At 72.0% G+C, this 56877-nt stretch carries 53 protein-coding genes and 1 riboswitch (1 of these 54 running past the window's edge); of the genes, 24 read left to right on the top strand and 29 right to left on the bottom strand.

What is annotated here, in order from left to right; translation table 11 throughout:
* The 5 genes from CG719_RS19260 to CG719_RS19240 all read right to left on the bottom strand — a co-directional run.
* Positions 1–993, bottom strand: the 5' portion of a protein-coding gene (locus CG719_RS19260; RefSeq protein ID WP_100569887.1) for an amidohydrolase. Its footprint begins 246 nt before the window's first position; the window shows 993 of its 1239 coding nt (coding positions 1–993); the start codon lies at positions 991–993; the stop codon falls past the left edge of the window.
* 342 nt (positions 994–1335) lie between these two features.
* Entirely contained in the window at positions 1336–2436 is a 1101-nt protein-coding gene (locus CG719_RS19255) for a hypothetical protein (RefSeq protein WP_100569886.1), read from the bottom strand.
* Between the two features lie 34 nt (positions 2437–2470).
* Positions 2471–3409: an N-acetylneuraminate synthase family protein gene (locus CG719_RS19250; protein ID WP_100569885.1), complete on the bottom strand. Its 939-nt coding sequence runs from the start codon at positions 3407–3409 to the stop codon at positions 2471–2473.
* Positions 3410–3423: 14 nt separating this feature from the next.
* Entirely contained in the window at positions 3424–4710 is a 1287-nt protein-coding gene (locus CG719_RS19245; protein ID WP_100569884.1) for an acylneuraminate cytidylyltransferase, read from the bottom strand.
* A 32-nt stretch (positions 4711–4742) separates the two neighbouring features.
* Complete coding sequence (locus tag CG719_RS19240) at positions 4743–6086, bottom strand: DUF6716 putative glycosyltransferase (RefSeq protein ID WP_100569883.1); 1344 nt, start codon at positions 6084–6086, stop codon at positions 4743–4745.
* A 199-nt stretch (positions 6087–6285) separates the two neighbouring features.
* Between CG719_RS19240 and CG719_RS19235 the strand changes: the two genes are divergently transcribed.
* The 7 genes from CG719_RS19235 (at position 6286) to CG719_RS19205 (ending at position 16035) form a co-directional block, all read left to right on the top strand.
* Positions 6286–7263 (top strand): glycosyltransferase family 2 protein, encoded by a 978-nt coding sequence (locus CG719_RS19235; RefSeq protein WP_100569882.1) that lies wholly within the window; start codon positions 6286–6288, stop codon positions 7261–7263.
* Entirely contained in the window at positions 7263–8615 is a 1353-nt protein-coding gene (locus CG719_RS19230; protein ID WP_100569881.1) for a polysialyltransferase family glycosyltransferase, read from the top strand. The genes CG719_RS19235 and CG719_RS19230 overlap by 1 nt, the downstream gene beginning before the upstream one ends.
* Before the next feature lie 212 nt (positions 8616–8827).
* Complete coding sequence (locus CG719_RS19225) at positions 8828–10084, top strand: hypothetical protein (protein WP_100569880.1); 1257 nt, start codon at positions 8828–8830, stop codon at positions 10082–10084.
* Positions 10081–12297, top strand: coding sequence for a polysaccharide pyruvyl transferase family protein (locus CG719_RS19220; protein WP_100569879.1), 2217 nt, complete (start codon positions 10081–10083; stop codon positions 12295–12297). The genes CG719_RS19225 and CG719_RS19220 overlap by 4 nt, the downstream gene beginning before the upstream one ends.
* A 123-nt stretch (positions 12298–12420) precedes the next feature.
* Complete coding sequence (locus CG719_RS19215; RefSeq protein ID WP_100569878.1) at positions 12421–13386, top strand: glycosyltransferase family 2 protein; 966 nt, start codon at positions 12421–12423, stop codon at positions 13384–13386.
* A gap of 3 nt (positions 13387–13389) precedes the next feature.
* The gene (locus CG719_RS19210) at positions 13390–14742 is read left to right on the top strand and encodes a polysialyltransferase family glycosyltransferase (protein WP_100569877.1); all 1353 of its coding nucleotides are present in this window, start codon (positions 13390–13392) and stop codon (positions 14740–14742) included.
* 234 nt (positions 14743–14976) lie between these two features.
* A complete protein-coding gene (locus tag CG719_RS19205) occupies positions 14977–16035 on the top strand; it encodes an acyltransferase (protein ID WP_234375644.1) in 1059 nt (352 codons plus the stop codon).
* 119 nt (positions 16036–16154) lie between these two features.
* Here CG719_RS19205 and leuE read toward each other — a convergent pair whose 3' ends face one another.
* Together leuE and CG719_RS19195 are read right to left on the bottom strand one after the other, a co-directional pair.
* On the bottom strand, positions 16155–16805 hold the full coding sequence (leuE, locus tag CG719_RS19200; RefSeq protein WP_100570000.1) for a leucine efflux protein LeuE: 651 nt from the start codon (positions 16803–16805) through the stop codon (positions 16155–16157).
* Between the two features lie 99 nt (positions 16806–16904).
* Entirely contained in the window at positions 16905–18485 is a 1581-nt protein-coding gene (locus CG719_RS19195) for an acyl-CoA mutase large subunit family protein (RefSeq protein ID WP_100569875.1), read from the bottom strand.
* A 234-nt stretch (positions 18486–18719) separates the two neighbouring features.
* Between CG719_RS19195 and CG719_RS19190 the strand changes: the two genes are divergently transcribed.
* Positions 18720–19571: a L,D-transpeptidase family protein gene (locus tag CG719_RS19190; RefSeq protein WP_100569874.1), complete on the top strand. Its 852-nt coding sequence runs from the start codon at positions 18720–18722 to the stop codon at positions 19569–19571.
* Between the two features lie 219 nt (positions 19572–19790).
* Here the strand turns inward: CG719_RS19190 and CG719_RS19185 are convergent, their stop codons facing one another.
* The 6 genes from CG719_RS19185 to CG719_RS19160 form a co-directional block, all read right to left on the bottom strand.
* Positions 19791–21086, bottom strand: a complete 1296-nt coding sequence (locus tag CG719_RS19185) for an extensin (protein WP_100569873.1) — start codon at positions 21084–21086, stop codon at positions 19791–19793.
* Positions 21086–21748, bottom strand: a complete 663-nt coding sequence (locus CG719_RS19180) for an RNA polymerase sigma factor (RefSeq protein ID WP_100569872.1) — start codon at positions 21746–21748, stop codon at positions 21086–21088. The genes CG719_RS19185 and CG719_RS19180 overlap by 1 nt, the downstream gene beginning before the upstream one ends.
* A 331-nt stretch (positions 21749–22079) precedes the next feature.
* On the bottom strand, positions 22080–22676 hold the full coding sequence (locus CG719_RS19175; RefSeq protein ID WP_100569871.1) for an RNA polymerase sigma factor: 597 nt from the start codon (positions 22674–22676) through the stop codon (positions 22080–22082).
* 129 nt (positions 22677–22805) lie between these two features.
* Positions 22806–23201, bottom strand: coding sequence for a hypothetical protein (locus CG719_RS19170; RefSeq protein ID WP_100569870.1), 396 nt, complete (start codon positions 23199–23201; stop codon positions 22806–22808).
* A gap of 165 nt (positions 23202–23366) precedes the next feature.
* Entirely contained in the window at positions 23367–23969 is a 603-nt protein-coding gene (locus CG719_RS19165; RefSeq protein WP_100569869.1) for a hypothetical protein, read from the bottom strand.
* A gap of 210 nt (positions 23970–24179) precedes the next feature.
* A complete protein-coding gene (locus CG719_RS19160; protein ID WP_100569868.1) occupies positions 24180–25799 on the bottom strand; it encodes a beta-N-acetylhexosaminidase in 1620 nt (539 codons plus the stop codon).
* A gap of 96 nt (positions 25800–25895) precedes the next feature.
* On the opposite strand from CG719_RS19160, the gene CG719_RS19155 reads away from it, so the two are divergent.
* From CG719_RS19155 to CG719_RS19135, 5 genes are all read left to right on the top strand, one after another.
* Entirely contained in the window at positions 25896–26486 is a 591-nt protein-coding gene (locus tag CG719_RS19155; protein WP_100569867.1) for a 2-oxo-4-hydroxy-4-carboxy-5-ureidoimidazoline decarboxylase, read from the top strand.
* Positions 26487–26634: 148 nt separating this feature from the next.
* On the top strand, positions 26635–27015 hold the full coding sequence (gene sdhC / locus CG719_RS19150; RefSeq protein WP_100569866.1) for a succinate dehydrogenase, cytochrome b556 subunit: 381 nt from the start codon (positions 26635–26637) through the stop codon (positions 27013–27015).
* 5 nt (positions 27016–27020) lie between these two features.
* On the top strand, positions 27021–27500 hold the full coding sequence (locus tag CG719_RS19145) for a succinate dehydrogenase hydrophobic membrane anchor subunit (protein WP_100569865.1): 480 nt from the start codon (positions 27021–27023) through the stop codon (positions 27498–27500).
* 25 nt (positions 27501–27525) lie between these two features.
* Positions 27526–29280, top strand: a complete 1755-nt coding sequence (sdhA, locus tag CG719_RS19140) for a succinate dehydrogenase flavoprotein subunit (protein ID WP_100569864.1) — start codon at positions 27526–27528, stop codon at positions 29278–29280.
* Positions 29280–30041 carry a succinate dehydrogenase iron-sulfur subunit gene (locus CG719_RS19135; protein ID WP_100569863.1) on the top strand — a complete coding sequence of 254 codons (762 nt, stop codon included), beginning with the start codon at positions 29280–29282 and terminating at the stop codon, positions 30039–30041. Before sdhA ends, CG719_RS19135 begins: the two co-directional genes overlap by 1 nt.
* Positions 30042–30134: 93 nt before the next feature.
* Here the strand turns inward: CG719_RS19135 and CG719_RS19130 are convergent, their stop codons facing one another.
* The 3 genes from CG719_RS19130 to CG719_RS19120 form a co-directional block, all read right to left on the bottom strand.
* On the bottom strand, positions 30135–30398 hold the full coding sequence (locus CG719_RS19130) for a TM2 domain-containing protein (RefSeq protein WP_100569862.1): 264 nt from the start codon (positions 30396–30398) through the stop codon (positions 30135–30137).
* Positions 30399–30651: 253 nt separating this feature from the next.
* Positions 30652–31065 carry a DUF2752 domain-containing protein gene (locus CG719_RS19125; protein ID WP_234375643.1) on the bottom strand — a complete coding sequence of 138 codons (414 nt, stop codon included), beginning with the start codon at positions 31063–31065 and terminating at the stop codon, positions 30652–30654.
* The gene (locus tag CG719_RS19120; RefSeq protein WP_100569861.1) at positions 31058–31522 is read right to left on the bottom strand and encodes a TM2 domain-containing protein; all 465 of its coding nucleotides are present in this window, start codon (positions 31520–31522) and stop codon (positions 31058–31060) included. Before CG719_RS19120 ends, CG719_RS19125 begins: the two co-directional genes overlap by 8 nt.
* 231 nt (positions 31523–31753) lie before the next feature.
* On the opposite strand from CG719_RS19120, the gene CG719_RS19115 reads away from it, so the two are divergent.
* The 5 genes from CG719_RS19115 (at position 31754) to CG719_RS19095 (ending at position 34870) form a co-directional block, all read left to right on the top strand.
* The gene (locus tag CG719_RS19115; RefSeq protein WP_100569860.1) at positions 31754–32161 is read left to right on the top strand and encodes a VOC family protein; all 408 of its coding nucleotides are present in this window, start codon (positions 31754–31756) and stop codon (positions 32159–32161) included.
* A 101-nt stretch (positions 32162–32262) separates the two neighbouring features.
* On the top strand, positions 32263–32670 hold the full coding sequence (locus CG719_RS19110) for a hypothetical protein (protein ID WP_100569859.1): 408 nt from the start codon (positions 32263–32265) through the stop codon (positions 32668–32670).
* Positions 32671–32710: 40 nt separating this feature from the next.
* Positions 32711–33169 (top strand): thiol-disulfide oxidoreductase DCC family protein, encoded by a 459-nt coding sequence (locus CG719_RS19105; RefSeq protein ID WP_100569858.1) that lies wholly within the window; start codon positions 32711–32713, stop codon positions 33167–33169.
* A gap of 234 nt (positions 33170–33403) precedes the next feature.
* A complete protein-coding gene (locus tag CG719_RS19100) occupies positions 33404–34162 on the top strand; it encodes a TetR/AcrR family transcriptional regulator (RefSeq protein WP_234375642.1) in 759 nt (252 codons plus the stop codon).
* 90 nt (positions 34163–34252) lie between these two features.
* Positions 34253–34870: a Uma2 family endonuclease gene (locus CG719_RS19095; protein ID WP_100569857.1), complete on the top strand. Its 618-nt coding sequence runs from the start codon at positions 34253–34255 to the stop codon at positions 34868–34870.
* Here CG719_RS19095 and CG719_RS19090 read toward each other — a convergent pair.
* Positions 34863–37274, bottom strand: coding sequence for an MMPL family transporter (locus CG719_RS19090; protein ID WP_100569856.1), 2412 nt, complete (start codon positions 37272–37274; stop codon positions 34863–34865). The genes CG719_RS19095 and CG719_RS19090 overlap by 8 nt on opposite strands.
* 156 nt (positions 37275–37430) lie before the next feature.
* On the opposite strand from CG719_RS19090, the gene CG719_RS19085 reads away from it, so the two are divergent.
* Together CG719_RS19085 and CG719_RS19080 are read left to right on the top strand one after the other, a co-directional pair.
* On the top strand, positions 37431–38135 hold the full coding sequence (locus CG719_RS19085) for a response regulator transcription factor (protein WP_100569855.1): 705 nt from the start codon (positions 37431–37433) through the stop codon (positions 38133–38135).
* Entirely contained in the window at positions 38132–39586 is a 1455-nt protein-coding gene (locus tag CG719_RS19080) for a sensor histidine kinase (RefSeq protein ID WP_100569854.1), read from the top strand. Before CG719_RS19085 ends, CG719_RS19080 begins: the two co-directional genes overlap by 4 nt.
* A gap of 3 nt (positions 39587–39589) precedes the next feature.
* Here the strand turns inward: CG719_RS19080 and CG719_RS19075 are convergent, their stop codons facing one another.
* The 3 genes from CG719_RS19075 to CG719_RS36490 all read right to left on the bottom strand — a co-directional run bounded on the left by CG719_RS19075 (position 39590) and on the right by CG719_RS36490 (position 43046).
* On the bottom strand, positions 39590–41146 hold the full coding sequence (locus CG719_RS19075; RefSeq protein ID WP_100569853.1) for an ABC transporter substrate-binding protein: 1557 nt from the start codon (positions 41144–41146) through the stop codon (positions 39590–39592).
* 169 nt (positions 41147–41315) lie between these two features.
* Positions 41316–42728 carry a metallophosphoesterase gene (locus CG719_RS19070; RefSeq protein ID WP_100569852.1) on the bottom strand — a complete coding sequence of 471 codons (1413 nt, stop codon included), beginning with the start codon at positions 42726–42728 and terminating at the stop codon, positions 41316–41318.
* A gap of 78 nt (positions 42729–42806) precedes the next feature.
* Positions 42807–43046 carry an SCO4848 family membrane protein gene (locus CG719_RS36490; RefSeq protein ID WP_234375641.1) on the bottom strand — a complete coding sequence of 80 codons (240 nt, stop codon included), beginning with the start codon at positions 43044–43046 and terminating at the stop codon, positions 42807–42809.
* A 91-nt stretch (positions 43047–43137) separates the two neighbouring features.
* Between CG719_RS36490 and CG719_RS19065 the strand changes: the two genes are divergently transcribed.
* Positions 43138–44397, top strand: a complete 1260-nt coding sequence (locus tag CG719_RS19065) for a D-alanyl-D-alanine carboxypeptidase family protein (RefSeq protein WP_234375640.1) — start codon at positions 43138–43140, stop codon at positions 44395–44397.
* Here CG719_RS19065 and CG719_RS19060 read toward each other — a convergent pair.
* Complete coding sequence (locus CG719_RS19060) at positions 44345–45307, bottom strand: YihY/virulence factor BrkB family protein (protein WP_100569850.1); 963 nt, start codon at positions 45305–45307, stop codon at positions 44345–44347. The genes CG719_RS19065 and CG719_RS19060 overlap by 53 nt on opposite strands.
* A gap of 86 nt (positions 45308–45393) precedes the next feature.
* Between CG719_RS19060 and CG719_RS19055 the strand changes: the two genes are divergently transcribed.
* Positions 45394–46158, top strand: coding sequence for a decaprenylphospho-beta-D-erythro-pentofuranosid-2-ulose 2-reductase (locus CG719_RS19055; RefSeq protein ID WP_100569849.1), 765 nt, complete (start codon positions 45394–45396; stop codon positions 46156–46158).
* 51 nt (positions 46159–46209) lie between these two features.
* On the opposite strand, the gene CG719_RS19050 is transcribed toward CG719_RS19055, so the two are convergent.
* The 3 genes from CG719_RS19050 to CG719_RS19040 form a co-directional block, all read right to left on the bottom strand.
* A complete protein-coding gene (locus tag CG719_RS19050; RefSeq protein ID WP_100569848.1) occupies positions 46210–46791 on the bottom strand; it encodes a 2'-5' RNA ligase family protein in 582 nt (193 codons plus the stop codon).
* A 163-nt stretch (positions 46792–46954) separates the two neighbouring features.
* Positions 46955–47968 (bottom strand): tryptophan--tRNA ligase, encoded by a 1014-nt coding sequence (gene trpS, locus CG719_RS19045; RefSeq protein WP_100569997.1) that lies wholly within the window; start codon positions 47966–47968, stop codon positions 46955–46957.
* Positions 47969–48128: 160 nt separating this feature from the next.
* The gene (locus CG719_RS19040) at positions 48129–49583 is read right to left on the bottom strand and encodes a glycine hydroxymethyltransferase (protein WP_100569847.1); all 1455 of its coding nucleotides are present in this window, start codon (positions 49581–49583) and stop codon (positions 48129–48131) included.
* Positions 49584–49613: 30 nt separating this feature from the next.
* Positions 49614–49702: riboswitch (ZMP/ZTP riboswitch) on the bottom strand.
* A 136-nt stretch (positions 49703–49838) separates the two neighbouring features.
* On the opposite strand from CG719_RS19040, the gene CG719_RS19035 reads away from it, so the two are divergent.
* Positions 49839–50693 (top strand): hypothetical protein, encoded by an 855-nt coding sequence (locus CG719_RS19035; RefSeq protein ID WP_100569996.1) that lies wholly within the window; start codon positions 49839–49841, stop codon positions 50691–50693.
* Between the two features lie 30 nt (positions 50694–50723).
* Here CG719_RS19035 and pdxR read toward each other — a convergent pair whose 3' ends face one another.
* Positions 50724–52142 carry a MocR-like pyridoxine biosynthesis transcription factor PdxR gene (pdxR, locus tag CG719_RS19030; RefSeq protein ID WP_100569846.1) on the bottom strand — a complete coding sequence of 473 codons (1419 nt, stop codon included), beginning with the start codon at positions 52140–52142 and terminating at the stop codon, positions 50724–50726.
* 47 nt (positions 52143–52189) lie between these two features.
* Here pdxR and CG719_RS19025 point away from each other — a divergent pair, with 47 nt between their 5' ends.
* Entirely contained in the window at positions 52190–52720 is a 531-nt protein-coding gene (locus tag CG719_RS19025) for a carboxymuconolactone decarboxylase family protein (RefSeq protein WP_100569845.1), read from the top strand.
* 50 nt (positions 52721–52770) lie between these two features.
* Here the strand turns inward: CG719_RS19025 and CG719_RS19020 are convergent, their stop codons facing one another.
* The 4 genes from CG719_RS19020 to CG719_RS19005 all read right to left on the bottom strand — a co-directional run.
* Positions 52771–53682 (bottom strand): hypothetical protein, encoded by a 912-nt coding sequence (locus CG719_RS19020; protein ID WP_234375639.1) that lies wholly within the window; start codon positions 53680–53682, stop codon positions 52771–52773.
* A 7-nt stretch (positions 53683–53689) separates the two neighbouring features.
* Positions 53690–54043: a hypothetical protein gene (locus CG719_RS19015; RefSeq protein ID WP_100569844.1), complete on the bottom strand. Its 354-nt coding sequence runs from the start codon at positions 54041–54043 to the stop codon at positions 53690–53692.
* Entirely contained in the window at positions 54027–55748 is a 1722-nt protein-coding gene (locus tag CG719_RS19010; RefSeq protein ID WP_100569843.1) for a hypothetical protein, read from the bottom strand. Before CG719_RS19010 ends, CG719_RS19015 begins: the two co-directional genes overlap by 17 nt.
* A 210-nt stretch (positions 55749–55958) precedes the next feature.
* Positions 55959–56877 (bottom strand): malate dehydrogenase (locus tag CG719_RS19005; protein ID WP_100569842.1); only part of this gene is annotated, 919 nt, incomplete at its 5' end.

Here is a 56877-nt window from a genome sequence, read left to right as displayed (position 1 = left end):
CAGCAGTTCGGTCACCACCGGTTCGTTGACGACCGGCGGCACCCCGCGCACGTAGTTGATCTCGGACTTGGCCTTGTGCAGGTTGGCGACCTCGTCGATCGCGGCGACCACGATGTCGGGCGCCTGCCGCCAGGCGTGGATGTCCAGGCAGCGGACCGTCCCGGCGAGTTCGGCGTGCTGCGGGACCACGTTCGGGGCGTGCCCGGACTCGATTCGCCCCCAGGTCACGGCGAGCCCGGCGCGGGTGTCGACCCGCCGTCCGACGAGCGCGGGCACGTCGGTGACCACCCGGGCGGCGGCGGTGACGAGGTCCGTCGTCAGGTGCGGTCGCGCGGTGTGCCCGCCGGGGCCGTCCAGCATGACCTCCAGCCGGTCGCAGGCGGAGGTGATGGGTCCCTGGCGCAGTCCGATCCGGCCGGCGTCGACCCGGGGGTCGCAGTGCACGGCGACGATCCGGCTCACTCCGTCCAGCGCGCCGCTCTTGATGACCTCGGCGGCGCCGCCGGGCAGCACCTCCTCCGCGGGCTGGAAGATCAGCCGCACGGGCCGCGGCAGCAGCCCCCGCCGGTGCAGGTCCGCGAGGACCAGTCCTGCACCGAGGACGACGGAGGTGTGCACGTCGTGCCCGCAGGCGTGGGCGCGGTCGGGCACGGTGGAGCGGTACGGGATCTCGCTCTTGGTGTCGGGGATGGGCAGGGCGTCGATGTCGGCGCGCAGGGCGAGCACACCCGGCCCCCCGCCACCGGGATCGCCCCCGATGTCGCAGACGAGCCCGGTCCCGGCCGGCAGGACCCGCGGCGCGAGCCCGGCCTCCTCCAGCCGCTCCTTGATCGCGGCGGTGGTACGGAACTCCTGGTTGCCGAGCTCGGGGTGCATGTGCAGGTCGCGCCGGAACGCGACGAGCTCGGCGTACAGCGCCTCCGGCAGGGTGCCGGGAAGGGCGGCTTCCGCGGTGGCATCAGCGGGGAGATCGGCCTCGGACTCTGGGGACATCAGTTGCTTCACCCTCTGAAGGGTAGGACGCCGGGGTGGTCAACTGACCCTCGATCAACAAAAGTTCAACCCGTTAGGGGAAGGAAAGGTGACCGCCCGGCGCATACGTATCGACTGGGATGGGTAAACTCGCCCGCCTTCGCCGGCCGAGCGGATCACGGGGCCCCGGGGGGAGTGGCTCACGTCACGCCCCTGGCACCCCGCCCCATTTGTTCTTTTCTCCACGCATACCACGTCCCACGGGAACCACGCCCGCAATGTTCACCTGGCGGACGGCCGTCCGTGGGGCTCCCGTCCCCTCCGGGCCCCTCGGAGCCGCCCCGGAACGCCCCGGAGGGGCGTTCAGCCGGTCTGGGCCGTACGGGCGAGGCGATGCACGTCACGGGCGGTGCCGGTGACGCCGGAGAGGAAGCCCTGGGCCCGCGGGGAGGCGTGCGCCGTCAGCCAGCTCGGGTCGATGTCGCAGACCGTGACGCGCACCTCCGTGCCGGCCAGGGCGAGCGGCAGGGTGTGGACGACGGTGGAGGGGAAGCTGAGGATCGTACGGCCGATCGGGCCCCGGCGGGCGATCAGCTCCAGCGGGAGTTCGGGGCGGACGATCTGCAGGCCCGTCTCCACGGCCAGCCGGTGCAGCTTCTCGGTGCTCTCGCGCCGGTGGGCGAAGTAGCGGAGCGCCCCGTGCGCCTTGGCCAGTGCCCGTACGGCGTCCACGTAGCGGTCGGCGTCGACGACGCCCGTCTCCACCAGTGACGTGCCGACCAGGTCGGCGCCCGCGATGACGGTGGGCGGGCCGAAGCGGGCGCGGGTCCAGGCGAAGCGGTTCGCGGTGACGGTCACGCCCTGCGGGGTCTCGTCGATCGGCATGGACGAGAACACCTCCACCCGGCGGCGTTCCCCGCGAGGGGTGAGCCGGCGCCGGGCGACGGCCGACACCGGGCCGAGGACGAGGTCCCGCGGGCCGCGGCGGCCGCCCTTGCGGTGCCAGCGCACCAGCCGCTCGCCGCGGGCGAGCTGGCCGACGAACTCCATCGTCGCCGTGCCGTCGTCCACGACCACGAGCTCCCGCGCCCGGGTGATCGTCAGCAGCAGCTGCACATAGCGCGAGAACGGGTCCCCCATCACGACCCGCTCGGCCCGCCGGAGCGGCCCGGCCAGGCCGCCGATGGTCCGCAGCGGCGCCCCGGCCCCGCCCCGCGCCTCCTCCCAGCGCACCTCGTGCCCCTCGTCCCGGGCGAGCTGGGCCATCCGCCGCAGCTGGCCGCGGCTCATCGGATCGGTCGGCGACAGCACGACGAGGGTGAGCCCCGACTCCGGGCGGGCGCCGGAAGCGGTCCCGCCCGGACCGGGGGCGCGGTCGGCCGTATGACCGCGGGCGTGAGCCCACTCCAGCACGTTCAGCAGTTGTACCGGGCTCTCGACGAAGGCGAGGGTGCGGGGGCTCATCGGCGCGGGACCGTCCGTCTTAAGGGGCTGGGGCTCACACCGCGACCGGCTCGCCCGCGGCGGCGGCGATCTCCGCCTCGGCGACGACGCCGGTGACACGGCGCAGCTTCTTCATCGGGCCGCGCTCGGAGTCGTAGACCTTCTTGACGCCGTCGCCGAGGGAGGCCTCGATGGTGCGGATGTCGCGGACCAGGCGCTGCAGGCCCTGCGGCTCGACGGAGGCGGCCTGGTCGGAGCCCCACATGGCGCGGTCCAGGGTGATGTGGCGCTCGACGAAGACGGCGCCCAGGGCGACCGCGGCCAGCGTGGTCTGCAGGCCCGTCTCGTGGCCGGAGTAGCCGATCGGGACGTTCGGGTACTCCTTCTCCAGGGTGTTGATCACGCGCAGGTTCAGCTCCTCGGCCTTCGCCGGGTACGTCGACGTGGCGTGGCACAGCAGGATGTTGTCCGAGCCCAGCACCTCCACCGCGTGGCGTATCTGCTTGGGCGTGGACATGCCGGTGGAGAGGATGACCGTGCGGCCGGTCGCGCGCAGGGCGCGCAGCAGTTCGTCGTCCGTCAGGGACGCGGAGGCCACCTTGTGGGCGGGCACGTCGAACTTCTCCAGGAAGGCGACGGCCTCGGTGTCCCACGGGGAGGCGAACCAGGCGATGCCCTTCTCCCGGCAGTACTCGTCGATCTGGCGGTACTCGTCCTCACCGAACTCCACGCGGTGGCGGTAGTCGATGTAGGTCATCCGGCCCCAGGGGGTGTCGCGCTCGATGTCCCACTGGTCGCGCGGGGTGCAGATCTCGGGCGTGCGCTTCTGGAACTTGACGGCGTCGCAGCCGGCCTCGGCGGCGGCGTCGATCAGCTTGAAGGCGTTCTCGATGTCACCGTTGTGGTTGATGCCGATCTCACCGGTGACGTAGACCGGGCGGCCGGGGCCGGCCTCGCGCGAACCGAAGGTGCGGATGCGGGAGTTGGTGCTCATGGCAGGAGATGTCCTTACTTGGTGAGGGAATCGAGAGAGGGGCCGAGGATCCAGCTGGCGATCTCTCGGATCGCGCCGTCGCCACCGGGGACGGTGGTGACCGCGCGTGCGGCGCCGCGTACGACGTCGTGGGCGCTCGCGACCGCCACGGGCCAGCCCACGAGGGAGAAGCACGGGAGGTCGTTGACGTCGTTGCCGACGTAGAGCACGCGCTCGGGCGCGATGCCCTGCTCCTCGCACCACTGCTTCAGCGCGAGGTCCTTGCGGTCGATGCCGTGCAGCACCGGAAGCCTGAGCTTGCGGGCGCGGGCGGCGACGACCGGGTTCTGCTCCGTGGACAGGATCAGCATCCTCAGGCCGCTGTCGCGCAGCGCCGCGATGCCGAGGCCGTCCCCGCGGTGCACGGAGACGAACTCCCGTCCGTCGGAGTCGATCAGCACCCTGTCGTCGGTCTGGGTGCCGTCGAAGTCGAGTACGACCGCGTCCACGTCGGCGGCGGTCGGCAGCGCCCCCGGCCGGCCGGCGTCGAACAGCGGGGCCAGCGCCCGCGCCCGCGCCAGGTCGTGCGGGTCGTCGATCTCCAGCACCCGCGCCGGGTCGGTGCGGACCGGTTCGGTACGGCCGAAGAAGCGGTGCCGGTGCGTGCGGAACCCGGACGCCGCCATGGCGTAGGCGGCGCCGGTCTCCAGCAGGTCCTGGGGGCGGTCCTGGCGGCGCGGGCGGAAGGACTTGTCGTGGTTGACGCCGTAGCCGCCCTCGGTGGCCGGGGAACCGGCGGCGGCCTCGTCCGGCGGCGTGCCGTGGGTCGCCGGGTCGTCGGCGGCGTCCCGCCACACGAAGCCGTGGAAGGGCGCCACGGTCACCGCGGTGTCGGCGCCGTCCTCGACGACCGCGCCCGCGACCCCGTCGACGTCCTCGCTCGTCAGGAACGGGCTGGTGCACTGCACGAGCAGCACCACGTCCACCGGGGCGCCGTGCAGTGCCTCGTACGCGTCCATGGCGTGCAGCACCGCGGCCTCGGAGGTGGCGGTGTCACCGGCGATGGCGGCGGGCCGCAGCACCACCTCGGCGCCGGCCTGGCGGGCGGCGGCCGCGATGGCCTGGTCGTCGGTGGAGACCACCACGTCGGTCACCAGCCGGGCCGCCCGGCACTCGCGCACGGCACGGGCGACCAGCGGGGCACCGCCGACGGGGGCGAGGTTCTTCGCGGGTACGCCCTTGGAGCCGCCGCGCGCGGGTATCACCGCGAGCACGCGGCGCGCCGGGGCGCCGGGTCCCGCGTCCGGGTGGACGTCGGTCATGGGCTGCACTCCTTGGGGTGGGATGCGGTCGCTCACAGCTCCCCCATCCGCCGGATCACGGGCGCCACGCGCTGCACGCCGTGGCGGTAGGCGCCGCGGGCGGCATGGCGGAAGATCCGCCGCACCGGGCCGGGCGCCCGGTCGGCGGTGGGCGCGCCCGGCAACGGGCCGCCGTCGGGGGCGAGATGGTGGCGGGCGAGGATGCCGGGCAGATAGCCGGGGGCGGTGACGGGCGTGTAGTAGGGCTTCAGCGGCGGGAGCTCACCGGCGCCGAGCAGTTCGTCGACGCGGTGGCGGGCCCTGTCGAAGGCCGCCTCGTACGTGCCTCCGGTGGCGACGCCCTGGCGGTCCACCCACCGCGGGTCCGGTTCGGGCTCGTACCCGTCGTCGAGTTGGTCCCAGGAGGCCAGGCAGCCGGAGCCCACGAAGTGGTGGTTGCCGTACGCCTCCCGCACCCCGAGGTCGGTCAGGACGACGGTGGGGATGCGCCGGTGCAGGGACTCCAGGGCGGCCGTCGAACTCACCGTGACCAGCAGGTCGGTGCGGTCCAGGACCTCGCCCATGTTCCCGTACACCAGACGGAGGTTGGCGGGCAGGTCCTTGCGCTGGGCCAGCTTCTGGTAGGGCAGTTCCTCGATGTGCGTGGTGTGCTCGCCCGGCTTGGAGCGGAGCTTGAGCAGCACCTCGCGCCCGGGGTGCCGACGGGCGTGCCCGATCAGCCGGTCCAGCAGGTAGACGCGGTCCTGGCGGCTCTGCGGCACGGACGGCTGCGCGGCGAAGACGACCGTGTAGGAGTCGTCGTCCGCCTTCCGGTCCGCGGAGTGCGCGGCGCCGCCGAGGAACGGCAGCGCCACCTCGGTCACCGACGAGGCGTCGGCGCCCACGCCCTCGTACACGGCCCGGAAACGGTCCGCGTCCTGACGGGAGTTGGCCAGGACGAGGTCGGCGCCGTGGCGCAGCAGCAGACCGTCGGTGAGCTTCTCGTAGACGACGCCGACGTAGCCGGTGACGACCACGGGCCGCTCGGTGCGTCCCTGCCAGGCGTGGGCCAGTCCGTGCAGCATGGCCTGGACGCCGCCGCCGACGAGGGCGAGCACGAGGACGTCGTACGGCTCCCGCGCCATCTCGCGCAGGAACTCGGCGGCGGTGACCTCGCTCAGACGGTCCGCGCGGACGCCGACCTCCTCGAGCTGGCGGGCGGTGGGGGTGGCACGGCCCCGCAGCAGATAGCCGTCGAGGCGGATGTCCGGTTCACCCGAGTCGGGGGAAACACCGGCGGAAACCAAGCGGTTCGCCGTGAGCGCACCCCATTTCCACCGGGTGTCGGAATCCGCGAGAACGGCTACTCGCCGGGACTTCTTCGCACTGGCTGGCACGTCGAAGACCGTAGGAAGGCATTTCTAGGAATCGCCCAACCCGAGCGCAACAAACGGTTAACAGCACATCGCCGAATGGCGAACCGGGTCGCCGACGGCCCGGAACATCGGCTGGTTCACGGCGCCGCCACACGTCGTTCACCCAAGTTCAAGCCAAAGGCAAAGATGCGAGGAGGGGCCGCGCCCTAACGTCACCTGCGTGGTCAAGCTCTCCGTCATCGTGCCGTTCTACAACGTCCGGCAATACGCGTCCGACACCTTGAAGAGCCTGCGCGCGAACGCCCGCGAGGACTTCGAATTCATTCTCGTGGACGACTGCTCGCGCGACGGGACGCCGGACATACTCGCGCGCGCGGAGCGCGAGTTGCCGGGGGCGGTGTACGTCGGACACGAGAAGAACGGCGGGCTCGCGACCGCGCGCAACACCGGCATCGACCGGGCGCGCGGCGAGTACCTGACCTTCCTGGACGGCGACGACTGGCTGGCCCCCGGCCACTACCCGCGGCTGGTCGCCGCGATCGAGGACCTGGGCTGCGACTTCGTCCGCACCGACCATGTGCAGTGCACCGCACGGGCCCGCACGATCCAGCGTGTCCCGCACGGCCGGCGGGGCGAGGTGATGGACCCGCGGCGGGCGATCCTGCCCGCCGACCGCACCACCTCCGTCGACTATCCCTACGCCTGGGCGGGCGTCTACCACCGCCGGCTGGTCGACCGGGGGCTGCTGCACTTCACCGACGGTCTGCGCACCGCCGAGGACCGGCCGTGGATCTGGCGGCTGCACCGGGAGGCGGAGTCGTTCGCCGTGGTGGGCCTGCTGGGCGTCTTCTACCGGCGCGGGGTGGCCGGTTCCCTCACGCAGATCGGCGATGTGCGCCGGCTCGACTTCATCCGCGCCTTCGACCAGGTGATCGAGGAGACCGCGGCCGACCCCGAGGCCGACCTGCTGCTGCCCAAGGCGGTGCGCACCTACTGCGCGATCATCGCCCACCACCTGTCGGAGATCGACAAGTTCGAGCCGCCGGTGGCCAGGCAGTTGCGGACCATGAGCGCCGCGGCGATCAAGCGGCTGCCGCAGGAGCTGCTCACCGACGTCCTCGACACCATGGACCTGAACCGTTCGTCCAGGCTGCGCCGACTGCGCCGCCGGGTCTCCGCAGCGAAGGCGGCCTCCTGATGCCCCGCACCACGCAGATCTTCTGCGCCTCGACGCTGTACGGCGCCGCCACCCTGGCCGCCGCGATCGAGTCCGACTGCTTCCCCGAGGCGGACCGCCGCCTGCTGCTGGTGTGCAACAACGCCGCGACGCCGGAGACCACCCCGGCCGTCGACGAGATGCCGGGCTTCGCACCGCTGCGGGAGCACTTCGACGGCGTGCTGTCCTGGAACGAGGCCATCAGCCCCTTCCATCCGGGGGCCTGGTCGCCGCGCCCCGACGACTCCCCGCTGTTCGAGCGCCATCTGCGGCTGCTGTGGGACCTGGGCGACGACCACGTGGCCCTGGTGATGGAGTCCCTCCAGGTCAACCCGGCGCTGGCCATCGCCCAGTCGTTCGCCGAGGCGCCCATCGACGTCTACGCCGACGGGCTGATGAGCTACGGCCCCACGCGCAACAAGATCGACCCGCTGGTCGGCATGCGCGTACGGCGGCTGCTCCACCTGGACCTGGTCCCCGGTCTGACCCCGCTGCTGCTGACCGAGTTCGACGTGCCCGCGCAGGCCGTGGCGACCGACGCGTTCATGAAGGTGCTGAGCCGGATCGGCGACGCCGTGCCGCGGCTTCCGCCGCTGCCCGAGCACGCCGCCGTCCTGCTCGGCCAGTACCTGTCCGCGCTGGACATCCTCTCCGCCGAGCAGGAGGAGGACCTGCACGTGCGGATGCTGCGGGGCGCGGTGGCCCGCGGGCACCGCTCGGTCGTCTTCAAGCCGCACCCGACCGCTCCGGCCCGCTGCAGCCGGGCGCTGGAGACCGAGGCCGAACGGCTCGGCGTGGACCTCACCGTCCTGGACCTGCCCGTCCTCGCCGAGGTGCTGTTCGAGAAGGCCCGGCCCGCGCTGGTCGTCGGATGCTTCTCGACCGCCCTGTTCACCGCCTCCGCGTTCCACGGCCTGCCGGTCGCCCGGGTGGGGACGGGTCTCGTCCTGGATCGCCTGACGCCGTACCAGAACAGCAACCGCGTCCCCGTCGTCCTTGCCGACGCGCTGCTGCCGGAGCTGCCGGAGCCGGGGGACGGGAAGGAGGACGGGCAGGGGGAGGCCGCTCTCGCCGGCGACCTGCTGACCGGGCTGGTCACCACCGTCGGCTTCGTCATGCAGCCGCAGATCCACCCGGGTCTGCGCCCGGCAGCCGAGCGCTTCCTCTCCCAGCACTTCGGACCCCGCACCCAGCGCTACTTCAAGCGCCGCAGGCTCACCTCGCTGGGCCTGCCGGGCGGCATCCCGGAGCGGCTGGCGTTCCTCCCCCGCAGCGCCACGGCGCGCCGGATGGTGCGGCGGGCGCGGGCGCTGAAGAACGCCGTACGGCGCTGAGGACGGACGCGCCGCCCGCACCGGGCGGCGCGTCCGGGTCATGGCCCTGCCGCGGGTACGGCGGCATGCCGGCGGGCACCCCGGTCCTCGCCGGGCGACGTCATCCGGCCGGCCGCCCAACCGGGACTGTTTACCCGCCGTCCACTGCGAAGACACTCGGCACCCCTCGCACTGGGGCACGATGCGTCCTCCGATCGGAGGACGGTGAACGCATGACGAACCCCCTGGCGGGATTGTTCAAGGCACGGCAGAAGGAGGCCGCCAGGCTGGAACTGTTCGCCCGGAGCATGCGTCTGTGCGGTGAGTACCTCGCGGCGCAGAGTGAGAAGCCCTCTCCCCGGCACGCCCGTCTCACCCGGGCGATCGGTGTCTTCGCCGCCTCCCTCGACACGCCGGCGGCCGATCCCTTCGACTCCCTGCTCAAGGTCGGCGAGCGCGCCCTCGACGCCGGCGGGGACAGGGGGCTGGCCCTCGCCCTGGGCGTGGCCGAGACCTCGACCCGGATCCGGCAGCGGTCCAGGGGAGCCTGGCGGCTGCACGGCCTGGCCCTCGACGGGCTCGGCCGCGAGGCAGAGGCCCTGGAGTGCTACGAGCGCCACCTCACGCTGGTGCGGGACAACGGCGCGGCGGAGGAGATCGTCCGCCGGATCGACACCCTGCGGCGCCGGCGGGCGTGCCTGGAGGAGGCCGACGCGCTCTTCCCCCGGGCGGGCTCCCCGCCGCACGACCTGCTCGGGCAGCCCACCGCGGTCGCGGCCCCCGAGTTCGCCGCCTTCGTACAGGCGCGGGTGGCCGAGCACGGCGCCGGGGACCCCGCCGTGCGGCACCTGCTGAAGCTGTACGGGACGTACCGGCGGCTGGTCGAGCGGCCCGCGCTGTCCGACCCGCTGCTCGGCGGGAGCACCCCGATCGGCGTCGGCGGGCTGCGCGGACTCGTCGAGGGGCGGACGGTGTGCCTGGTCTCGGACGCCGACGGCACAGCCGGGAGCGCGCCGGGCGCCGGGGCCGACGGCTACGACCTGGTGGTGCGCTGCGACTCCTTCGGGGTCCGCGCGGAGGGCACCGGCGGGCGCACCGATCTGCACGCCGTCTCGTTGCGGGGCGAGACCCCGTGGGACGGGCCCGCCTGGACGAGGCCGGCCGGCATCCGGCTGGTGTTCGGCTCCCCGGCCGGACCCTGGCGCCGCGCCACGCGGCAGCGGCTCGTGCCCGGAGCGCAGGAGCACATCGGTGACGCGTCCCTGCGCGCGCCCCTGACCGACCCGGCGCTGATCGGCGAGGACGACTGGGAACCGGCGACCACCACCGCCTTCACCGTCCTGCGGCTCCTGGACTTCCTGGATGTCAGCCCTCGCCTGGACCTCGTCGGCTTCGGCCTGCCCGGCCGGCTGCGGCCGAGGGAGGCCGAGTGGGTCATGGACCGCGCGACACACGTCGACCACAGCAAGATGAGGATCGCCCTGCGATGACCCACTCCTTGGCGGACGACCGGAGCACCGTCACCGGCAGACGCCGGATCGCCTTCGCCGTCCACGCCGACAGCGACCGCCTGCCCGCCCTGGCCACGCTGCTGCGCAGCCTGGTACTGACCAATCCCGGCGTGTGCGAGGACTTCGTGGTCCTGCACCCGGGGCCGGCCGACTCCTCGTTCGACGCCCTGCGCCGTCTGCACCCGCGTGTCGTCACCCGCCGGGCGGAGGGCCGCGCCGACCTCTTCCGGCTGGAGGGCTATGACACGGTCATCGCCCTCAGCCCGGACATGGTCGTGCTGCGGGACCTCGGTGAGCTGCTGCGGATGCGCCGTGGGGTGGGCGCCGTCCCGCAGACGCTGTACGACGGGGAGGGCGGGGAGCGGCGAGCCGTCCTGCCCGGCGGCCTCCTGGTGATCCAGCGCGCCGACGTGGACGACGCCCTGGCGGCCCGGCTCACCGGCGACGGCGGTCCCGACCTCACGCCGGCGGACGTCCTGGTCCCGGTGGAGGCGCGGTACGACTTCCTCACCCACCGGCTCCCCGGCGGCTCCCCGGTGCCCGCGAACATCGCGGTCCTCCACTTCACGGGCCCCTCCGGCGCGCCCGTCCACGGTCCGGCCGCCGAGGCGCGGCGCCGCTTCGAGATGAGCGACGAGGAGTTCCGGGCGGCCTACTGCGCCCTGCCCGGCGACAAGCACCCCGACCTGCTGGCGCACTGCGCGCCACCGCTGCTCCGGGCGCGTCCCTCCCTCGGTCTCGCCCGTACGGTGGCCGACGTGTACCGCCGGCAGGGCCGTTACGACGAGGCCGTCGAGGTCCTCGCCCCGGTCGTGGGCGACCGGCTGGACGCGCCCCGCTGCCAGGAGACGCTGGGCGTCTGCCTGATGGCGCTGTCGCGCTACGCCGAGGCCGAGGCACATCTGCTGCTGGCGGCGGCCTCACCCGATGTCGCCCCGCGCGCCTTCGCCCAGCTCGCCCGTCTGGCGTGGCTGTGCGGGCGGGAGGAGGACGCGCACGCGTACGCCCGGGAGGGCCTGGACGCCGATCCCACCGACGCCGGTTGCCACAGCTGGTATGCGCGCACCCGCCCCGGGGGACCGGAACCGGAGCAGCCGGACGCCGCCGCCGACCAGCTCGCGCATGTCGCGTTGTTCGCCGAGGGCCAGGAGAACGCCGGGGACAAGATCCTGCCCGAGGCCGTGCGCATGTGCTTCGGCACCGACACGGGCCCGCGCCGCTGGTACCGGCAGCCGGTGCACCGGCTGGTCGACGAGGCGGCGCTGGAGCAGCTGAACGCGCGGCGCGGAGTGATCGTGGGCGGCGGCGGGCTCTTCCTCCCGGACACCTCCCCCAACGGCAACAGCCACTGGCAGTGGAACGTCCCGGACGAGCTCCTGGAGCGGATCACCACACCCCTGGCGGTGTTCGCGGTCGGCTACAACGTGTTCGACGGACAGCTCTACCGCCGGAGCCGGTTCGCCGGGAGCCTGCGGGTGCTCGTCGAACGGTCGGCGTTCTTCGGGCTGCGCAACCACGGATCGATCGAGCGGGTCCGGGAGCTGCTCCCCGAGGAGCTGCGCGACCGGGTGCGCTACCAGCCCTGCCCGACCACCGTGGCGCGGTACCTCGCCCCGGGCCGGTTCGACCCGGCCGAGAGATCCGAGACCGTCCTGGTCAACTGCGCCTACGACCGCGCGGGGCTGCGCTTCGGCCACGACTACGGCCACTTCCTCGGCCAGATGGCCGCCGCGCTCCGGGAACTGCGGGACCGGGCCGACGTGCGCTACGCGGCCCACATGCCCGCCGACGAGAAGTTCGTGCACGACCTGCGCCGGGAGCACGGCCTCACACTGCCCGTGGAGCGGCTCCACGACATGTCGAACGACGGCATCCGCGAGCTGTACGGCCGGTCGCGGCTGGTGATCGGCATGCGCGGGCACGCGGGCATGATCCCCTTCGGCTGCGGCACCCCGATCCTCAGCCTCGTCTCCCACCCGAAGCTCGCCTATTTCCTGTCCGACATCGGCCGCGAGGAATGGGGGCTTTCCGTGCACGACCGGGAACTCGGCTCCCGGCTCAGGGAACGGGCCACGGCGATCCTCGACGACCACGCGACCGCCGTGGCGGAGGTGCACGACGCGCAGAAGTTCCTCTGGGAAACGACCCGGTCGAACCTCGACGAGCTCAGGGAAATCTTTGGCCAGGCGTAAACCACCGGTCATTCACCGATGATTTGAACTTAATTCATCTCTCCATGTCCCGGGCGACACTGCACCCGTCGGGAGCATCGCTAGCCTGTTCCAATCCCCGACCTTCGAGCGTGAGAGGCCTCTGTGCCGAGACTGTCTGTTGTCGTCCCCATGCACAATGTGGGAGCGTTCGCCGAGAGCACGCTGCGAAGCCTCGCCAACAACGCGCATCCCGATATCGAGTTCCTGCTCGTGGACGACTGCTCCACGGACTCCACCCCCGGGGTCGTCGACCGCTGGGCGGAGAGGCGTCCGGGCGCCAAGGTGATCCGGCACGAGAAGAACATGGGCATAGCCCAGGCGCGCAACAGCGGTATCGACGCGGCGAGCGGCGACTACATCACCTTCCTCGACGGCGACGACTGGTACGGGCCGGGCCACCTCGCCGAACTGGTGCGCGCCATGGACGAACTGGGCTGCGACTTCGCCCGTACCGATCATGTCCAGGCCACGGGCACCGAGCGGGTGATCCGGCGGCCCCCGGCCCCGGTGCGCAACCTCGTGATGGATCCGCGCGACGGAATAGCGCCGGCCGACTCGGAGACGATGGTCGACTACCCCTTCGTCTGGGCGGGGATCTACCGCCGGCACCTCTTCGACGACGGGGGCATGCGCTTCGCGACCGAACTCCGCACCGCCGAGGACCGGCTGTGGATCTGGCGCCTGCATCTGAAGGCCAGGACGTACGCCTCCCTCGGTGTGCACGGCGTGTTCTACCGCAGGGGCGTCGCGACCTCGCTCACCCAGATCAAGGACGCGCGTCAGCTGGACTTCATCCCGGCCTACGACGCGCTGCTGCAGGATGTGCTGAAGGACCCGGAGACCGAGCGTTTCCTCCCCAAGGCCGTACGGACCTACTGCGCCATGATCGCCTTCCACATCGGCAAGGCGAACGAGTACGAGCCCTCGACGGCCCAGCGACTGCGGCGTGAGGCGAAAGCCGCGCTCCACCGCATGCCCGAGCGAACGCTCGAGGAGACCCTCACCACCATGGACAGCACTCGGAGCAGGTCGCTCAGCCGCCTGCGTGACGGGCGGAAGGCTGCCTGAACCATGCCCCGCAAGACTCAGATCTTCCAGGTCTCGACCCTCTACGGAGCGGCCACCCTCGCCGCGGCGCTCGACGCGGGCCTGTTCGGACCGCGCCGCGAGGCCCGGCGCGTCCTGCTGGTCTCCAACAACGCCGCCATACCGGAGACGGCCCTGCGCCTCGACGAGATGCACGGCTTCGCGCGGGTGGCCGACCGCTTCGACTCGGTGGTCGGCTGGAACGAGGCGATCAGCCCCCACCACCCCAGCGCCTGGGGTCCGCGGGGCAACGACACGGTGATGTGGCAGCGGGCGTTCCGTCTGCTGTGGGGCATCGACGAGCGGGACCTGATCGAGCTCGCGGTCGAGTCGATCCAGGTCAACCCGGCCCAGGCCCTGGCGGCGATCTTCTCCGAGAGTGCCGTCCACGTGTACGCCGACGGCCTCATGAGCTACGGGCCGACCCGGGACAAGCTGCCGCTGACCATCGCGCGCCGCATCCGGCGGCTGCTCCATCTCGACCTGATACCCGGCCTGAAGCCGATGCTGCTGTCCGAGTACGGCGTCGAGCCCGAGATCGTCCCGGACGAGGCGTTCCGCGGCGTGCTCGACGAGATCTCCCGGGACGCGGCGGACGACCCGCGGCTCGCGCCCGTCCTGGAGGAGGCGCCGACGGCCGTGCTCCTCGGCCAGTATCTGGCGGCGATCAACATCCTGAGCGCGCAGGAGGAGGAGGACCTCCATGTCCGCATGCTCACCGGGGCCGTGCGCGCCGGGCACCGTTCCCTGGTCTTCAAGCCCCATCCGACGGCTCCCGCCGGCTACTCGGCGGCGCTGAGCAAGGCGGCGGCGGACGCCGGCGTCCGGCTCACCGTGCTGGACGCGCCGCTGCTGGCCGAGACGCTGTACCACCACTGGCGTCCCGAGCTCGTCGTCGGCTGTTTCTCGACGGCCATGGTGACCGCCTCCGCCTACTTCGAGGTGCCCGTCGCACGGGTCGGGACCGGACTGGTGATGCGGCGCCTCCAGCCCTACCCGAACAGCAACCGCGTGCCCCTGGCCGTGGTCGACCACCTGGTGCCGGATCTGGAGCGCGAGGAGACCCCGGCTCTCGTCGGCACGGCCCCCGGGACCTTGTCACCGCTGGTCCGGGCGATCGGTTTCTGCATGCAGCCCAAGACGTACCCGCGGCTGCGGGAGTCGACGGCGGACTGGCTGCGGAACAACCTGGCCGACGGCCCCGGCTACTACTTTCCCGAGCTGCGGCTGGCCGAACTCGGCCTTCCCGGCAGCCACCCGCGATCGCGCGCGAAGCTCCAGGTGCGCCGCGCGAAGCGCGTGGTGCGCAGGGCGGTGGGGCGGCGTGTCCGGAAGTGACACGGGGATGAACCCGAGGTGACAGCCGCGGCGTCCCGCCCGGCTCGGCCGTAGGCCGAGCCGGGCGGGACGCGTTTCGCTGTCCGAACCCGGCCCCCATGGGCTGACCTGCCCGTTCACCCGTCCCGGACGGCCAAACGAGACCCACCAGCCACAGCGGAGCCACTGCCTCTTCAACTCCCGTACACCGGGCACCACGAGAGTTGCGCAGTGCCCAATGACATAGCCGTACACGTGCCGCAGCAGAGAAGCGCCTCGCCCGAACAGGCCGCCGCACCACGGGAACACCGCTACGACATCGACCTGATGCGGCTGATCTGTTCGGCCATGGTCATGTTGGGACACACGGGCGCCCAGTTCATCAAGGCGACCGGCGACAACCCGGCCAACGGCTCCGGGTCGTACTGGGCGGGACACGTGGTCGAGGGCATCCATGCCTTCGCCGTTCCCACGTACTTCGCCATCGCCGGCTGGGCCGTGCTGGTCGGCGCGCCCCCGCGCGACAGCGCCCGGATGTGGCAGCGGGTCGTCCGCAACACCGTTCCGCTCTTCGTGTGGACGGCGGTCTATCTGGTCTGGGCCTGGCTGCGGGACCGCAACGACCGGCCGATGACCGAGCTGGCGACGAGCTCCCTCTTCGGCACCGTTCGGCCCGCCTACCACCTGTGGTTCATGTACAGCTACATCCCGATCACCGTGCTGCTCGCCTTCGCGATGCTGGTCAAGGCCGGGAAGCGGCCCTGGGGACTGGGAGCCGCCCTTCTCGGCATCGCGGTGCTGCCGAGCGTGCTGACCACCCTCGGCGAGGTCACGGGTCACAGGATGCCGACGGCGACCTGGGGGTTCGGCACCTATTCGCTGGTGTACGCGGTCGGGGGCGCGTTTCTGTTCGCCCTCCCGGCGGGCGCCGTACGGTGGCGCTGGCCGCTGTTCGTCGTGATGCCGCTCGCCATGGCCGGGTGCCTCTGGTACAACACGCAGGTCCATTACGTGATCCCCAACGCGCACCTGTTCGTCGCCGTCCTGACCATCTGTGTGCTGCTCCTGGTCAACAGGATCCGCATCCCCGAGAAGCTGCGGCCGCTCCTGCAGAAGCTGGCCGGTGCCGCGCTCGGCGCGTACATGGTGCATGTGCTGTTCGTCGAGGAGATCGTCGCCCCGTTGGTGTCGCCGGACCTGAGCGGACCGATGGCGGGGCTGCTTCTGGTCGGTCTGCTGATCACGGTGATGGCCCTCTCGTTCGGCACCAGCCTGCTGTGGGGCAGGCTGAACCTGCGACGACTGCTCGGCTGACCCGCCGGACACGACGGCGCAACAAGCCCCATGGGACAGAAGTGGGCCCCGGAACGGATACGTTCCGGGGCCCGTGCCGTCCGCGGTCCCCGCGGCGAGCGGCGGCCGGCGGAGCGGCGCTACGTGCTCGCCAGCGTGAGCTTCACCGCGAAGCCCAGGAACAGCACGCCCGCCGCGGAGGTCGCGGACGCCGACAGGCGCTTGCGGCGGCGGAAGGCGGCGGCCAGCTTCATGCCGCCGAATATCAGCGCGCTGAGGTAGAGGACGCTGGCGAACTGGAGGAAGGCGCCGAGGATGACGAAGGACAGCGCAGGATAGGCGTAGGCCGGGTCGACGAACTGCACGAAGAAGGCGATGACGAACAGGATCGCCTTGGGATTGACGAGGCTCACGACGAGAGCGCGGCGGAACGGCCGCTCGCCGGCGGCCGGCGCGGAGTCCTCCTCCGGCGCGGCCTTCTCCCGCCGGGTCCGCCACATCCCCCAGCCGGTCCGCAGCATGCCGATCGCGATCCAGGTCAGATATCCGGCGCCGGCGTACTTCACGATCCCGAACAGCACGGGGTTCGCCTTCAGCAGCGAGGCCGCCCCGGCCGCTCCCAGCGTCATGAGCACGGTGTCCCCGCACCAGACACCCGCGGCGGCGGTGTACCCGGCGCGTACCCCGCGCCGGGCGGCGACGGAGAGCACGTACAGCGAGTTGGGCCCGGGGAGCAGGACGATGAGGGCCAGTCCTGCCAAGTAGGTGGGGAGGTGGATGACTCCGAACATGGCAAGGAGTGTCGCACGGCGGTACGGCACCCCGTCTCCGGGTTCCGGGGGACGAGACGGGCGGCCCGGCGGCCCCCTCGCCGCGGGGGCCGCCGTCGCTCAGAACACGTCGCTCGGCACGTAGTTGCCCCACACCTCGCGCAGCGCGTTGCACACCTCGCCCACCGTCGCCCGCGCCCTCAGCGCCTCCTTCATCGGGTAGAGGACGTTGTCCTCGCCCTTGGCGGCCTTCTTCAGGGCGGACAGGGCCGTGTCCACCGCCGTCCGGTCGCGCTCGGCGCGCAGCCGGGCCAGGCGTTCGGCCTGCTGGGCCTCGATGGCGGGGTCGACGCGGAGCGGCTCGTAGGGCTCCTCCTCGTCGAGTCCGAAGCGGTTGACGCCGACGACGACCCGCTCGCCGGAGTCGGTCTCCTGGGCGATGCGGTAGGCGCTGCGCTCGATCTCCTGCTTCTGGAAGCCGTGCTCGATCGCCGAGACCGCGCCCCCGAGGTCCTCGACCTTCCGCATCAGCGCGACGGCGGCCGCCTCCACGTCGTCCGTCAACCTCTCGATGACGTAGGAGCCGGCGAAGGGGTCCACCGTCGCGGTCACGTCCGTCTCGTACGCCAGGACCTGCTGGGTGCGCAGGGCCAGGCGCGCGCTCTTGTCGGTGGGCAGCGCGATCGCCTCGTCGAAGGCGTTGGTGTGCAGCGACTGGGTGCCGCCGAGGACCGCCGACAGGCCCTGGACGGCGACCCGGACCAGGTTCACCTCGGGCTGCTGCGCCGTGAGCTGGACCCCCGCCGTCTGCGTGTGGAAGCGCAGCATCAGCGACTTGGGGTTCTTCGCGCCGAACTCCTCCTTCATCACACGCGCCCAGATCCGGCGGGCGGCGCGGAACTTGGCGACCTCCTCCAGGATCGTCGTCCGGGCGACGAAGAAGAACGACAGGCGCGGGGCGAAGTCGTCGACGTCCATGCCGGCCGCGACCGCCGTGCGGACGTACTCGATGCCGTCGGCGAGGGTGAACGCGATCTCCTGCGTGGGGGACGCGCCCGCCTCGGCCATGTGGTAGCCCGAGATCGAGATGGTGTTCCACTTGGGGATCTCGGCCCTGCAGTACTTGAAGATGTCCGCGATCAGCCGCAGGGACGGCTTGGGCGGGAAGATGTACGTCCCGCGCGCGATGTACTCCTTCAGCACGTCGTTCTGGATCGTGCCCGTCAGGCTGTCGGCGCCGACCCCCTGCTCCTCCGCCACCAGTTGGTACAGCAGGAGCAGGAGTGCCGCGGGGGCGTTGATCGTCATCGACGTGGACACCTTGTCCAGCGGGATCCCGCCGAACAGCACCCGCATGTCGTCGACGGAGTCGATGGCCACGCCCACCTTGCCGACCTCGCCGTGCGCGATCGGCGCGTCGGAGTCGTGGCCCATCTGGGTGGGCAGGTCGAAGGCGACGGACAGGCCCGTCGTGCCGTTGGCGATCAACTGCTTGTAGCGGGCGTTGGACTCCACCGCCGTGCCGAAACCGGCGTACTGGCGCATGGTCCAGGGGCGGCCCGTGTACATGGTGGGGTACACACCGCGGGTGAAGGGGTAGGCCCCCGGCTCGCCCAGTTTCCCGGCCGGGTCCCAGTCCTTCAGGGCGTCCGGCCCGTAGACCGGCTCGATGGGCAGCCCCGACTCCGACTCGCGCGTCATGGTGTGTGCCTCCGCGTTCCTTGTCGCCCGCCAGTTGTCCGCCCGTACGACCCGCCGTCGCCCCGGACCGCGGCGGCGGCCGTGCCATCGGGGAGTGCCCGCCGCGGGGAGCTGTCCCACGGGCCGGACCGCTCGTTCATCTCCCCACCTTGCCCCGTGGTTCGCCGTCCGTCACTCGCGGGGAGACATTCCGGTGTACCGGCGACGGACGCCGGCGGGACAGCGGGGGGCGCCATGCGTACCGGGGGCATGAGGAAGGCGGGCGCCGCCGTCGCCGCGGCCACGGCACTGGCCGCCCTGAGCGGCTGCACGGTGCAGCCCACGGGCCCGGACGGCCGGCCGCGCACGCCGGTGCACATCGAGATCCCGGACGGCACCCGGCAGCCCGGTGTCCGCACCGGCGACCCCGGCGACGCGAGACCGGGCGGGACCCCGCGCCCGGTCCGCAGCACCGCCCAGGTCCTGTGGTCCCGCGGCGACAGCGGCCCTGCCGTACGGGAACTCCAGGCCCGGCTGCGCCAGATCGGCTGGCTGTTCGACGGGCCCACCGGCTCCTACGACGACCTGACCGAGCAGGCCGTCCAGGGCTTCCAGGGAAAGCGCGGGCTGCCGCGGACGGGGCGGACCGACACGGTCACCTGGCAGCGCCTGCTGGCGATGACGCACGAGCCGGGCCGGTGGGAGCTGTACCTGATGGGCGGGCAGCCGGCCGCACCACCGGACGGGCGCTGCCTGACCGGCCGGGTGCTGTGCATCGACAAGACCAGCCGGACACTGCGCTGGATGGTGGACGGACGAACGCTCTCGACGATGGCGGTGCGGTTCGGAAGCGAGTACACACCCACCCGCGAGGGTGTGTTCCAGGTCTACTGGAAGTCCCGGCACCATGTGTCGACGCTCTACGACTCCCCCATGCCCTACGCGCTGTTCTTCAGCGGCGGCCAGGCCGTGCACTTCTCCTACGACTTCGCGGCGCGCGGCTACGCGGGCGGCTCGCACGGGTGCGTCAACGTACGCGACGAGGGTGCGATCTCACGGCTGTTCGCGCAGGTGCGGGTCGGCGACCGGGTCGTCGTGCACTGGTGACGCGCGAGGAACGGGAAGGGCGAGGGAGAGGACGGGGGCGCGGGCGGGACCGGGGGAACGTGTCCCGCCCGCGCCGAAATGCACGAGCCGTGGGTACGGGGGGAACCCCGGCTCTGTGCGGCGGCCGATGACCAGTCGGCTCACTCACTACTGCGCCACCGCCGTGGAAAACGTCACACCCCTGGGGGGACAGTCTTCCCTGTGGCACGAACCCGCAGCTCAGAGCGGTGGCAGGGGTGGGGTCAGGAGCGGCAGCAGGTGGGGCCCGGCAAACGGAGCCGAGGGCGAGGCGGGCCGTTCCGGGTCCGGCGGTGAGACGTCCGGGAGCGCCGGGGCGAACATCGTCGGCGCGAGGCTCTTGTGGAAGCCGCGGCCGTTGCCGCCGAGGCGCTTTTTGTCCCCGTCTCCGTGCCCGGCTCCGTCGCCGGCTCTGTCGCCGTCCTGGTCGTCGCCCTGGCCGTCCTGGGAACCCTGGTCGCCCTGGCCGCCGCGGCCCTTCCCGGCGCTCTTGCCGTTCTCGCCGCCGCCCTCGCTCCCGCCCTGGTCGTCGCGGCCCTTGTCACCGGAGCGGCCGTCGACCGTCTTCAGGACACCCCGGCAGTACGACCACACGCGCGCGGAGCCGCCGGCCGCCGTCTCCAGGTCGCGCCGGCGGTCGGAGTCCAGGCTCTTGCCGTCGCGCAGGTCGCGGCAGGACGACACCAGCCGGTTCCAGCTCTCGGGGGCGCCCTGGTCGTCGCCGGAACCGGCGGTGGCGGTGGCCTCGTGCCCGGGGGCGGCGCCGCCCTCGAGCGCGCTGCTCCCGGCGTCGCGGTCCGCGGCGCCGGTCGTGGCGCCGCCGGGCGTCGGCGTGCCCGGACCGCCGCCCGTGGTGCGGCCGGGCGAGGGCGTCACCAGCGGGTGCTCCGGGGTCGCCGGGACGGAGACGGAGGTGCCGGGCGCGGGCTCGTCGCCGCCGAACGGCGTCGGCAGCACGCCGGTGGTGGCCGCCGCCGCGACCCCGCCGACCGCGCCCACGGCCAGCGCGGCCGACAGCGCGAGGCGTACCGGCCGGCGCCGGCGCCCCGGCCCGGCATGCCGGGAACGCCCTCCCGTACCGCCACGCGCGTGCGTGCCGACCCGGACGAGCCCGACGTCGTCGGAGATCGCGGAACGCGGACGGGAGTGCGCCGCGAGGGCCGCGCCGAAGGCGTCGGCGCCCTCCGCGGCCCGCTCGTCGGCCCGTTCGGCGTGTGCCTTGCGGAAGGCGGCCAGCGCGGCCGCCTCACCGGGCAGTGCCTCGTCGGCCTCGACGGGACACGCCGAGGCGGGCGAGGAGGCGGAGAAGGCGGCCCGGTCCTGGAAGGCACGGACGGCCAAAGGAAGCGGGGACGACTCGGCGGACAGGGCGCCCAGCGCCTTGGCGAGCCGTTCGGCCTGATCACGGACGGTGATGTCGACGGTGTCCAGTGGCTCCCCGCGCAGCAGACGCTCCGCGGTGTCGTGGTCCAGCCACCTGTGCTGCTCCTCGGCCATCACATGTCCTTCTGCGTCCGGGCACGCATATGCGTCACACCGGCGGACGTCACCGCGCGTCCCCGCGGTTCTCGCGGAGGCGGCAGCGCGTCGAGCGCGTGGGGGGATTGCGGATCGTCACCGAGGAGTTCCGCGAGCCGTTTCAGACCGCGGTGCGCGGCGGTGCGCACGGCACCGGGGCGCTTGCCGAGCGTCTCGGCCGCGGTCTTCGCGTCGAGACCCACGACCACCCGGAGCACCACGGCCTCGGCCTGGTCCTGCGGCAGCCGGGCGATGAGGGAGAACGTGCTTCCGGTGGCAAGGGCCTCCATGGCCTCGCCCGCGGTGTCGGACTCCGCGGCCCGGCCGGCCAGTTCCGTCTCGTCGCCGCCGATCGCGGGGCGGCGGCCGCGCATGCGTATGTGGTCCAGGGCGCGGTTGCGGGCTATCCGGGCGGCCCAGCCGCGGAACCGGTCGGCGTCCCCGCTGAACCGCTCCAGGTCGCGGGCGATCTGGAGCCAGGCCTCGGACGCCACGTCCTCGGCGTCCGGATCGCCGACCAGCGTGCGTATGTATCCGAGCAGCCGCGGGTGCACGGCACGGTACACAGTCCGGAACGCGGTCTCGTCCCCGTCCTGCGCCGCAAGCACCGCGGCGGTCAGCTCCGCGTCGTCCCCCAGCACCCGTGGTGCCCTTTCTTGCCACTGAACCGGCACCGCTGGCACGGACCGGGCTCTCGCCGTCGTGGTTCCTCAGTTGATGGTTGCGGTGTTCGAGGCGGCAGATCGTTGCGGTGTCCATGCCCGCCGCGCCTCGGCGCGAAAGGCACGTTACGGCTTGAAACCGCCTTCCGTCCATGACCGTACAACGCGCAACCAATCGGAGCGGGGGCGAGGTGTGACAGAAACCGCTCCCTCGGCGCTGTAAGGAGTACGGGCCGCGCGGCCCGTGCCGCGCGACGGCCGGGGCCTCTCCTGTGGGGGGTGGCGGCCCCGGCCGTTGCCTCGGTGCCCCTCACTCTCCCGCCGCGCCCCGGGCCTCCTCCTCGAGCTGAAGCGCCAGCCGTTTCAGACCCCGGTAGGCCGCGGTGCGCACCGCGCCCGGCCGTTTGCCGAGGACACGCGCGGCGGCGGGGCCGTCGAGACCGACCACGACCCGCAGCAGTACGGCCTCGGCCTGGTCGCGGGGCAGCCCGCGGACGAGGTCGAGAGCGCGCTCGGTGGTCATGGCCTCCAGGGCCTGGTCGTGGGTGCTGTGCGGACCGGGCAGCTCCAGGACGTCCTGCTCCAGCGTGGTGCCCCGGGGCCGCACCCGTTTCCGGCGCAGATGGTCGAGCGCCCGGTGCCGGGCGATGGTCGCCGTCCAGCCGCGGAAGCCCGCCCCGTCGCCCCGGAACCGGCCGAGGTCGCGCGCGATCTCCAGCCAGGCCTCGGAGGCCACGTCCTCCGCGTCGTCGCCGACGAGACCGCGCAGATACCCGAGCAGTCCGGGCTGCACCAGCCGGTACGCGACGGCGAAGGACTCCTCGTCGCCCTCCTGGGCCCGTGCGACGGCCGCACCCAGCTCCCCGTCGTACGCCTGCGCGCGGCGGGGTTCCCCTCCGTGGCCCAAGAACCGTCCTCGTCCGTAGCGAGTCCCCAGGCGTGCGCACCGCCCACCGGCCGTGTCCACGCCCCCACGGTCATCAGCGTCGGCTCCCACAGAAGTGTCACAGCTCGTCAGCGGCCCACCGGCCACGGCTCAGATCCGCTCGCTCCCCATCGCGTCCCGGCACAGCAGCCGCAGCGAGCCCTGGCCCGTGAAGCAGCGGCCGGCCTCCTCGATGGGGTCCCACAGCCGTCCGTCCGCGGTGCGCACCCAGTGCTCGCCGCCGCTCGCCCACCACTCGGCCCCGCCGCCATGACGGACGATCACCTCGCCCGCGTACGCGCCGAAGCCGCGCAGCACGCTCCGCACGGCGGCGTGCGGCGTGCCCTCGCGCCGTATCTCCTCGATGGTCCGGTCGACGCGCCACAGGCTCTGCGCCGAGTAGTCCAGGCGCAGCCGAGCGCCCTCGCGCATCGCCGTCACGGTGTCCGCCGCCCACCGCACCGGTTTGGTGGCGGCCTGCGGCCTGCTCTGCTGCTGAGTCGTCACATGCTGGACTGTCACATAGGGAAGAGCGCGCTCCGCCCGCAGTTCGTCACCCGCGATCGCGGATTTCCCCACAACCGGCGCAGGACCGGCGCAGGACCACCGCATCGCGCCCGCAGGACGCTCACAGATGCCCGCCGCGCGCCCGGTCCGTCCGGGGCGGTGGGCTCACACCCGGCCGCGGGCCCGGCGGGACACCACCGCCCGCAGGACGCGGCGCCCCTCCGTGGAGACCTCCAGGGCCTGGCGGAGTCCGGCACGTCCGTGCCCGGCGACCAGTTCCAGGACGGTGATCTGGCGGCGCAGTTCGCCCGCGACCAGCGGCGACATGCCCTCGGCGGGACCCGGGGCGGGGCTTCCCCCGGCGCGCACGGAGTCGAGCGCCTCGGGGAGGGTGTCGGCGGGGGCGCCGTCCTCGGCCGGGTCGAGGAGCTGGTGGATCCGGAGCGAGGCGACCGAGCAGGCGTCCGCCCACTGCCGCACCTCGGCGGCGGACCGGGCGGCCGGCGCGGCGGACAGCATCCCACGGGCCAGCAGCACGGCCTCGTCGTCCTCGTCGCCCATCGCCTCCAGCGCGCCGCGTGCCTTCTCGAGCCGCTCGGCCCAGTCGCCGTCCGAGGAGTGGTCGCCGTCCTCGGCGAGGCTCCCCCACAGCGGCCGCAGGACCTCGTCGTCGCCGCCGAGCAGGGGCACGCACCGGTCCAAACAAGCCAGCCCGCCGGCTGCCAGCCCGCGCTCGTCGGCCTGCGCGAGCAGTTCCACCAGACTCATCCACGCCTCCTCAAGGGGCGCCGACGTCCACGGAGCCCGCACTTGCCCGTACTGCGTGCGATCGGCCGGTAGTGTCACACGGGTCGCACACGGAGTCGAGCGAGTTGGCATAAGAAAGGTTTCGGCCAATGCGCGAGACGGAAGGCCGGCGCGCGGGAAACGGGACCGGGCCACGGTCGGCGCGGGGCCGGCGTTTTCCCTGACCCGGCGTCAACCCAGCTTGTCGGCAAGCTCCTTGAACTCCGACCAGGACATCTCCGGTTTCCGCGCGTCCCACAGCTTCTGGACGGTCGCCCGCAGCGGCATCCGGATACCGGCCGCCACCTGATCCTGGGTCTGGGAGTTCGCCAGGTCGCACCACACGGCGAACGAGCCGCCGAGTATCTGCGCGTCGTACCGGGCGGGCACCGCCTCGGTGCCGCGCAGCACACGCGGGTTCCACTGCTCGTAGATCCGCCGGCCGTCCGGGTAGACGAAGGTCTGCGGCTCGCCGAGGACGTAGTAGAGGAACTCGTCGTTGTAGTTGAGCACCTTGCGTCCGGCGTCGAGGTACTCGGCCGGCCGGCGGGCGCCGTACTCCTTGCCCGTCCAGTAGGCGACCTCGATGTCCCGGGCGGGCGCCACCGACGAGCTGCGGAAGAAGCCGTCGTTCCAGGCGCGCGGCGCGCGGTCGTGTTCGCGGACGGCGGCGGCGCGGTCGTTCAGCCAGCCCGTCGTCAGGTCGGCCACGTTGCCGCCGGAGCCGTGGGCCTTGCGCGCGGCGGCGGCCAGCTGCGGGTAGGCCGCCTGGGGGTCGCGCGCGGTCAGCGCCTGGTACTCGTCGCCGCCGAGGTGCCAGAAGCCGCCGGGGAAGAGGCCCGCGTACTCGTCGAGCAGGTCGTCGACGATCGCGGCCGACCGGGGCTCGGAGATGTCGATGGCGCCGCGCGTCGCCACGCCCTGTCCGTTGCGCAGCTGCGTTTCGGGGTGGGCGGCGATCACCGCGCTGAGGTGGCCGGGCGAGTCGATCTCGGGGACGACGGTGATGTGCCGGCTCGCGGCCAGGTCGACCATCCGCTTGACCTGGGCCTTGGTCAGGTGGTCCGGGGAGACGATCTCCGGGTGCGTGCCGGACTCGATGCGGAAGCCCTGGTCGTCGGAGAAGTGCAGGCCGAGCTCGTTGAACTTCAGGTCGCCGAGCTCCCGTATGCGGTCCTCCAGCCAGGCGGCCGTGAACGGCTTGCGGGCGATGTCCAGCATGAAACCGCGCCGCGGCTTGGCCGGCGCGTCCTCCACGACCCCCTCGGGGGCCGTGCCGCCGCCGTGCACCTCCTGCTTCAGGGTGCGGGTGCCGTAGAAGACCCCCGCGTCGGCCGGTCCGCTGATGAGCACGCGGCCGTCGCGCACGGTCATGGTGTACGACTCGGGATTGCCGCCCGTGCCGCCCTTGCCCAGCGCCAGCCGCAGGTCCCCCGGGCGGTCGTCGTCGCGCCGGCCGGCGTAGGCCAGACCGAGTTCGCCCGCGATCAGCTTGCCCTCGTCGGCGAGTGACTCGTCGCTCACCACGACCCGGGAGCCGGACTCCGGGCGCCAGCCGGGGCCGTGGGCCGCGGTGTGGGAGCGCACGGCGGGGATGGTCCGCGGCGCCTGCGACAGCGGGTAGCTGCGGGTGGGGCCGGGAGTCGCCGGACCGGAGGACGCGTCCGAGCCGTCCGACGGGGAGCCGTCGCCCCCGAAGGACCACGCGGCCACTCCCACGCCCAGGACGACAACGGTGACCAATGTGCCCACGACGGCGGCCCGCGTGCGTCGCGGCTTGCGTGCCGGAGCCCGGCGCCTGTGCTTGCTCACGCGGCCAACCTAACGGCCCATGACCACCGCACGTGTCCACCGCACGTTCTCAAACTCTCCCGTCCGAGTGAAATTCAGTCACCCGTCGAACACGTCATGAGCACACCCGATAACGTACGGCACATCTCTCACGGATTTCCCCCGGCCGGCGTCCCCGCCGACACCCTGCCGACCTCCCAAGCAGACCTAGGACCCACGCTGCCCGCGCAGACCCTGGAGCGCTTCAACACCGCCCCCGCCGCCGAGGCCCACAGGACCCTCCTGACCTGCCTGCACAGCCCCCGCTGGGCCCACCGCGTCGCCGTCCACCGCCCGTATCCGGACCTGCCGTCCCTGCTGGCCGCGGCGGACGAGGCGACGTACGACCTGGGCCCCGAGGAGCTGGCCGGGGCACTGGCGGAAGAACCCCTGCCCAAGCTGCCCGCCCACACGTACGCGGCCGCCTCCACGGCCCTGAGCGCCGCCTACGCCGCCTATGAGGCGAGATTCGGCCACACCTTCGTCATCTGCCTGGACGGCATCGCCCCGGACGAGGCCCTGGACCGGGTCCTGCCGGCGATCCGGTCACGGCTGACCAACGATCCGGAGGACGAGCGCGTCGTCGCCCGCGAGGAGCTGCGGGGGCTCGCGCACGGGCGGCTGCGGGGCCTGCTGGGCGCCGCCACTGAGCCGTCCGTGCACCTTTGAGAGCGAGTTCGATCACACGGGCGGACCCCCCGTAAGGCCCCCGTCAGCGCCTCGGTACGATACTGGGGGCCGGTGGACCGTACCCGGCCGGGCCCGACCGACAGTGAAGCCGGCGCGGCCCTAGTCCCCGCTCCCGGAGGGTTCTTCCGTGCCGGCTGGAACGCTGTACCGCGGCCGGGAAGGAATGTGGTCCTGGGTGGCTCACCGAGTCACCGGCGTCCTCATCTTCTTCTTCCTGTTCGTCCATGTGCTGGACACCGCACTCGTGCGTGTGTCTCCCGAGGCCTACGACAAGGTCGTGGCCACCTACAAGACGCCGATCGTCGCCCTGCTCGAATACGGGCTGGTCGCCGCCATCCTCTTCCACGCTCTCAACGGCCTGCGTGTCATCGCCGTCGACTTCTGGGCCAAGGGCGCCCGGTACCAGAAGCAGATGCTGTGGACCGTGGTCGGCGTCTGGGTCCTGCTCATGATCGGGGCGATCTACCCCGTCCTCGGCCACGCCGCTCGTGCAGTATTCGGGAGCTGACGCACATGTCCACTGAAACCACCGCTTCCGGCATCGGCCCGGTCGAGGGCGGCTCCGTCTACGGCGTGGACAACCCCGCCCCCCTCATCGAGGCCCCGCGTCAGCGCACCCGGAAGACCCCGAAGTCGACCCGCGGCAACTTCGAGATGTACGGCTGGCTGTTCATGCGGCTGTCCGGCATCGTCCTGGTCGTCCTCGTCATCGGCCACCTGCTGATCCAGCTCGTCCTGGACGGCGGCGTCTCCAAGATCGGCTTCGCCTTCGTGGCGGGCCGCTGGGCCTCCCCCTGGTGGCAGGTCTGGGACCTGCTCATGCTGTGGCTGGCGATGCTGCACGGCTGCAACGGCCTACGCACGGTCATCAACGACTACGCGGAGCGCGCGAACACGCGCCTGTGGCTGAAGGGTCTGCTGTACACCGCCACGGTGTGGACCATCCTGCTGGGCACGCTGGTGATCTTCACCTTCGACCCGAACATCCGCTAGGCCCCGGGACCGAGGTATTTTCCTGATGAAGATCCACAAGTACGACACCGTCATCGTCGGCGCCGGTGGCGCCGGTATGCGGGCCGCCATCGAGGCGACCAAGCGCAGCCGCACCGCGGTCCTGACCAAGCTCTACCCGACCCGCTCCCACACGGGCGCCGCGCAGGGCGGCATGGCCGCCGCGCTGGCGAACGTGGAGGAGGACAACTGGGAGTGGCACACCTTCGACACGGTCAAGGGCGGTGACTACCTGGTCGACCAGGACGCCGCCGAGATCCTGGCGAAGGAGGCCATCGACTCCGTCCTCGACCTGGAGAAGATGGGCCTGCCGTTCAACCGGACGCCCAACGGGACGATCGACCAGCGGCGCTTCGGCGGGCACTCCCGCAACCACGGCGAGGCCCCGGTCCGCCGCTCCTGCTACGCGGCCGACCGCACCGGCCACATGATCCTCCAGACGCTGTACCAGAACTGCGTCAAGGAGGGCGTGGAGTTCTTCAACGAGTTCTACGTCCTGGACCAGCTGCTCACCGAGGTCGACGGCGTCAAGAAGTCGGCCGGCGTGGTGGCCTACGAGCTGGCGACCGGCGAGATCCACGTCTTCCAGGCGAAGTCCGTGATCTACGCCTCCGGCGGCACCGGCAAGTTCTTCAAGGTGACGTCGAACGCGCACACCCTGACCGGCGACGGCCAGGCCGCCGTCTACCGGCGCGGGCTGCCGCTGGAGGACATGGAGTTCTTCCAGTTCCACCCGACCGGCATCTGGCGCATGGGCATCCTGCTCACGGAGGGCGCCCGCGGTGAGGGCGGCATCCTGCGCAACAAGGACGGCGAGCGCTTCATGGAGAAGTACGCGCCGGTCATGAAGGACCTCGCCTCCCGCGACGTCGTCTCCCGCTCCATCTACACGGAGATCCGCGAGGGCCGCGGCTGCGGTCCCGAGGGCGACCACGTCTACCTGGACCTGACCCACCTGCCGCCGGAGCAGCTCGACGCCAAGCTGCCGGACATCACCGAGTTCGCGCGGACCTACCTGGGCATCGAGCCGTACACCGACCCGATCCCGATCCAGCCGACCGCGCACTACGCCATGGGCGGCATCCCGACCAACGTCCAGGGCGAGGTGCTCTCGGACAACAGCACGGTCGTGCCGGGCCTGTACGCGGCCGGTGAGGTCGCCTGCGTGTCCGTGCACGGCGCCAACCGCCTGGGCACCAACTCGCTGCTGGACATCAACGTGTTCGGCAAGCGGGCCGGCATCGCCGCCGCGGAGTACGCCGAGAAGGCCGACTTCGTGGAGCTGCCGGAGGACCCCGAGTCCCTCGTGGTCGAGCAGATCGAGCGGCTGCGGACCTCCACCGGCACCGAGCGGGTGGCGAACATCCGCCGGGAGCTGCAGGAGACCATGGACGCCAACGTCATGGTGTTCCGCACCGAGCAGACGATCAAGACGGCGGTCGAGAAGATCGCCGAGCTCCGGGAGCGCTACAAGAACGTGGCGATCCAGGACAAGGGCAAGCGGTTCAACACGGACCTCCTGGAGGCCGTCGAGCTGGGCAACCTGCTGGACCTGGCCGAGGTCATGGCGGTCTCCGCCCTGGCCCGCAAGGAGTCCCGCGGCGGTCACTACCGCGAGGACTACCCCAACCGCGACGACGTCAACTTCATGCGCCACACCATGGCGTACCGCGAGGTCGGCGCCGACGGGTCCGAAACCGTCCGTCTCGACTACAAGCCGGTCGTCCAGACCCGCTACCAGCCGATGGAGCGTAAGTACTGATGGCAACCCCCGTTCTGGACAAGGTGGAGGCGGAGTCCGCCGCCTCCCCCTACATCACCGTCACTTTCCGCGTCCGCCGGTTCAACCCGGAGGTCTCGGCCGAGGCGACCTGGGAAGACTTCCAGCTGGAGATCGACCCCAAGGAGCGCGTCCTCGACGGTCTGCACAAGATCAAGTGGGAACTCGACGGCACGCTGACCTTCCGTCGGTCCTGCGCGCACGGCATCTGCGGCTCGGACGCCATGCGGATCAACGGCAAGAACCGTCTGGCCTGCAAGACGCTGATCAAGGACATCAACCCCGAGAAGCCGATCACGGTCGAGCCCATCAAGGGCCTCACGGTCCTGAAGGACCTGGTCGTGGACATGGAGCCGTTCTTCCAGGCGTACCGGGACGTCATGCCGTTCCTGGTCACCAAGGAGACCAACGAGCCGACGCGGGAGCGCCTGCAGTCCGCGGAGGACCGGGCCCGCTTCGACGACACAACGAAGTGCATCCTGTGCGCGGCCTGCACCTCGTCCTGCCCGGTCTTCTGGAACGACGGCCAGTACTTCGGCCCGGCGGCCATCGTCAACGCCCACCGGTTCATCTTCGACAGCCGTGACGAGGCCGGTGAGCAGCGCCTGGAGATCCTCAACGACAAGGACGGCGTCTGGCGCTGCCGCACCACCTTCAACTGCACCGACGCCTGCCCGCGTGGCATCGAGGTGACGAAGGCGATCGCGGAGGTGAAGCGGGCGCTGATCACGCGCCGCTTCTGACCTTCCTTCGCACGCGACGCCGAGGGCCCCGTTCCGTCCGGAACGGGGCCCTCGGCGTGCTGTGCCCGGCGTCGTCGCCGGATGCGCGGACGGTCAGCCGCGCAGGACGCGACCCTGCGAGTCCGTGCGGTCGTTGCTCGTGAAGAAGAGGATGGCGTCGATCAGGGCCCAGAAGCCCAGACCGCCGCAGGTCAGCAGCTGGGCGATGCCCACACCCACGGAGCCGACGTAGAAGCGGCCGATGCCCAGGCCTCCGAGGAAGAGCTGGAGGATGCCGGCGACGATCTTCGACTTGTCGGAGTACGGGCGGCCCTGCGGGTCGTAGCCGTAGGGGGCGTCAGGGGTGGGGACAGTCATGGCTGGTGCTCCTGGGGAGTGGTGACAACAACCGGAGTGGGAATCTCCGGTGCCAGGGAGCCCGACTGCCCGGTCACCCGGCCCCCGTGCGCGACTGCGTGAGCGTCGACGCGCGTCGACCGGATGCGGCCGTCCCCCCTGCGCCCTGGGAGCATAAAGATCCTGTAGGGCGGCACGGGAGGGGGTTCGAAGGAAAGTTCCCGTTCCGTGATCAAATGCGGCCATCTTGGAAGCATTTGAGTCCGAAACGGCTCTAGACGATGTTGCGGACCACTGTCCACGCCACCGCCACCAGCAGCACCGCCGCCTGCGTCCGGGTGCTGAGCCGGGGGTGCCAGCGGCGCCCGCGCAGCCCCTCCAGGGCCCAGGTGCCGAGCATCGCCAGCGCGAACGGTGCGGCGAGCAGCAGCATCCTGTTGTCCAGCCAGGCCTGGGTGAAGCGGCCGTGCATCAGGTCGTACACCATGCGCGTGCCGCCGCAGGCGGGGCAGAGCAGCCCGGTGACGTACCGGAAGGGGCACTGGGGCAGCAGGTGACCGGGCTGGTGCGGGTCGGTGACGTAGAGGTACGCGGCGCCCGTCACCCCGGCGCAGAGCACCGCGAGCGGAGCCGCGGCCGGATGCCGCAGCAGCCGGCCGCGCACCGCGCCGGGCACCGTGTCAGCCACGCAGGACCCGGCCGTCGGAGTCGGTGTTGTCGTTGCCCGTCAGCAGCATGATGCCGTCGATCAGGGACCAGATGCCGAAGCCGCCGCAGGTGAGGAGCTGGGCGATGCCGATCCCGACGTGGCCCATGTAGAAGCGGCCGATGCCGAGGGTGCCCAGGCTGAGCTGAAGGACACCGGCGACGATCTTCGACTTGTCGGAGTAGGGGCGGCCGTAGGGGTCGTAGCCGTAGGGGGCGTTGGGGTCGTACTGCATCCCCGGGGGCGGCGGGTAACCACCGGGGGGCGCGTAGCCTCCGGGAGGCGGGTAGCCGCCCGGAGGCGGGGGGTACGCGCCTGGGGGCGGGTAGCCACCGGGAGGGGGCGGGTACGCGCCGGGGGGCGGCGGGTAGGCGCCGGGCTGCTGGTTGGGATATCCGTATCCCGGGGCCTGGTTGGGCTGCTGCGGCTGCTCGGACACGGTGGCTCCACTCATCGACTGCCTGCGAACTGACGGTCATATTGCAGGAAGACCGGCCGAAGCGAAACATCGGGGGTGCCGCCCGGCGCCCGGCCGTCCGGCGCCCGGCCGTCCGGCACTCCGACCTTCCGATCCTCCGGCCCTCCGGCCCTCCGGCCCGAACGAGTGACCCGGCGCCCGCATCGCGCTCGGCCTCCCGGTCCCGCCGGATCGCCCACCTAATCTGATGGCATGTCAGATGACGAGTCGTACGAGCTGCTCGGGTTCGACAACGTGCTGCTGCCCGTCGGGGATCTGAGCGAGGCCGTGGGGTTCTACGAGCGGGCCGGGTTCGCGGTGGCGTTCCACCTCCAGGAGGCCGGCATCGCACTGCTGAAGGCCGGGGGCGAGACACCGGGGATCCTGCTGCGCGAGGAGGAGTTCGGGCACCGTCCGCCGCCGTGGCCCTCGCCGCGGGTGTGGCTGGAGGTGCCGGACGCGCGGGCGGCGGCGCGCGCCCTCATGAGGGCCGGGATCGACCTGCTCGACGAGCCCTTCGCCGTGGCGACCGGCTGGACCGTCGAGATCGCCGACCCCTGGGGCAACGTCCTCGGCTTCACCGACTACGGCAAGCGGCCCGAGCTGGGCCGCAGGCCGTAGGCGGAACCCCTCTGCGCCGAGGGTGTTGAACGCGTTCAAAAACAGGTCTAGAGTCTCTCACGCCAGCGTTTTGAACGCGTTCAAAAGAAGGGGTGGGGGGCATGGACCGCACGGTCATCGCCTACGTCATCTATCTGCTCGTCAGCATCGGCCTGACCGTCTGGGTGGCCCGCACGCTCAGCAGCAACGGGCGGATCTTCCTCGCCGACGTGCTGCACGGCGACGACAGGCTCGCCGACGCCGTCAACCACCTGCTGGTGGTCGGCTTCTACCTCGTGAACCTCGGCTTCGTCGCGCTGTACCTGAGCGGCGACCAGCGCATCGACGACACTCGCGGCATCTTCGAGGCGCTGTCGACGAAACTCGGCGTGGTGCTGCTGGTGCTCGGCGCGATGCACCTGGGCAACGTGTACGTGCTCAACCGGATTCGCCGCCGCGGGGTGCTGGAGCGCGAGCAGGTGCCGCCGGTCGCGCCGCAGGACTGGGCCGCCCCCTCGGCCGGGGCGTGAGCGCGATGCCGGCCGCCGCCGGCCGGGACCGGACGCCTCGGTGGGCGTCCCGGTCCGCGGGCTCACCGTCCTGTACGACGCCGAGTGCGCGCTGTGCGCGTCCGTGCGCGACTGGCTCGTCAGGCAGCCGCAGTTGGTGCCCCTGGAACTGGTCCCGGCCGGCTCCGAGCAGGCCGCACGGCGTTTCCCGACCCTCGACCACGGCGCCACCCTGGACGAGGTCACGGTCGTCGGCGACTCGGGCCAGGTCTACCGGGGCGCCGCCGCCTGGATCGTCGTCCTGTGGGCGCTGCGCGAGCACCGGCCGCTCGCCCACCGGCTCAGCACCCCGGCGGGCGCACGGCTCGCCCGGGGCGCGGTGCTGGCCGCCGCCAAGTGGCGCGGCGGGCAGTGGGGCGGGGCCGCGTACCGGCGCGGGGACGGGTGGTCCTACGACCCCCGCCTCGGCTGGACCTACGACCCACCCGGCTGCGACGGCGGCGCGTGCGCCACTGGCTAGTGCTGTGGCCGGGAAGGTTCGCCGGGAAGCTCGCGGCGTCCGGTGCTGGGGGCACCTCCCACGCCCTTCGGGCAGTGGGGGAGCATCGCAAGGCGGAGCATCGCCCGCGTACTGGATGTACTCGGGTGATGCGACAACGCGGCTGGGGGTCCCCCCTGCTCGAAGAGCTTGGGGGAGCCGTGCCGGGCGTCGTGAGCCGGTGAACCTTTACGGTCGCAGCACTAGGCTCTGTGCGTGCCCCCGAAGAACGACTACGACGACGGCCCCGGTGAGGGCGTGCCCGCCAGCAAGTCCGAGCAGACCCGCGCGCTCATCCTGGAGACGGCCATGCGGCTGTTCCAGGAGCGCGGCTACGACAAGACGACCATGCGGGCCATCGCCAAGGAGGCCGGGGTCTCCGTCGGCAACGCGTACTACTACTTCGAGGGCAAGGAACACCTGATCCAGGGGTTCTACGACCGGATCGCCGCCGAGCACCGGGAGGCGGTCCGGGAGGTCCTGGCCCGGGAGAGCGACCTGGAGGCACGGCTGGCGGGCGTGCTCACGGCGTGGCTGGACATCGCCACGCCGTACCACGAGTTCGCGGTGCAGTTCTTCAAGAACGCCGCCGACCCCGACAGCCCGCTCAGCCCCTTCTCCGCCGAGTCGGAGCACGCGCGCGCGGAGGCCATCGACATCCACAAGGAGCTGCTGTACGGCGCGCGGACCAAGGTCCCGGCGGACCTGCGGGAGGTGCTGCCCGAGCTGATGTGGCTCTCCCAGATGGGGCTCGTCCTGTACTGGATCTTCGACCGCACGGAGGGCCGCGAACGCAGCTACCGGCTGGCCGAACGAGGCGCCCGGCTCACCGCCCGCGGAGTGTCCCTGGCCCGCTTCCGCGTCCTGCGCCCCCTGGTGCACGAGGTGCACGACCTGTTCAAGGACTTCCTGCCGGGCATGACGAGGATGATGCCGGATCCGGCGAGCAGGGGCCGGAACACTTCGGTCGAGTGATCACGTCCGGGTGAACGGGCGCGGAGGGGACACCCGGCGCGCGGCCTGCCTACGATGATGCTCTCGACACCAGCCCCCAGGAGGCACGTGATGTCCGCAGCATCCGTCGAGCAGCCCTTCGACCACGACCGGCCGTTCTCGCTCACGGCCATCGCCGACGAGATCATGGAGCGCCATCCGGGCTACCGCGTCGAGATCATCGGAGGCCACCTCCTCGTGACCCCATCACCGGATGCTCCCCATGCCCGTGCCCTGACGAAGCTGATGCGCCCCTTCATCGCCGCAGGACTCGACGACGACGAGACCGAGGTCCTTCAGAACGTCGGGCTCCGGCTGCCCACCGGTGCAGAGGACTACGCGATCCCCGACCTCGCTGTGGTGGACGCCGACATCGACGAGCACTTCGTCGAGAACAACGCGTACGACCCGGTCTGCTTCCGTCTCGTGCTGGAAGTGACCTCCAGCAACTGGAAGGACGACCTGAGGACCAAGGTCGCCGCCTACGCGGAGGCGAAAGTCCCCGTGTACCTCGTCGTCGACCGCAAACACCAGCGCCTTCACGTCCTGGCGGAGCCGGCCGAGGGTAAGTACGAGTACCACCGCCCCCACGCCCCCGGCGAGCTCGTCACCCTGCCCGACTCCATCGGCGCCAAGGTCACCCTCGACGTGACCGAGGTCCTCAAGGCCGGGCAGAAGAAGGCTACTTGACCGCGTCCACCTCCCCCTCCGCGAGTTCCACGTCGTACACCAGCGGCCCGTCCTCCACCACGACATGCCGCGCCCGCGAGCCGTACTGCGCCGCCGTGGCCGCCAGCAGGTAGGTGTCCGGGGCCGGGACCGCGACGATGTACGAGCCGTCGGCCAGGGACGTCACGCGGTCCAGTTGGCGTCCGCCCTTGGACAGCAGGGTCACGGCCGCGCCGTGGACCGGCTCGCCCTCCTCGGTGCGGATGAAGCCGTGGATCACGGAAGCGGGGCCCGGACGCGGCACCGGTGCCTCCTCGGGCTCCTCCGCCGGCTCCACCGCCAGATGCGGCAGACGGCGTTCCAGCCAGGCCGGCAACCACCAGTTGGCCCGGCCGAACAGATGCATCGCCGCCGGCACCAGCGCGGTCCGCAGCACGAACGCGTCCAGCGCGACCGCCGCCGCGAGGCCCACACCCGCCATCGCCGCGCCCTGGTTCCCGCTCAGGACGAAGGCGAGGAAGACGCAGACCTTGATCAGGGCCGCGGAGTTGATGACCCGGCTGGTCTCCGCGAGGCCCACCCGGACCGCGCGGGCGTTGTCCCGCGTGTGCACCCACTCCTCGTGCATCCGGCTCACCAGGAAGACCTGGTAGTCCATCGACAGGCCGAACAGCAGGGACAGCATGATGACCGGCAGGAACGCCTGGATCGGGCCCTCCTTGCCGAGGCCCAGCAACTCAAGGCCCCAGCCCCACTGGTAGATCGCCACCAGGACGCCGAACGACGCGGCGGCGGCGACCAGGTTCATCACGGCCGCCGTCAACGGCACCAGCAGCGACCGGAAGGCGACCAGCAGGAGCAGGAAGCCGAGACCGACGATGGTCGCGACGAAGTACGGCAGCCGGTCGCCCGTGACGGACGCGAAGTCCTTCGAGACCGCCGTGACACCGCCGACGTGCGCCCGCACGCCGGCCCCGGGGATCACCTCGTCGCGCAGGGTGTCGATGAGCCGGTCCGTCTGCTCGGACTGCGGCGAGGTGGTCGGGACGACCTGGATGACGGTGACGCCGTGCGCGGGCGGCAGCGCTGCCACCCGGGCCACCCCGCGGGTCCCGGCGATGCCCTTGACCAGCGCGGTGGTGTCACCGCCGGCCGAGACCACCTGGAGCGGCCCGTTGAAGCCCGGTCCGAAGCCCTCGGCCAGCAGGTCGTACGCCCTGCGGGTCGTCGTCGAGGCGTCGTCGTTGCCCTGGTCCGTGGCACCCAGCCGCAGCGACAGCACCGGCAGCGCGAGAAGGACCATGACGACCAGCGCGAGGCCCGCGATCCAGGCGGGACGCCTCTGCACCGTGCCCGACCAGCGGGCCGCGAGCGAGCTGGCCCGCTCCTCCCGCGCGGGGCCCTCGGCCGCGAGCCGCCGACGCTGGCGCCGGCTGAGCACCCGCGGCCCGAGGAAGCCGAGCAGCGCGGGCAGCAGCGTGACGGCCGCGAGCACGCTCAGCACCACCGTGAGCGAGGTACCGATGACCACACCGTCCAGGAAGCGCAGGTTCGTCACCAGCATCCCGGCGAGCGCGATGCACACCGTGCCGCCCGCGAACAGCACCGCACGGCCCGAGGTGTTGAGGGCGACCGCCGCCGACTCCTCCGGTTCCAGACCGCGCAGCAGGCCCCGCCGGTGCCGGGTGACGATGAACAGCGCGTAGTCGATGCCGACCCCGAGGCCGATCAGCGAGGCCAGCAGCGGCGCGATGTCGGGAACGTCCGTGACATGGCTGATCAACTGGGTGGAGAACAGGCCGATTCCGACGCCGAAGACCGCCACTGCGATCGGCAGGAGCATCGCGAAGAGCGAGCCGAAGGCGAGGAACAGCACGAGCGCCGCCGCCGCGAGGCCGACCAGCTCGGACAGGCCCGTGGGCGGCCCCTGGATCCGGGTGATCGCCTGACCGCCCAACTCGACCCGCAGACCGCTTTGTTCGGCTGCCCGCGCGGTGTCGACCACATCCTGCACGAGCTGCTTGGGCACCTCGTTCGCCCGCTGGGTGAAGGTGAGCTGCGCGTACGCGATCGTCCCGTCCCGGCTGATCTGCGTCGCGCCCCGGGCGCCTGCGTAGGGGCTGCTGACCGCGCCGACCCCCGGCATCCGGCCGATCTCCTCCAGGGCGGGCTCGATCCGGGCGCGCACCGACGCGTCCCGGACCGATCCGCTGTCGACCTTCCACACCACCGTGTCGGTGTCGCCCGCGGCCTTCGGGAACGCCTTCTCCATCAGGTCGAACGCGGACTTGGAGTCCGTGTCCGGCAGGGAGAAGACGTTCGCGTAGGCCGTCCCCCCGGCGGACGCCCCCGCGCCCGCCCCGATCAGCGCCACCACCCACAGCAGCAGGACCAGCAGCCGGTGCCGGTAGCACCACCGCGCCAATGTCGTCACTCTCTCCGCTCCTTCATCCGGGTCCCCCGGGTCCTGGACACCAGCATCCGCAGCGGCGGGCGCGGACGGGCACCTGCGGCCACGACTCTCAAGGAACTCCAAAGCTCCGGCGGCCCCTCCGCCGGTCCCGCCGCGGATACTGGGGACATGACCGTCAACGAGGCAGCGCACGAAGGGGCGACGGTCCTCGTCGTCGAGGACGAGGAGTCCATCGCGGACGTCCTCGCCATCGCCCTGCGCTACCACCGCTTCCAGGTGATGACCGCGGGCACCGTCCGCGAGGCGTGCGCGCTCGCCGAGCGCACCCGGCCCGACGTGGCCCTGCTGGACGTGATGCTGCCGGACGGGGACGGCCGGGCGCTGGGCCGCGAGTTGCGCACCCGCTGCCCCGGCCTGGCGCTGGTCTTCGTCACCGCGCGGGACGCGCCCGCGGAGATCGTCGGCGCGCTCGGCTTCGGCGACGACTACATCACCAAGCCGTTCAACATCGACGAGGTCGTCGCCCGGGTCCGCGCCGTGCTGCGCCGCACATGCTCCACCGACGTCCTCCCTCAGCGCCCGCCGCTGTGCTACGGCGACCTGGAGCTGGACGAGACGACCTACTCGGCGCACCGCGCGGGCCGCACGGTCGAGCTCACCCCCACCGAGTACGCGCTGCTGCGCTTCCTGGTGCGCAACGGCGGCCGGATCGTCCCCAAGGACCAACTCCTCAGGCACGTCTGGCAGTACGAGCACACACCGCCCGAGTCGACCGTCGTCGAGACCTACATCAGCTATCTGCGCCGCAAACTGGACACGCTCGGACCGCCGTTGATCACGACCCGGCGGGGCGTGGGATACGGGCTGGCATGAGGCCGGGCAGACCGCGTCCGCGGCGCCGCAGGCACGGGCTCCACTCCCTGCGCGGCAAGCTCACCCTGACCAACGTCGGACTGCTCGCCGTGGGGATCGTGGTGGCGACCGCCGCGAGCCTGGTGGGCATGCGGCACTACCTGCTCGGCCAGATCGACAACCAGCTGATCAAGACCCGTGACTCCGTGGTGGACTCCCGGCTCACCATGCGGCAGATCGACTCGCTGGCCGCGCTGACCCTCATCCGGGACCACTTCGTACAGCCCACCATCAACAGGCCACGCCCGGAGTCCGTGTTCACCGCCGTCGGCAGCGGGGGCGAGGCCCTGCCCATCGCCGGTTTCGTGCCGACCGACGCCCAGCGGTCGCTGGCCGCCGCGATCGGCGACCCGCGCGCGCTCGCCGCCGGCCGCGCACCGCACGAGGTGACGCTGCACGGCGCCACCTACCGGGCGACCGCCGCCCGTCTGACCGACGGCAACTACCTCCTGTTCGCCACCTCCACCGACGCGCTGCACCAGGGCATCGCCAAGGCCCTCAGACTGGACCTGGGCGTCGGCACGCTGCTGCTGGCGCTCCTGGCCTGCCTGACGATGTTCAGCGTGCGGCTCCGGATGCGCCCGCTGGAGGACATGGTGGAGACCTCATCGGCCATCGCCGAGGGCGACCTGACCCGGCGCGTGCCCTCGAGTCACCATCCCACCCAGGAGGTGGAACAGCTGCGCGTCGCGCTGAACTCCATGCTGCACCAGGTGGAGTCGGCGTACCGCACGCGCGAGCGCAGCGCCGCCCAGCTGCGCCGCTTCGTCGCCGACGCCTCGCACGAGCTGCGCACCCCGCTGTCGGCGATACGCGGCTACCTCCAGCTCTACGACAAGGGGATGCTGACCGAGCCCGGCGAACGCAGGCGCGCCTGGGACCGGATGAACGCCGAGGCGGACCGCATGGGGCGGCTCGTCGACGAACTGCTCACCCTGGCCCGCCTGGACCAGCGGCCCCAGTTGCGGTTGCGGAACGTCGACGTCGTCCGGCTGGTGCGGGACGCCGCCGAGGACCTGCGCGCGCAGCAGCCGGAGCGGCCCGTGACGGTCGGCGCCGAGGGCGTACTGCTCGTGCACGCCGACGAGTCGGGGCTGCGGCAGGTGCTCGGCAACCTGGTGGCCAACGTGCGCGTCCACACGCCCGCCGACGTCCCGGTGCGGCTCACCGCGGAGCGCGCCGACGGTGTCGTACGGCTGTGTGTCCAGGACAAGGGGCCCGGGCTGGCGGAGGAGGACGCGGCGCGCGTCTTCGACCGCTTCTTCCGCGCGGGCGGTGCTGCGGGCAGCGGCCTCGGCATGGCCATCGTCCAGGGGGTGGCCGAAGCGCACGGCGGGCAGGTGGCCGTCCGCACCGGCCCCGGGGAGGGGTTCGCGGTGACGGTCACGCTGCCCGCGCAGGCCCGTCCGTAGCGGTCAGATCCAGTCGAGCTTCCAGAGCCGGAAGCTGCCCGTGCCGTCCGACAGGTACTGGCCGCCGCCGACGTCCTCGCTGCTGACCACGTACTCCTTGCGCTGCCACAGCGGGATCAGCGGCACATCGGCGGCGACGTTCGCCTGGAGGCTGCGGAAGTCCCCGGCGATCCGGCCCCGGTCGGCGTACTGCTGGGTGTCCCGGATGAGGCCGTCGACGGCCTTGCTGCTGTAGCCGGTCCTCATCGTGCTGCCGGTGCCGACGAGGGCGCCGCCGAAGGTGTCGGGGTCCGGGTAGTCGGCCACCCAGCCGACCGCGTACGCGTCGAGCTTGCCGCCCGCCCAGAGCTTCTGGAAGTCGGCCCACTCGTAGCCCTTGAGGTCGACCTTGAACAGGCCGCTCGCCTCGAGCTGCCGCTTGAGCTCCGCGGCCTCCTCGCCGGCGGCGCCGCGCCCCTGGCCGTAGCCGTAGGTGAAGCGCACCGGGACGGACACGCCGGCCTCGGTCAGCAGCTCGCGGGCCTTCTGGGCGTTCTGCGTCGGGTAGGCGTCGAAGAAGGACGTGTTGTGGCCCGTGATGCCGGCCGGGATCAGCGAGTACAGCGCGTCCACGGTCCCGTCGTACACGCCGCCGGCCAGCTTCTCGCGGTTGATCAGCCAGGCGATGGCCTGCCGGACGCGGGTGTCGTGCAGCGGCGAGGAGGCACGGGTGTTGAGGTACAGGTTGCGGGTCTCGGAGCTGTCGGACACCGACACGCGCATCGCGGGGTCGCTGGGGTTGAGTCCGGCGAGGAGCTTCGGGGGCAGGTTGCGCGTGGCGACGTCGATCTGCTTGCCCGTCCACGCCTTCTCCAGCTCGGCCGGGCTGTCGAAGTAGCGCAGCGCGACCGGTCGCCCGGTGCTGCTGATGGCGCCCTTGTAGGCGTCGTTCGGTACCAGGTCCGCGTTCTTGTCCTTGGCGTACCCCTTGAGCCGGTACGGCCCGGTGCCGTCGGCCGCCGTGCCGGTGCGCAGCCCGTTGGCCGGGTAGCGGGTGTGGTCGACGATGGAGCCGGCGCCCGTGGCCACCTTCAGCGGGAAGGTGGCGTCCGGGGTCGACAGGTGGAAGGTGACGGTCATGCCGTCGGCCTCCACCGAGCCGAGGGTCGACAGCAGCGCGGAGGGGCCGACGTCGGAGTTGATCTTCTTGATCCGGTCGAAGGAGAACTTCACGTCCTCGCCGGTCATCGTGCGCCCGCTGGGGAACTTGATGTCCTCGCGCAGTTCGCAGCGGTAGGTGCGCAGTCCACCGCCGGTGAAGACGCAGTCCTTGGCCGCGTCCGGCACGGGTGTGACACCACCCGGCTCGAAGGTCAGCAGGGACTGGTACACATTGCTGTACAGCGCCCAGGAGCCCGCGTCGTACGCTCCCGCCGGATCCAGCGACGTGACCGCGTCCGTCGTGCCCACGACGATCGCGTTGCCCTTGTCGTCCTTCGACGGCAGCAACTGCCAGCCGCCCACCCCCACGACCGCCAGCACGACCAGCGTCGTGAGGATCCGTATGCGAACCGACCGCATCCGTACCCTCCCCAGACCCCTTTTGGGCCCTTCTACACAAACCACACACCTGAGTGGCGCCCGTTACCTAATCACACGCATTTCGCCAGGGGGAAGCCGGGCCTGGGGAGAATGAGAAGAAGTTACGAAGACTTGTTGTTCGAGCGTTTCCGGGAGGGTTCCGCGGTCTCTACGTCTGCCGGGAGGCGAGCTGGACGACGGTGATGTCGGAGGGGGCGCCGACCCGTGTGGGCGGGCCCCAGGCGCCCGCGCCGCGGCTGACGTACAGCTGGGTGTCGCCGTAGCGCTCCAGGCCCGCGACGGTCGGGTTGGCGGCGGCCGCGAGGATGCTGCCGGGCCAGAGCTGGCCGCCGTGGGTGTGGCCGGAGAGCTGGAGGTCCACACCGTGCCGGACGGCCTCGTGAATCTGCACCGGCTGGTGGGCGAGCAGGACGCACGCGCGTGCCGTGTCCCGGTCGCCGAGCGCCCGCTCGAAGTCGGGGCCCTGCCCCTCGCTCTCGCCCCGTACGTCGTTGACGCCGGCCAGGTCGAAGGCGGGCAGCTCGGTGCGCGCGTTCTCCAGGGGGAGCAGGCCGAGACGGCGCACCTCCCGCACCCACTGCTCGGCGCCGGAGAAGTACTCGTGGTTGCCGGTGACGAAGTACGCGCCGTGCCGCGCCCGGAGCCCGGCCAGCGGTGCCGCCGCCGGTCCGAGGTCCTTCACGCTGCCGTCCACCAGGTCCCCGACGACGGCGATGAGGTCGGGCTGGGTCGCGTTGACCGTGTCGACGACCTTCTGCGCGAATCCGCGCCCGAGGACGGGTCCGAGGTGGACGTCACTGACGACGGCGATCCGGTACCCGTGCGCCGCCCGCGGCAGTTTCGCCAGTGGCACGGTCACCCGCTTCACCCGCGGCCCGCGCAGCACCCCGTAGGTCCCGTACCCGACGGTCCCCAGAGCCACCGCGGCGGCGCCTCCCCCGACGACCCGTGACACGAACAGCCGCCGGCTGGAAAGGCCACGCGAGGCCGCCGGCGCGCCGTCACCGGTGGCCGGCTCATGGCCGGACGGCGCGTCGGCGGGTGCCTGCACGGCGGACAGCGGGCCGCCCGGACCCGGAGGGGGCGTGGACGGGCCGGTGTCCGCCGGCGCGGCGGCGGACGACGCCTCCCCGGCCGGGCCCGGCTCGGGGGCGGACACCGGCACGGGTTCGGGCTGCGGCGCGGCGGCGGACTCCCGCGCGGGTGCCGCCGTGTCCTGAGCCGGTGCGGCCGTCCGCGGCCCGGTGGGCAGGAGGCGGCGCAGGAGGGGGCGGAGGGGCTCCGTCGCCAGGGTGGCCAGGAGCAGGTACAGCACCAGGGCGAGCCAGAGGAAGCCGGGCCAGGCCAGGGTGCGCTGGAGCCAGAAGGGGGCGCCCGCCTGCTCGGTGACGAGGGCCCCGACGGCCAGGACCCAGCCGCCCGCGATCAGGACCGCGCCCGCGCGGCGTACCGGACCGGGTCCGCGGGTGGTGTCGCGGAACAGGCGGCGCCACAGATACCAGTTGGCCGCCACCACCCCGCTGAGCACGAGCAGCGCCACGAGCACGAAGACGACCACCATGCCGTCCGTTCCTTCCGCCTGATGCCTGGTGTGCCGGCCCCCGCCCCCGCGAAAGGCCCCGTGGAGCTGTCCGGAACGCTATGACGTCCGGCGCAGTGCACGCAGTCCGCGCAACCCGATGCCCCCGATGACCGTCCCCAATACGAAGGAGACGACGGCGAGCGCCAGATGCACCCAGAAGTACGCCGTCGGGTGCCCGTGGTCGAACGCCAGACCGCTGCCGTCCTTGATGAGATTTTTAACGAAAGTGACCCAAATGACCCAACTCCACACCCCGAAGGCGAGCAGGAACCAGGAGACGGGGCGGCTGAGCTTCATACGTTCAGTATCGCCGCCCGGAACCGGGCTCCGCGTCCGGGGTGGGAGGGCGGACGGCACGCCACTGCCCGCGCCCGGTACGTTTCCGACCGTGCCCGCACCCAATAAGATCATCAGCCGATCACTGGTGATCACCTCCGCCGCCCTGCTGTCCGCCTCGCTGGCCGCGCCAGCCGCTCTCGCCGCGCCTGTCCCCTCGGCCACTCCCCCGGCAGGGATGTCCACCGTCGGCGGCGCCCGCCTGGGCCTGCCCGGCACACAGGTCGACCTCGGCAACGGCGCCCCCGTGCTGCCCAAGGACCTCACCGCCCGCTCCTGGATCGTGGCCGACGCCGAGTCCGGCGCGGTGCTCGCCGCGCACAACGCGCACTGGCGGCTGCCTCCGGCCAGCACGCTGAAGATGCTGTTCGCGGACACCGTGCTGCCGAAGTTCCCCCGGACGCAGACGCACAAGGTCACCCCGGCCGACCTGGCCGACGTGGGCGCGGGTTCCAGCCTGGTCGGCGTCAAGGAGAACGAGACCTACACGGTCCACGACCTGTGGCTGGGCGTGTTCCTCCGCTCCGGCAACGACGCCGTGCACGTACTGTCCGCGATGAACGGCGGCACGAAGCCGACCGTGGAGGACATGAACGCGCACGCGCAGGAACTCCAGGCGCTCGACACCAACGTGGTGAGCCCGGACGGCTACGACGCCGACCACCAGGTCTCGTCGGCGTACGACCTCACACTGTTCGCCCGTTCGGGGATGCAGAAGAAGGACTTCCGCGAGTACTGCTCGACCGTGCGGGCGTCGTTCCCGGGCGAGACCAAGAAGAACAAGAAGGGCAAGACCTCCCGCGGCTCCTTCGAGATCCAGAACACCAACCGGCTGCTGAGCGGCGACTACGACATCTCGGTCTACCAGGGCATAGCCGGGGTGAAGAACGGCAACACCACCCACGCGGGAGCCACCTTCACCGGCGTCGCCGAGCGCGACGGCCGGGTGCTGCTGGTGACGGTGATGAACCCGGGCAAGCCGGACCACAACGAGGTCTACAAGGAGACCGCCAAGCTCTTCGACTGGGGCTTCGCCGCCCTGGGCAAGGCGCGCCCGGTGGGCGAGCTCGTGCCGCCCAGGAGCGCCGCCGAGGCGAAGGCGGAGCCGGGCGCCGAGCCCTCCGCGGGCCGGACCGACGACGGCTCGTCCGCCGCGGCCGTGGCGCACGCGTCCGTCCAGAACGGCTCCCGCGGGGCGGGGATCGCCCTGGCAGTCGCCGGTGGCGTGCTGGTGCTGCTCGCGGCCGGGGCCTTCCTGGTCAACCGCCGCTGGCCGCTGCCGGACCTGATGCGCCGCCGGACCCGCCCCTGAGATCGACGGCCCGGCCGCCGTCGCCGCCCCCGTCCTCATCGGGCGCACCGCTCCCGTCGTCCGCACCGCTCTGCGTCGCCGTCCAGGCGGCGCAGTACAGGACCAGCTTGGACGTGAAGTTGATCCACAGCAGCAGGGCGACCGGGACCCCGAAGGCGCCGTACATGCTCTTCGCCGCCACGCCCTGGATGTAGCCGCTCAGCAGCAGCTTCAGCAGCTCGAAGCCGACCGCGCCGAGCAGCGCGGCGACCAGCAGCCGGTGGCGCGGCGGCTCGACGCCGGGCAGCAGGGTGAGGACGTACAGCAGGACCAGGAAGTCGGCCAGCACGGCGACCGCGAACGCGATGATCCGCAACAGGACACTGCCCCAGCCGTGCTCGGCCAGCCCGATCTCCCGGGAGATGAAGCCGACGGCGGCCGAGGCGATGGTGGACACGACGAGCGTGACCAGCATCGCGCCGCCGAGGCCGATCAGGACGCCCGCGTCCTTCACCTTGCTCATCAGCGGGTTCTCCTCCGGGTCGGGCAGCTCCCAGACGGCGCGCAGGCAGTCCCGCGTCTGGGCGACCCAGTTGACGCCGGTCAGCAGCAGGGCGGCACCGGCGATGAGCCCGACCGTGCCGGCGTTCTGCACCAGGGCACTGATGTCCAACTGCTGCCCCAGGCCCGGGAACTGCTGGACGATCTTGTTCTGGAGCGTGTGCTGCTGCTCCGGACTGAGCGTGGCGGCGCCGACCGCGGCGGCCACCGTCAGCAGCGGGAACAGCGCGATGAAGCTGATGAACGTCATGGCGGCGGCCAGTCGCGACCATTTGACCCGGTCCAGACGTTCGTACGACCGCCACGCGTGCGTGGCCATCAGGCGGGCCACCCACGGCCCGACGACGGGAAGCTTCTTCAGCCAGTCCATGATTCCGACTGTGCCCGCTCCGTGGCAACGTGAACACCGCGTTTCTGCGTCAAAACACGCATAACCGGACGATACAGTCGTCTGCCGTGAAGGATGCCCCCCGTCTCTCGCGTCTTCCCCGGTCACTGCTGGTCCTCGGCGGCACATCCGAGATCGCCCTGGCCACCGTGCGCCGCCTGATCGCCCGCCGCACCCGGACCGTCTGGCTGGCGGGCCGCCCCTCACCGGCCCTGGAGGAGGCCGCCGCGCATCTGCGCACCCTGGGGGTGGAGGTGCGCACCGTGCCCTTCGACGCGCTGGACTGCGCCTCCCACGAGACGGTCCTCGGCAAGGTCTTCGCCGAGGGCCGTATCGACATGGTGCTGCTGGCCTTCGGCGTCCTCGGCGACCAGGCGTACGACGAGCGGGTGCCACTGAACGCGGTCCGCGTCGCGCAGACGAACTACACTGGGGCGGTGTCCGCGGGCCTGGTGGCTGGGCAGGGGCTGCAGAACCAGGGGCACGGCTCGCTGGTGGTGCTCTCCTCGGCCGCGGGCGAACGCGCCCGCCGCGCGGACTTCATCTACGGCTCGAGCAAGGCCGGCCTCGACACCTTCACCCAGGGCCTGGGCGACGCGCTGTACGGCACCGGGGTGCACGTCATGGTCGTACGCCCCGGATTCGTGCGCTCCAGGGCGACCGCCGGCCGCGAGGCCGAACCCTTCACCGTCACCCCGGAGCAAGTCGCCACCGCCGTCGAACTCGGCCTGCGCAGGCGCTCGGAGACGGTGTGGGTGCCCGGTGTGCTCCGGGTGGTGACGACCGTGCTGCGGCATCTGCCGCGCGCGGTCTACCGGCGGCTGCCGCTGTAGCGGTCCGGGCGGTGTCCGTTCGCCGCCGTGCGGGAACGCCGGGGGAAGCGTCTACCGGGCGGGCAGCGTGCCGCTGTCCACGGGGGCCGCCTGCGGAGGCACCACCGTACTGCCGCCGAAGCCGAACTCCCGCAGCTTGCGCCACACCCCGTCGGGACCCTGCTCGTGCAGGGCGAACCCGGTGCACGCCCACTCGGCCTCGTACCCGGCGAGCTCCTCGAAGGCGCGGTCCATCGCCGCGTCGTCGATGCCGTGCGCCACCGTCACATGCGGGTGGTAGGGGAACTGGAGTTCGCGCGCCAGCGGCCCGGAGGGGTCGCGGACCTGCTGCTGCAGCCCCGCGCACGCCTCGGCGCCCTCGACGACGCGCACATAGACCACCGGGGACAGCGGCCGGAAGGTGTCCGTGCCGGACAGCCGCATGGTGAAGGGACGCCCGGCCGCGGCCACCTCCGTCAGATGGGCCTCCACGGCCGGCAGCTCCGCGGAGTCGACCTCCGTCGGCGGGAGCAGGGTGACGTGCGTGGGGATGCCGTGAGCCGCGGCGTCGCCGAAGCCCGCGCGCCGCTGCTGGAGCAGGCTGCCGTGGGGCTCCGGGACCGCGATCGACACGCCGATCGTTACGGTCCCCACGTCGTCTCCTTCGTCGTGCCGGATGTGTTCTTCTGTTTCGTTCTCAGCCGTTTCGTCACTGCCGTCCGGCTATGACTGTACGACCACCACACCGTTGTGGGCAGGCGCAGCCGCAGTGATGTACAGCGCTCTGCGCCGCGATGCGCGTGTGCGGTGGTGCGCCTCAGTGCTTGGCGGGCAGGAAACCCACCCGGTCGTACGCCTGGGAAAGGGTCTCCGCCGCGACCGCGCGCGCCTTCTCCGCGCCCTTGGCCAGGATCGAGTCCAGGGTCTCCGGGTCGTCCAGGTACTGCTGGGTCCGCTCCCGGAACGGCGTCACGAACTCCACCATGACCTCGGCGAGGTCCGTCTTGAGCGCACCGTAGCCCTTGCCGGCGTACTTCTCCTCCAGTTCGCCGATACCCGCCCCGGTCAGCGTCGAATAGATCGTCAGGAGGTTGCTGACGCCCGCCTTGGTCTCCGGGTCGTAGCGGATGACGGTGTCGGTGTCCGTCACCGCGCTCTTGACCTTCTTGGCGGTGGCCTTCGGGTCGTCCAGGAGATTGATGAGGCCCTTCGGCGTCGACGCCGACTTGCTCATCTTGATCGTCGGGTCCTGGAGGTCGTAGATCTTCGCCGTCTCCTTGAGGATGTACGCGTCCGGGACGGTGAAGGTCTGGCCGAATCGGCCGTTGAAACGCTCGGCGAGGTCGCGGGTGAGTTCGATGTGCTGGCGCTGGTCCTCGCCGACCGGCACCTCGTTGGCCTGGTAGAGCAGGATGTCGGCGACCTGGAGGATCGGGTACGTGAACAGGCCGACGGAGGTCCGGTCGGTGCCCTGCTTGAGGGACTTGTCCTTGAACTGGGTCATGCGGCCGGCCTCGCCGAAGCCGGTGAGGCAGTTCATGACCCAGGCGAGCTGGGCGTGCTCGGGGACGTGGCTCTGGACGAACAGCGTGCAGCGGGCCGGGTCCAGACCGGCGGCCAGCAGCTGGGCGGCGGCGAGCCGGGTGTTGGCCCGCAGCTCGGCCGGGTCCTGCTGGACCGTGATCGCGTGCAGGTCGACGACCATGTAGAAGGCGTCGTGGGTTTCCTGAAGGGCCACCCACTGGCGTACGGCGCCGAGGTAGTTGCCGAGGTGGAACGATCCGGCGGTGGGCTGGATTCCTGAGAGCACGCGGGGTCGGTCAGTCGCCATGCTCACCATTCTCTCAGGTAAGGGGGCCCGATCCGGAACCGGCCGGAAACAGGTGGGAACCGGATCCTGGCGCGCGGTGCGGCAAGGCTGTGAGAACGCGGGACGTGAAGGCCCCGTGACCCGCGGGTCACGGGGCCTTCACGTCCCCTGTGGGGGCGGGTCAGCCGAGGTCGATCTCCGGGTAGAGCGGGAAGCCCGCCACGAGGTCCGTGGCCCGGTGGGAGATCTCGTCCGCGATCTTCGGGTCGAGGACGTGCTGGGCCTTGGAGGGGGTGCCCTTGCCGGTGGTGCCGGGCTCGGTGGCCGTCAGGACACGGTCGATCAGGCCGGCGACCTCGTCCATCTCGGCGGTGCCCAGACCGCGGGTGGTCAGCGCGGGGGTGCCGATACGGATGCCGGAGGTGTACCAGGCGCCGTTCGGGTCGGCCGGGATCGCGTTGCGGTTGGTGACGATGCCGGACTCGAGCAGGGCGGCCTCGGCCTGGCGGCCGGTGAGGCCGTAGGAGGAGGCGACGTCGATCAGGTTGAGGTGATTGTCGGTGCCGCCGGTGACGAGGGTGGCACCGCGGCGCGTCAGGCCCTCGGCGAGCGCGCGGGAGTTGTCGACGATGCGCTGGGCGTAGTCCTGGAAGGAGGGCCGGCGGGCCTCGGCCAGGGCGACGGCCTTGGCGGCCATGACGTGCGGGAGGGGACCGCCGAGGACCATCGGGCAGCCCCGGTCGACCTGGTCCTTGAGGGAGTCGTCGCACAGGACCATGCCGCCGCGCGGGCCGCGCAGGGACTTGTGGGTGGTGGTGGTGACGATCTGGGCGTGCGGAACCGGGTCGAAGTCGCCGGTGAGGACCTTGCCGGCGACCAGGCCCGCGAAGTGGGCCATGTCGACCATGAGCGTGGCGCCGACCTCGTCGGCGATCTCGCGCATGATCCGGAAGTTCACCAGGCGCGGGTAGGCCGAGTAGCCCGCGACGATGATCAGCGGCTTGAACTCGCGGGCGGAGGCGCGCAGGGCCTCGTAGTCGAGGAGGCCGGTGACCGGGTCGGTGCCGTAGGAGCGCTGGTCGAACATCTTCCCGGAGATGTTCGGGCGGAAGCCGTGGGTGAGGTGCCCGCCGGCGTCCAGGGACATGCCGAGCATGCGCTGGTTGCCGAAGGCCTGGCGCAGTTCGGCCCAGTCCGCGTCGGAGAGGTCGTTGACCTGGCGGACCCCGGCCTTCTCCAGGGCGGGTGCCTCCACGCGCTGGGCGAGGACGGCCCAGAAGGCGACGAGGTTGGCGTCGATGCCGGAGTGCGGCTGGACGTAGGCGTGACGGGCGCCGAAGAGTTCCCTGGCGTGCTCGGCGGCCAGCGACTCGACGGTGTCGACGTTGCGGCAGCCGGCGTAGAAGCGGCGGCCGACGGTGCCCTCGGCGTACTTGTCGCTGAACCAGTTGCCCATGGTCAGCAGGGTGGCCGGGGAGGCGTAGTTCTCGGAGGCGATCAGCTTGAGCATCTCGCGCTGGTCGGCCACCTCCTGGCCGATGGCGTCGGCCACGCGCGGCTCGACGGCGCGGATCACGTCGAGGGCGGCACGGAAGGCGGTGGACTCGTTGGACAGGGGCGCGGTGTTCTCAGGCATCGGGACCTCCGGACGTGGCATCGGCGTTCACGTTACGGCCCAGGCGCACGGCACACTTTCCGTTCGGGCCGCTCCCCGATGGTCGGTCCCATCCCAGCGCGCCAGTCACGGCCCGTCGTCAGCCTACCGGGCCCACCCCACGGCACCGTTCCCGTGTCCGCCATGCGAGCGAGGAACGGCTGCCGGACCGCGGGGTCCTGGATCTGGTGACGCCCGGACACCCCGCTCCCCTAGAGTCGCCTCGTGCTCTTCGGAATGGTGTGCGCGCTCGGCGCGGCGGTGTGTTTCGGGACGGCGACGGTGCTCCAGGCCATCGCCACGCGCGCCGCAGCGGACACCGGCGGGGGCGGGGAGGCGGCGCTGCTGCTGCGGGCGGTGCGGCAGTGGCGGTATGTGGCGGGCCTGGGCCTGGACGGCCTCGGGTTCCTGCTCCAGATCGCGGCCCTGCGCTCACTGCCCATCTACGTGGTCGGCGCGGCCCTCGCCGCCAGCCTCGCGGTGACGGCGGTGACCGCGTCCCGGCTGCTGCGGGTGCGGCTCAGTTCGCTGGAGTGGTCGGCGGTGGGCGTCGTCTGCGCCGGTCTGGCCATGCTGGGCCTGGCCTCGGGCACGGAGGGCCACGAGGACGGCTCGGCGGTGCTGAAGTGGGCGATGCTCGGCGCGGCGCTGGCCGTGCTGCTGCTCGGGGCGGTCGGCGGCCGTCTGCCCGAGCGCGTGCGTGCCCTGCTGCTCGGCCTGGGAGCGGGTTTCGGCTTCGGCGTGGTCGAGGTGACGGTGCGGCTGATCGACTCGCTCGCCCCGTCGGTGCTGTTCACCAACCCGGCGGCCTACGCGCTGCTCATCGGCGGTGGAGCCGCCTTCCTGCTGCTGACCTCGGCCCTCCAGCGCGGTTCGGTGACCACGGCCACCGCGGGCATGGTCATCGGCGAGACGATCGGCCCCGCGGCGGTCGGGGTGGTGTGGCTGGGCGACCGCACCCGCGAGGGCCTGGCCTGGCTCGCGGTGCTCGGCTTCGCGGTGGCGGTGGCGGGCGCCCTGGCGCTGGCCCGGTTCGGGGAGGCGCCGGTCGAGCAGGGGCCGGTCGAGGAGTTGCCTGCCACGAAGGCGTGAGCACCGCTCGACGGGCCGCCCGACGGGCTGTCAGGGCAGCACCCGGCACAGGGCGTCCAGGGCGCCCGCCCACGCGTGGTCCGGTGGGGTGCCGTAGCCGACGACCAGCGCGTCCAGCGGTGCCACGGCGGCCTGCTCGTGGCGGAAGCGGGACAGTCCGTGCAGGGCGAGGCCCTGCCAGGCGGCTGCCTGGACCACCGCCGGTTCGGTGCCGGGCGGCAGGCGCAGCACGGCGTGCAGACCGGCGGCGATGCCGGTGGGATGGACGTCGGGCGCGCGGGTGGCGAGGGCCTCGACCAGGGCGTCACGGCGGCGCCGGTAGCGCAGCCGGGCCGAGCGCACATGACGGTCGTAGGCGCCGGAGGTGATGAACTCCGCGAGCGTCAGCTGGTCCAGCACCCCGCAGGTGTCGGAGGGACCCTTGGCGGCGGTGGCCTCCTCCATGAGGGACGGGGGCAGGGCCATCCAGGCCAGGCGCAGTCCCGGGGCCAGGGACTTGCTCGCCGTGCCCAGGTGGACCACGTGGTCGGGGTCGAGGCCCTGGAGCGCGCCGACGGGCTGGCGGTCGTAGCGGAACTCGCCGTCGTAGTCGTCCTCCAGGATCAGGCCGCCGGTGCGCCGGGCCCAGTCGGTCACGGCCGCGCGCCGGTCGGGGTGCAGGGGCACGCCCATCGGGAACTGGTGGGCGGGGGTGAGCAGGACCGCTCCGGGTCCGGCCAAGTCGCCGGTGACGGTGCCGAGTCCGTCGAAGGGCAGGGGACGGGTGCGCAGGCCCACGCGGGCCAGAAGGTCCCAATGCACGTCGAGACCGTACGACTCGACGGCGACCGTGGTGACGCCGCGGGCCCGCAGCACCGTGCCGAGGATCCGCAGTCCGTGCGAGAAGCCCGCGCAGACCAGCAGGTGGTCGGGGTCGGTGCGGACGCCCCGGACCCGGGCGAGATGCCCGGCAAGGGCGGTGCGCAGTTCCGGACGGCCGCGCGGGTCGCCGTAGCCGAGGGCGTGGTGGGGCGCGGTGGCCAGGGCGCGGCGGGCGGCCTTGAGCCACTGCGTGCGGGGGAAGGAGGCGAGGTCCGGGGTGCCGGGGACGAGGTCGTGGACGGGGCGGGGGCGTTCGCGGGGCTGCCGGGCCGCGCCGGCCCGCCGGGCCTCCGCGCTGGGCGTCTGCCCGAACGGCGAGGCGGGTGCCCCTCTGGCCACGCGCGTGCCGGAGCCCTGGCGGGCGGTGAGCCAGCCCTCGGCGACCAGGTCGGCGTAGGCGTCGGCGACCGTGTTGCGGGCGATGCCCAAGTCGGCGGCGAGGCTCCGGGAGGAGGGCAGCCGGGTTCCGGGGGCCAGACGGCCGCCGCGGACCGCCTCGCGCAGCGCGTCGGTGAGGCCGCGGCGCACGCCGGGACCGGCCGGTTCCAGATGCAGGTCCAGGCCCAGAGTGGCCCATGATTCCGCCATGGAAATGGACCATACTCCTGGGCTGCTTCACTCATAGGGTCGGACGTATGGCTACGACGACGAACACCGGCGAACCCACGAACACCACCGAAGGCGCCCCCGCGTACGCGCCCGAGCACGAGCCCCGTATGCAGTGGGCCAAGCACGCCCCCGAGGTCTACAAGGCGATGGTCCGGATGGACGCGGCCGCGGGCCGGGGCCTCGATTCGCGGCTGCGCGAGCTGGTCAAGATCCGTGCCTCGCAGCTCAACCACTGCGCGTTCTGCCTGGACATGCACACGAAGGACGCGCTCGCGGCCGGCGAGAGCGTGGAGCGGATCGTGCAGCTGGCCGCCTGGGAGGAGTCGCGGCACTTCTATTCGGAGAAGGAGCTCGCCGCGATCGAGCTGACGGAGGCCGTCACCGTCCTCACCGACGGCTTCGTGCCGGACGAGGTGTACGAGAGGGCCGCCGCGCACTTCGACGAGGCCGAACTGGCGCACTTGATCGCCTCGATCACGGTGATCAACGCCTGGAACCGGTTCGGCGTGACGACCCGCGCGGTCCCGGGCCACTACACCCCCGGTCAGTACAAGTGACCACCCCGCCCCGGGGCCGGCCGGGCGGCCGGCCCCGGGGCGGCGGTGGGTCAGTCCTCGCAGGTGGCGTAGGAGGGACAGAACCAGTCCAGTGCCGTGCTGAGGACCTCCTGCTCGTCGTGTCGGCCGTCGGATTCGGGCCCGTAGGAGGCGAGCGCGTACAGCCTGCCGTCGGCGGCCTCGAAGCGTTCGTCCACGACGTACCAGGTGCCGATGTCCGGTTCGCCCTTGAGGGAGTCGGCCAGGTACTCCAGCCGGGAGCCCGTGAAGTCGCCGCTGTCCAGGTTCACCCGGGAAAGCTTCCGGAATCCCGGAGGCTTGGGCACCTTCGTGGACAGGTACTCGTCGAACGACTCGTCCGGGGAGGACTCCTGCACCTCGTACACCTGGAGCCGGTGACGGCCCGTGGCATCACGGTAGTTGACGATGTCCATGCCGTACCGGGAGGTCACGGTGGACCGCTGGTGCTGCCAGCCGTCGGGCACGGCGATGCGGAAGCCCTCCGGATCGTCGTAGGCGGCATAGCCGGCCGGCGGCTCGTGGGCCGACGGGGACGGCGTCCCGGTCTCCGGTTCCGGTGAGGCGTACGTGGTGGGGGGCGCTTCGGACACGCCCGGCGTGCCGCTCGTCGTGGCGGCCACCCGGTTGCCGTCGTTCCCGCCGCCGCCCAGGCCGAGGGTCACCACCAGGGCGACGGCGACACCCGTGGCGGCGGCCGCGCCGATCACCGTCCAGGCGGTGCGGCGGCTGTGCCCGCCGGGCACGGGCGAGGGCGGGGGCGGGGCCGCCGCGGGCCAGGTGCCGGTGGGTGCGCCGGCGTCGGGATCCCGGACCTCGCCCGGCGGCCATGCCGGCATGTGCGCCGGCCGGGCGGGCGGTGGCGGGGTCGCCCGCGCCACGTCCCGGGCGCCGTCCTCCCAGCGCTGGGTCTCCTCGTTCCAGTGGCGCTGTCCCCCGCTCATCGCGCTCTCACGCCAGGAGTCCCGCCACGGCACCCGCGGAGGCGAGGACGTTCAGCAGCGACTGGGAGTCGGCGAGCAGCGCGCGCAGTCGCTCACGCCGGGACGGGCCGGCCTGGCCGGTCGTGTTGATCTCCTCCTCCGCACCGGCCAGTTCGGCGTCCAGCGCGGCTGTCTGCTCGGTGCCGCGCACCCGTGTCAGGTCGGCGCGCAGCTCGCGCACAGCGGCCAGCAGCTGCTCGGTGGCCTCGTCGCGCTGCGGTCCTGCGCCGTGGTGGCCGACCGCGCTGGCGTGACTGCCGATGGCGAAGGTGCTGCCCGAGACGTTCCCCATGGTCACGTTCGGCTCATGCCGGTCGGTCATCGCTGCCCGTTCCCTTCCGCGGCTCGGTGCCGCTGCTGGCGGTCGCGTGCGAACCGACGGCGAAGGTGGAGCCCTCCACCGAGTCGATGTTCACGCCGCCGTTGCTGATGTTGACGATCTTCTGGACGAACTCGCCGGTCTGGTAGCCGGCGTCGGCGAGCGCGGCGCGCACGCCGTGCGCGATCCGGTCCTGGATCGTGCGCAGATAGCGGTCCACGTCCATCTGCTGGAACAGCGACCCGTCCGGAGCCGAACCCAGTTCACGCACCGACAGGGCGGGGCCCTCCGGCAGCGCGCCGGCGTTGCCGGACGTCAGCAGCCGCCAGCCGAACCGGATCATCCGCCCCAGGCCGAACAGGGCGATGCCCGGGGACACCGGTACCCGTGGCACGGCGTAGGCGGCCTTGCCCAGCAGGTTGTTGCGGTTGTAGCGGTGAGCGGTGCGGTCGGCGTCCTTGAACTCCTGGCGCACCGGGTTCAGTACGTGCGGGGCGACTTCCAGCATGAGCATCCGGCCCTGGGTGTGCACGCGGACGAAGACGCTGACGATCAGCTCCCCCTCCCAGCCGTCGACCCGCGCGCACAGGAAGTGTCTCCGCTTCTCGGCGCCTTCCTCGGCCGCGCGCATCCGGTGGTTCTCGAAGGCCTGCGGATCGTACGGGGCGTCCTCGCGGCGCAGCATTCCCTCGACGGGCAGGAAGACGCATTCGCCGATCTCCAGGCGGCGCAGCCGGTCGCGCACGGGGAACGCGGCGGTCGTCGCCGATTCGCGGAGCTGGTCCAGCAGGGGGCGGACGGTCTCCAGGACCGCCCTGTTGCTCAGCGGTCGCTGCTTCTTCACGGCGTCGGGGCGCAGTTCGACGGCGAGCACCCAGGTGTCGTGCGCGGTTCCGGCCCCGCAGAAGGGGCGGGCCTCGTGATACATGGTCAACTGCTGGTGCTGTTCCGCGTGGATGCGCCCGACCAGCCGCTGGAACCGTCCGCCCTCGGCCCGCAGCGCCGGATCGCTCGCGGCGTCCGGGAAGCGCTGAGGGGAGAGCTCGGCCGTCAACGCCCGGGTGACCTGGCCGCGCCGGGCGGCGAGACAGAGGGCGATGAGCGCGAGGACGACGATCGAGAGCCATGCCTGCAGACGCTCGGCTTCGAACGAGGTGAGCAGGTCGGACAGTGAGGCGCTCGACGTCCTGTACTCGTCGTAGTAGTCCGACGTGTCCGAGGAAGAGTCGCCACCACCGGAGAACGCGATGCCCAAGGTCAGCAGAAAGTACCAGGCCAGGCCGATACGGCTGTACCACCGCAGGAACCAGGCCGGTACGCGCCGGTAGAGCGGCGGGTTGTCGCTCCTGCCCCTGATCAGGGTGGCGACGGCCAGCTGGACGCCCAGGGCGAGGAAAATCAGCAGCCAGTAGCCGGTGAGCACGGCGCCCACCACCCACAGCCCGAGGATGGCTCCGTCCCAGGCCAGTTCCAGACGTCGCGCACGCAGGGCGTGGGCCAGGACCCGCGCGGCGTCGAAGCCGGGCGAAGGCGCACAGAGGCGCTGCTCGTTGACGTACAGCTCGTCGATGACCCGGTCCCGGTACTCGCTGTCCAGGTAGGTGCCCGCGCACAGCAGCCGGGTGGCCTCACTGGCGTACGGCGGCACGGGCGGGGACGCGTCCGGGGGTGTCGGCTGCGATTGCTGCGGCACGGATACGGTGCTCACGCGACTCCCCCGAGGTGTGAACGTTCCCCAGTTCGGCAGAACTGATGGGCCATCAGCATAGGGGGGCGGGAAGCCGCGCGGGAAGCGGTTTGTCAAGTGGGCACCATGGTGCACGAGCCGCACCGGCGGCACCGGCGTACGCGGGCACGAACGCGCGGGGCCCCGCTCCGGCCGGAACCGGAACGGGGCCCTGCGGACAGGCGCGGTGACTCAGATGAGGCCGAGGGAGCGGACCGCGTCGCGCTCCTCCTCCAGCTCCTTGACGGAGGCCTCGATGCGGGCGCGGGAGAAGTCGTTGATCTCCAGGCCCTGGACGATCTCGTACGCGCCGTCCTTGCAGGTGACCGGGAAGGACGAGATCAGGCCCTCGGGGACGCCGTACGAGCCGTCCGACGGGATGCCCATGGAGACCCAGTCGCCGTCGGCGGTGCCGTTGACCCAGGTGTGCACGTGGTCGATGGCGGCGTTGGCGGCGGAGGCGGCCGACGAGGCGCCGCGGGCCTCGATGATGGCCGCGCCGCGCTTGGCGACGGTCGGGATGAAGTCCTCGGCCAGCCACTTCTCGTCGTTCACGAGCTCGGCGGCGTTCTTGCCGGCGACCGTGGCGTGGAAGATGTCCGGGTACTGGGTCGCGGAGTGGTTGCCCCAGATGGTCAGACGCTTGATGTCGGCGACCGTCGAACCCGTCTTCTTGGCGAGCTGGGTCAGCGCGCGGTTGTGGTCCAGGCGGGTCATCGCGGTGAAGCGCTCGGCGGGCACGTCCGGGGCGGCGGCCTGGGCGATCAGCGCGTTGGTGTTGGCGGGGTTGCCGACGACCAGGATCCTGACGTCGTCCGCGGCGTGGTCGTTGATGGCCTTGCCCTGCGGCTTGAAGATGCCGCCGTTGGCCTCCAGGAGGTCGCCGCGCTCCATGCCCTTGGTGCGCGGGCGGGCGCCGACGAGGAGGGCGACGTTGGCACCGTCGAAGGCGACGTTCGGGTCGTCGCTGATGTCGATGCCCTGAAGCAGCGGGAACGCGCAGTCGTCGAGCTCCATGGCCGTGCCCTCGGCGGCCTTCAGCGCCGGCGTGATCTCCAGGAGGCGCAGCTTGACCGGCACGTCCGCGCCGAGCAGCTGGCCGGAGGCGATG

Origin of the sequence: Streptomyces sp. CB01373 (assembly GCF_002803075.1) — a bacterium.
Taxonomy (GTDB): domain Bacteria; phylum Actinomycetota; class Actinomycetes; order Streptomycetales; family Streptomycetaceae; genus Streptomyces.
This window is presented reverse-complemented; position numbering and strand designations above follow the sequence as displayed.

Coding starts and splice junctions, on each gene's coding strand:
- CG719_RS19255 (WP_100569886.1), bottom strand. CDS start 2,436: ATGAGCCCCCGCACCCTCGCCTTCGTCGAGAGCCCGGTACAACTGCTG.
- CG719_RS19250 (WP_100569885.1), bottom strand. CDS start 3,409: ATGAGCACCAACTCCCGCATCCGCACCTTCGGTTCGCGCGAGGCCGGC.
- CG719_RS19245 (WP_100569884.1), bottom strand. CDS start 4,710: ATGACCGACGTCCACCCGGACGCGGGACCCGGCGCCCCGGCGCGCCGC.
- CG719_RS19230 (WP_100569881.1), top strand. CDS start 7,263: ATGCCCCGCACCACGCAGATCTTCTGCGCCTCGACGCTGTACGGCGCC.
- CG719_RS19225 (WP_100569880.1), top strand. CDS start 8,828: ATGACGAACCCCCTGGCGGGATTGTTCAAGGCACGGCAGAAGGAGGCC.
- CG719_RS19220 (WP_100569879.1), top strand. CDS start 10,081: ATGACCCACTCCTTGGCGGACGACCGGAGCACCGTCACCGGCAGACGC.
- CG719_RS19210 (WP_100569877.1), top strand. CDS start 13,390: ATGCCCCGCAAGACTCAGATCTTCCAGGTCTCGACCCTCTACGGAGCG.
- leuE (WP_100570000.1), bottom strand. CDS start 16,805: ATGTTCGGAGTCATCCACCTCCCCACCTACTTGGCAGGACTGGCCCTC.
- CG719_RS19195 (WP_100569875.1), bottom strand. CDS start 18,485: ATGACGCGCGAGTCGGAGTCGGGGCTGCCCATCGAGCCGGTCTACGGG.
- CG719_RS19190 (WP_100569874.1), top strand. CDS start 18,720: ATGCGTACCGGGGGCATGAGGAAGGCGGGCGCCGCCGTCGCCGCGGCC.
- CG719_RS19185 (WP_100569873.1), bottom strand. CDS start 21,086: ATGGCCGAGGAGCAGCACAGGTGGCTGGACCACGACACCGCGGAGCGT.
- CG719_RS19165 (WP_100569869.1), bottom strand. CDS start 23,969: ATGAGTCTGGTGGAACTGCTCGCGCAGGCCGACGAGCGCGGGCTGGCA.
- CG719_RS19155 (WP_100569867.1), top strand. CDS start 25,896: ATGAGCACACCCGATAACGTACGGCACATCTCTCACGGATTTCCCCCG.
- CG719_RS19145 (WP_100569865.1), top strand. CDS start 27,021: ATGTCCACTGAAACCACCGCTTCCGGCATCGGCCCGGTCGAGGGCGGC.
- sdhA (WP_100569864.1), top strand. CDS start 27,526: ATGAAGATCCACAAGTACGACACCGTCATCGTCGGCGCCGGTGGCGCC.
- CG719_RS19135 (WP_100569863.1), top strand. CDS start 29,280: ATGGCAACCCCCGTTCTGGACAAGGTGGAGGCGGAGTCCGCCGCCTCC.
- CG719_RS19130 (WP_100569862.1), bottom strand. CDS start 30,398: ATGACTGTCCCCACCCCTGACGCCCCCTACGGCTACGACCCGCAGGGC.
- CG719_RS19115 (WP_100569860.1), top strand. CDS start 31,754: ATGTCAGATGACGAGTCGTACGAGCTGCTCGGGTTCGACAACGTGCTG.
- CG719_RS19110 (WP_100569859.1), top strand. CDS start 32,263: ATGGACCGCACGGTCATCGCCTACGTCATCTATCTGCTCGTCAGCATC.
- CG719_RS19095 (WP_100569857.1), top strand. CDS start 34,253: ATGTCCGCAGCATCCGTCGAGCAGCCCTTCGACCACGACCGGCCGTTC.
- CG719_RS19085 (WP_100569855.1), top strand. CDS start 37,431: ATGACCGTCAACGAGGCAGCGCACGAAGGGGCGACGGTCCTCGTCGTC.
- CG719_RS19080 (WP_100569854.1), top strand. CDS start 38,132: ATGAGGCCGGGCAGACCGCGTCCGCGGCGCCGCAGGCACGGGCTCCAC.
- CG719_RS19075 (WP_100569853.1), bottom strand. CDS start 41,146: ATGCGGTCGGTTCGCATACGGATCCTCACGACGCTGGTCGTGCTGGCG.
- CG719_RS19070 (WP_100569852.1), bottom strand. CDS start 42,728: ATGGTGGTCGTCTTCGTGCTCGTGGCGCTGCTCGTGCTCAGCGGGGTG.
- CG719_RS36490 (WP_234375641.1), bottom strand. CDS start 43,046: ATGAAGCTCAGCCGCCCCGTCTCCTGGTTCCTGCTCGCCTTCGGGGTG.
- CG719_RS19060 (WP_100569850.1), bottom strand. CDS start 45,307: ATGGACTGGCTGAAGAAGCTTCCCGTCGTCGGGCCGTGGGTGGCCCGC.
- trpS (WP_100569997.1), bottom strand. CDS start 47,968: ATGGCGACTGACCGACCCCGCGTGCTCTCAGGAATCCAGCCCACCGCC.
- CG719_RS19040 (WP_100569847.1), bottom strand. CDS start 49,583: ATGCCTGAGAACACCGCGCCCCTGTCCAACGAGTCCACCGCCTTCCGT.
- CG719_RS19035 (WP_100569996.1), top strand. CDS start 49,839: ATGGTGTGCGCGCTCGGCGCGGCGGTGTGTTTCGGGACGGCGACGGTG.
- pdxR (WP_100569846.1), bottom strand. CDS start 52,142: ATGGCGGAATCATGGGCCACTCTGGGCCTGGACCTGCATCTGGAACCG.
- CG719_RS19025 (WP_100569845.1), top strand. CDS start 52,190: ATGGCTACGACGACGAACACCGGCGAACCCACGAACACCACCGAAGGC.
- CG719_RS19020 (WP_234375639.1), bottom strand. CDS start 53,682: ATGAGCGGGGGACAGCGCCACTGGAACGAGGAGACCCAGCGCTGGGAG.
- CG719_RS19015 (WP_100569844.1), bottom strand. CDS start 54,043: ATGACCGACCGGCATGAGCCGAACGTGACCATGGGGAACGTCTCGGGC.